The 57,671-nt window shown below is 49.5% G+C and carries 44 protein-coding genes and 1 tRNA gene (2 of these 45 running past the window's edge); 11 read left to right on the top strand and 34 right to left on the bottom strand.

Features of this window, described 5'->3' with window-relative positions:
- Positions 1 to 956 carry the 5' portion of a glycosyltransferase family 4 protein gene (locus tag EU556_RS09420; RefSeq protein ID WP_135433528.1) on the bottom strand. Its footprint begins 112 nt before the window's first position, so 956 of the gene's 1,068 nt are visible here — the first part of the coding sequence; it begins with the start codon at positions 954 to 956; the stop codon falls past the left edge of the window.
- Positions 957 to 1,141: 185 nt separating this feature from the next.
- On the opposite strand from EU556_RS09420, the gene EU556_RS09415 reads away from it, so the two are divergent.
- Both EU556_RS09415 and rffA read left to right on the top strand, forming a co-directional pair.
- Positions 1,142 to 2,077, top strand: coding sequence for a glycosyltransferase family 2 protein (locus EU556_RS09415; RefSeq protein WP_135433526.1), 936 nt, complete (start codon positions 1,142 to 1,144; stop codon positions 2,075 to 2,077).
- Entirely contained in the window at positions 2,074 to 3,252 is a 1,179-nt protein-coding gene (rffA, locus tag EU556_RS09410) for a dTDP-4-amino-4,6-dideoxygalactose transaminase (RefSeq protein WP_135433524.1), read from the top strand. Before EU556_RS09415 ends, rffA begins: the two co-directional genes overlap by 4 nt.
- On the opposite strand, the gene EU556_RS09405 is transcribed toward rffA, so the two are convergent.
- From EU556_RS09405 to EU556_RS09370, 8 genes are all read right to left on the bottom strand, one after another.
- Positions 3,235 to 4,374, bottom strand: coding sequence for a glycosyltransferase family 4 protein (locus tag EU556_RS09405; RefSeq protein ID WP_135433522.1), 1,140 nt, complete (start codon positions 4,372 to 4,374; stop codon positions 3,235 to 3,237). The two genes, rffA and EU556_RS09405, sit on opposite strands and share 18 nt — an antisense overlap.
- A gap of 51 nt (positions 4,375 to 4,425) precedes the next feature.
- The gene (locus tag EU556_RS09400) at positions 4,426 to 5,664 is read right to left on the bottom strand and encodes a glycosyltransferase (RefSeq protein WP_135433520.1); all 1,239 of its coding nucleotides are present in this window, start codon (positions 5,662 to 5,664) and stop codon (positions 4,426 to 4,428) included.
- 68 nt (positions 5,665 to 5,732) lie between these two features.
- On the bottom strand, positions 5,733 to 6,809 hold the full coding sequence (locus tag EU556_RS09395) for an acyltransferase family protein (protein WP_135433518.1): 1,077 nt from the start codon (positions 6,807 to 6,809) through the stop codon (positions 5,733 to 5,735).
- Between the two features lie 49 nt (positions 6,810 to 6,858).
- Entirely contained in the window at positions 6,859 to 7,758 is a 900-nt protein-coding gene (locus tag EU556_RS09390; RefSeq protein ID WP_167855525.1) for a glycosyltransferase family 2 protein, read from the bottom strand.
- A gap of 64 nt (positions 7,759 to 7,822) precedes the next feature.
- Positions 7,823 to 8,722 (bottom strand): glycosyltransferase family 2 protein, encoded by a 900-nt coding sequence (locus EU556_RS09385; RefSeq protein ID WP_135433515.1) that lies wholly within the window; start codon positions 8,720 to 8,722, stop codon positions 7,823 to 7,825.
- Between the two features lie 10 nt (positions 8,723 to 8,732).
- On the bottom strand, positions 8,733 to 10,022 hold the full coding sequence (locus EU556_RS09380; protein ID WP_210116254.1) for a glycosyltransferase family 4 protein: 1,290 nt from the start codon (positions 10,020 to 10,022) through the stop codon (positions 8,733 to 8,735).
- Between the two features lie 26 nt (positions 10,023 to 10,048).
- Positions 10,049 to 11,248 (bottom strand): glycosyltransferase family 4 protein, encoded by a 1,200-nt coding sequence (locus EU556_RS09375; protein ID WP_135433511.1) that lies wholly within the window; start codon positions 11,246 to 11,248, stop codon positions 10,049 to 10,051.
- Between the two features lie 58 nt (positions 11,249 to 11,306).
- Entirely contained in the window at positions 11,307 to 13,079 is a 1,773-nt protein-coding gene (locus tag EU556_RS09370; protein WP_135433509.1) for an ABC transporter ATP-binding protein, read from the bottom strand.
- Positions 13,080 to 13,347: 268 nt separating this feature from the next.
- Between EU556_RS09370 and EU556_RS09365 the strand changes: the two genes are divergently transcribed.
- On the top strand, positions 13,348 to 14,301 hold the full coding sequence (locus tag EU556_RS09365; RefSeq protein ID WP_135433508.1) for a glycosyltransferase family 8 protein: 954 nt from the start codon (positions 13,348 to 13,350) through the stop codon (positions 14,299 to 14,301).
- Between the two features lie 191 nt (positions 14,302 to 14,492).
- On the opposite strand, the gene EU556_RS09360 is transcribed toward EU556_RS09365, so the two are convergent.
- From EU556_RS09360 to asnB, 17 genes are all read right to left on the bottom strand, one after another.
- Positions 14,493 to 15,434: a glycosyltransferase family 8 protein gene (locus tag EU556_RS09360; RefSeq protein WP_135433506.1), complete on the bottom strand. Its 942-nt coding sequence runs from the start codon at positions 15,432 to 15,434 to the stop codon at positions 14,493 to 14,495.
- Positions 15,435 to 15,466: 32 nt separating this feature from the next.
- The gene (locus tag EU556_RS09355) at positions 15,467 to 16,513 is read right to left on the bottom strand and encodes a glycosyltransferase family 2 protein (protein ID WP_135433505.1); all 1,047 of its coding nucleotides are present in this window, start codon (positions 16,511 to 16,513) and stop codon (positions 15,467 to 15,469) included.
- Positions 16,507 to 17,547, bottom strand: a complete 1,041-nt coding sequence (locus tag EU556_RS09350; protein WP_210116253.1) for a glycosyltransferase — start codon at positions 17,545 to 17,547, stop codon at positions 16,507 to 16,509. Before EU556_RS09350 ends, EU556_RS09355 begins: the two co-directional genes overlap by 7 nt.
- Positions 17,526 to 18,467 carry a glycosyltransferase family 2 protein gene (locus EU556_RS09345; RefSeq protein ID WP_167855520.1) on the bottom strand — a complete coding sequence of 314 codons (942 nt, stop codon included), beginning with the start codon at positions 18,465 to 18,467 and terminating at the stop codon, positions 17,526 to 17,528. The genes EU556_RS09350 and EU556_RS09345 overlap by 22 nt, the downstream gene beginning before the upstream one ends.
- Before the next feature lie 4 nt (positions 18,468 to 18,471).
- The gene (locus EU556_RS09340; protein ID WP_135433500.1) at positions 18,472 to 19,488 is read right to left on the bottom strand and encodes an SDR family NAD(P)-dependent oxidoreductase; all 1,017 of its coding nucleotides are present in this window, start codon (positions 19,486 to 19,488) and stop codon (positions 18,472 to 18,474) included.
- Positions 19,489 to 19,490: 2 nt separating this feature from the next.
- Entirely contained in the window at positions 19,491 to 20,855 is a 1,365-nt protein-coding gene (gene rfbH, locus EU556_RS09335; protein ID WP_245327542.1) for a lipopolysaccharide biosynthesis protein RfbH, read from the bottom strand.
- Positions 20,812 to 21,708 carry an NAD-dependent epimerase/dehydratase family protein gene (locus EU556_RS09330; protein WP_135433499.1) on the bottom strand — a complete coding sequence of 299 codons (897 nt, stop codon included), beginning with the start codon at positions 21,706 to 21,708 and terminating at the stop codon, positions 20,812 to 20,814. Before EU556_RS09330 ends, rfbH begins: the two co-directional genes overlap by 44 nt.
- The gene (gene rfbG / locus EU556_RS09325; RefSeq protein ID WP_135433497.1) at positions 21,701 to 22,774 is read right to left on the bottom strand and encodes a CDP-glucose 4,6-dehydratase; all 1,074 of its coding nucleotides are present in this window, start codon (positions 22,772 to 22,774) and stop codon (positions 21,701 to 21,703) included. Before rfbG ends, EU556_RS09330 begins: the two co-directional genes overlap by 8 nt.
- A 2-nt stretch (positions 22,775 to 22,776) precedes the next feature.
- Entirely contained in the window at positions 22,777 to 23,547 is a 771-nt protein-coding gene (gene rfbF / locus EU556_RS09320; protein ID WP_135433495.1) for a glucose-1-phosphate cytidylyltransferase, read from the bottom strand.
- 140 nt (positions 23,548 to 23,687) lie between these two features.
- Positions 23,688 to 24,809, bottom strand: a complete 1,122-nt coding sequence (locus tag EU556_RS09315) for a DegT/DnrJ/EryC1/StrS family aminotransferase (protein WP_135433493.1) — start codon at positions 24,807 to 24,809, stop codon at positions 23,688 to 23,690.
- Between the two features lie 25 nt (positions 24,810 to 24,834).
- Positions 24,835 to 25,773 carry a glycosyltransferase family 2 protein gene (locus EU556_RS09310; protein ID WP_135433491.1) on the bottom strand — a complete coding sequence of 313 codons (939 nt, stop codon included), beginning with the start codon at positions 25,771 to 25,773 and terminating at the stop codon, positions 24,835 to 24,837.
- A gap of 66 nt (positions 25,774 to 25,839) precedes the next feature.
- Entirely contained in the window at positions 25,840 to 26,766 is a 927-nt protein-coding gene (locus tag EU556_RS09305; RefSeq protein WP_135433489.1) for a GNAT family N-acetyltransferase, read from the bottom strand.
- A complete protein-coding gene (locus tag EU556_RS09300) occupies positions 26,763 to 27,158 on the bottom strand; it encodes a sugar 3,4-ketoisomerase (RefSeq protein ID WP_210116252.1) in 396 nt (131 codons plus the stop codon). The genes EU556_RS09305 and EU556_RS09300 overlap by 4 nt, the downstream gene beginning before the upstream one ends.
- An 89-nt stretch (positions 27,159 to 27,247) precedes the next feature.
- The gene (locus EU556_RS09295; RefSeq protein ID WP_135433485.1) at positions 27,248 to 28,234 is read right to left on the bottom strand and encodes a UDP-glucuronic acid decarboxylase family protein; all 987 of its coding nucleotides are present in this window, start codon (positions 28,232 to 28,234) and stop codon (positions 27,248 to 27,250) included.
- A 25-nt stretch (positions 28,235 to 28,259) separates the two neighbouring features.
- A complete protein-coding gene (locus tag EU556_RS09290) occupies positions 28,260 to 29,597 on the bottom strand; it encodes a UDP-glucose dehydrogenase family protein (protein ID WP_135433483.1) in 1,338 nt (445 codons plus the stop codon).
- A 78-nt stretch (positions 29,598 to 29,675) separates the two neighbouring features.
- Positions 29,676 to 30,407, bottom strand: a complete 732-nt coding sequence (locus tag EU556_RS09285; protein ID WP_135433481.1) for a glycosyltransferase family 2 protein — start codon at positions 30,405 to 30,407, stop codon at positions 29,676 to 29,678.
- A 74-nt stretch (positions 30,408 to 30,481) separates the two neighbouring features.
- The gene (gene asnB, locus EU556_RS09280; protein ID WP_135433479.1) at positions 30,482 to 32,389 is read right to left on the bottom strand and encodes an asparagine synthase (glutamine-hydrolyzing); all 1,908 of its coding nucleotides are present in this window, start codon (positions 32,387 to 32,389) and stop codon (positions 30,482 to 30,484) included.
- A gap of 127 nt (positions 32,390 to 32,516) precedes the next feature.
- Between asnB and EU556_RS09275 the strand changes: the two genes are divergently transcribed.
- Positions 32,517 to 33,047 carry an acyl-CoA-binding protein gene (locus EU556_RS09275; RefSeq protein WP_135433477.1) on the top strand — a complete coding sequence of 177 codons (531 nt, stop codon included), beginning with the start codon at positions 32,517 to 32,519 and terminating at the stop codon, positions 33,045 to 33,047.
- 76 nt (positions 33,048 to 33,123) lie between these two features.
- Here EU556_RS09275 and EU556_RS09270 read toward each other — a convergent pair whose 3' ends face one another.
- Positions 33,124 to 34,533, bottom strand: coding sequence for an FAD-binding oxidoreductase (locus EU556_RS09270; RefSeq protein WP_135433475.1), 1,410 nt, complete (start codon positions 34,531 to 34,533; stop codon positions 33,124 to 33,126).
- A 15-nt stretch (positions 34,534 to 34,548) separates the two neighbouring features.
- Between EU556_RS09270 and EU556_RS26640 the strand changes: the two genes are divergently transcribed.
- Both EU556_RS26640 and EU556_RS09260 read left to right on the top strand, forming a co-directional pair.
- The gene (locus EU556_RS26640; RefSeq protein WP_317128708.1) at positions 34,549 to 35,253 is read left to right on the top strand and encodes a C40 family peptidase; all 705 of its coding nucleotides are present in this window, start codon (positions 34,549 to 34,551) and stop codon (positions 35,251 to 35,253) included.
- A 139-nt stretch (positions 35,254 to 35,392) separates the two neighbouring features.
- Positions 35,393 to 38,812, top strand: a complete 3,420-nt coding sequence (locus EU556_RS09260) for a TonB-dependent receptor (RefSeq protein WP_135433471.1) — start codon at positions 35,393 to 35,395, stop codon at positions 38,810 to 38,812.
- 486 nt (positions 38,813 to 39,298) lie between these two features.
- Here EU556_RS09260 and EU556_RS09250 read toward each other — a convergent pair whose 3' ends face one another.
- A complete protein-coding gene (locus EU556_RS09250; RefSeq protein WP_135433467.1) occupies positions 39,299 to 41,500 on the bottom strand; it encodes a bifunctional alpha,alpha-trehalose-phosphate synthase (UDP-forming)/trehalose-phosphatase in 2,202 nt (733 codons plus the stop codon).
- A 74-nt stretch (positions 41,501 to 41,574) separates the two neighbouring features.
- Positions 41,575 to 42,402, bottom strand: coding sequence for a cyanophycinase (locus EU556_RS09245; RefSeq protein ID WP_135433465.1), 828 nt, complete (start codon positions 42,400 to 42,402; stop codon positions 41,575 to 41,577).
- Positions 42,403 to 43,086: 684 nt separating this feature from the next.
- On the opposite strand from EU556_RS09245, the gene EU556_RS09240 reads away from it, so the two are divergent.
- Positions 43,087 to 46,599, top strand: a complete 3,513-nt coding sequence (locus EU556_RS09240) for a TonB-dependent receptor (RefSeq protein WP_135433463.1) — start codon at positions 43,087 to 43,089, stop codon at positions 46,597 to 46,599.
- Between the two features lie 168 nt (positions 46,600 to 46,767).
- Positions 46,768 to 46,841: transfer RNA gene (locus tag EU556_RS09235), tRNA-Ala, on the top strand.
- 167 nt (positions 46,842 to 47,008) lie between these two features.
- On the opposite strand, the gene cysK is transcribed toward EU556_RS09235, so the two are convergent.
- Together cysK and EU556_RS09225 are read right to left on the bottom strand one after the other, a co-directional pair.
- Positions 47,009 to 47,929: a cysteine synthase A gene (cysK, locus tag EU556_RS09230; RefSeq protein WP_135433461.1), complete on the bottom strand. Its 921-nt coding sequence runs from the start codon at positions 47,927 to 47,929 to the stop codon at positions 47,009 to 47,011.
- A gap of 87 nt (positions 47,930 to 48,016) precedes the next feature.
- Complete coding sequence (locus tag EU556_RS09225) at positions 48,017 to 48,847, bottom strand: serine O-acetyltransferase (protein ID WP_135433459.1); 831 nt, start codon at positions 48,845 to 48,847, stop codon at positions 48,017 to 48,019.
- 181 nt (positions 48,848 to 49,028) lie between these two features.
- Between EU556_RS09225 and EU556_RS09220 the strand changes: the two genes are divergently transcribed.
- A complete protein-coding gene (locus EU556_RS09220; RefSeq protein WP_135433457.1) occupies positions 49,029 to 49,370 on the top strand; it encodes a cupin domain-containing protein in 342 nt (113 codons plus the stop codon).
- Between the two features lie 324 nt (positions 49,371 to 49,694).
- Positions 49,695 to 52,619 (top strand): T9SS type A sorting domain-containing protein, encoded by a 2,925-nt coding sequence (locus tag EU556_RS09215; protein WP_135433455.1) that lies wholly within the window; start codon positions 49,695 to 49,697, stop codon positions 52,617 to 52,619.
- Positions 52,620 to 52,697: 78 nt separating this feature from the next.
- Here EU556_RS09215 and EU556_RS09210 read toward each other — a convergent pair whose 3' ends face one another.
- The 3 genes from EU556_RS09210 to EU556_RS09200 all read right to left on the bottom strand — a co-directional run bounded on the left by EU556_RS09210 (position 52,698) and on the right by EU556_RS09200 (position 56,924).
- Complete coding sequence (locus EU556_RS09210; protein WP_135433453.1) at positions 52,698 to 54,683, bottom strand: peptidylprolyl isomerase; 1,986 nt, start codon at positions 54,681 to 54,683, stop codon at positions 52,698 to 52,700.
- Between the two features lie 153 nt (positions 54,684 to 54,836).
- Positions 54,837 to 55,919: an MJ1255/VC2487 family glycosyltransferase gene (locus tag EU556_RS09205; protein ID WP_135433451.1), complete on the bottom strand. Its 1,083-nt coding sequence runs from the start codon at positions 55,917 to 55,919 to the stop codon at positions 54,837 to 54,839.
- A 63-nt stretch (positions 55,920 to 55,982) separates the two neighbouring features.
- Positions 55,983 to 56,924: a hypothetical protein gene (locus EU556_RS09200; protein WP_135433449.1), complete on the bottom strand. Its 942-nt coding sequence runs from the start codon at positions 56,922 to 56,924 to the stop codon at positions 55,983 to 55,985.
- 270 nt (positions 56,925 to 57,194) lie between these two features.
- Between EU556_RS09200 and EU556_RS09195 the strand changes: the two genes are divergently transcribed.
- Positions 57,195 to 57,671, top strand: partial view of an FAD binding domain-containing protein gene (locus EU556_RS09195; protein WP_135433447.1) — the beginning only. Its footprint extends 1,008 nt past the window's final position; the window shows 477 of its 1,485 coding nt (coding positions 1-477); it begins with the start codon at positions 57,195 to 57,197; its stop codon lies off the right edge, out of view.

Genomic DNA, 57,671 nt, shown 5'->3' with positions numbered 1-57,671 from the left:
AGGCGGCGCAACGCGGCTTCCCATTCAGCTTGTGTTGAGCAGATATTCCCGTTGACATTCTGCTGCACCACTTCCGTGTTCATACCCACTGGTGAAACCAATGCTGGCTCGCCTAGAGCCATGTACTGCAAAGCTTTAAAGGCGCACTTACCATTAGCCCACGGGTCATCTTCGAGGGGCATAAGTCCTACATGGAAGGTAAGCAGATCTGCAATTTCGGTTTCCTTACGCCAAGGTTGATACACAAGACTCCGTAGCGGCAGTTCAGGCGGCTGATTAGAAATAACCCGAAACTCGAAGTCAAATTCTTTCTCGAGCTTGGCTAATACTGGCACCACTTGCTCAATATACTTGAGGGTTGAGTGCGTACCTGTCCAGCCAATAACTAGCTTACTTGGTGCCTGCTGGTCGCGAACCTGGTTATGTAAGTGTTCAGTATCAATGGTGGTAGGATTAATAATGGCATTAGCGTTGAACTGAGCAGCATAATTACGTAGGTATGCGTTGCCGCAACTCACTTTGTATGCCCAGTGACATATATCGGCTACTTTCTGATGCCACTTCACGCCAGCCACTATTCTATTGGCCTTTGAAGTGTTAGGAATCCAGATAGCATCATCAAAATCGTATATAATCTTCTTGCCAAGCACCTTAGTAATTATCCACTCAAATATCGGTGGGCCAATTGGAGATGCCTCACGGTGAATAAATACGTAATTATATTTTGGCACGCTCAACAGCAACATCGTCCGTCTCAGAAAGCCCCCAATTATGCCCAGGGCCTTCTGCACTTGATGGCCTGGTTTATATAGAATGTTCCAGGTAGCCTCAGTGATGAAAGGCGCCACATGATAATGATACCCAGCCTCGGTTAGTGCGTCAAAATATTGCTCAAAACGAAAGCGCTGCGAAGGCGCTTTGCCTACTGGGTAAGGAACCAGAAAGAGAATTTGCATAGAAAGCTATGTAAAAAGCTATAGCGAAACAGACTGCGCACATAGCTAATACCCGCGAAGGTACGATAACCGGCGCCTACCTGCCGAAAGTTGTTTCGTAGCACCGCTGCGACTGTACTACCTATGGGGTGTTATCTTTGATTTCCTGAACTGCTTATTGTAGTCTAGTTTCCTCTTTATAATTCATGTCTGCTTCTTCTGTACCATTAATCTCTGTTGTTAGCCCGGTGTATCAGGCAGAGCGAGTGCTCGACGAGTTAGTAGTGCGGCTAGAAGCAGAGCTAGTGCCTTTAGCTGGCTCAGGTTGGGAAATCATTCTGGTTGATGATGGTAGTACCGACGAGAGCTGGCAGGTTATTTGTCGGCATGCGGCGCGCAGGCCACAAATACGTGGCCTGCGGCTGTCCCGTAACTTTGGTCAACATCACGCCATCACGGCTGGTCTAGACCAATGCCTAGGCCAATGGATAGCAGTGCTAGATTGCGACCTTCAGGACCAACCTGAGGAAATCAGCCGGCTTTGGCATAAGGCTCAGGAAGGCTACGATGCAGTGCTGGCCCGCCGTGGCCAACGTACTGATTCGCCTGTTGCTATTTGGGGCGCCCGTCTGTTCTACCGCATGCTAGAGTACCTTACGGGACAAGCGCAGGATCCTGAGGTAAGTAATTTTGGCATTTACCACCGCCGCCTAATTAATACCATTCTTCAACTTCGCGAAAGCACACGTTACTTTCCTACAATGGTAAGGTGGGCAGGTTTTCGGCAAACATCGCTACGCGTAGCACACGGACAAACATCACGCCCTACTTCATACTCCCTGGCGCGCCGCCTGCAGTTGGCCCTGGATATTCTGCTCACGTATTCTGATAAACCGCTTCGCTTGGCAGTGTACCTAGGCCTCCTTCTGGCTGGTGTAGCGTTTGGGCTAGGCCTATGGATGTTATTCCGGGCACTACGAGGCCAAATTGTAGTACTGGGCTACGCAAGCCTGATCGTGTCACTTTGTTTCTTTTCTGGGGTACTAATTACAGTATTAGGAGTTGTAGGCCTTTATGTGGGCAAAACATTCGAGGGCGTTCGGGCCCGTCCGCTGTATGTGGTAGCTGAAAGCACAGTATGAGCCTCTCTCTACCACATTATTCAATACCGTTTAACCGCCCTTTCCTCGCAGGCCTGGAGCTGGAATATATACGCCAGGCTGTAGCTGCCGGCAAGTTGTCCGGAAATGGCGAATTCACGAGGCGCTGTCATCAGTTTTTTGAGCATCGCTACGGCGTTGCCAAGGCTCTGCTGACCGCTAGTGGCACCGATGCACTGGAAATGGCCGCGCTCCTGCTTAACCTGCAGCCCGGCGACGAAGTGATTATGCCCAGCTACACGTTCACGTCGACTGCCAACGCGTTTGTGCTACGCGGTGCCCACGTGATTTTTGCAGATAGCGGACCCGATCACCCAAATCTTGACTGGCAGCAGGTGGCTCCACTCCTTAGTGCCCGAACCAAAGCCATTGTGCTGGTGCATTACGGTGGACAGCCGCTGGTAGGCCTATACGAGCTGCTTGACTTGGCCCGTAAGCACAGCCTGTGGGTGATAGAAGACGCTGCACAAGCTATTGAGGCCCAATATGAAGGCCAACCGCTAGGCACCTTCGGTCATTTAGCCGCCTTCTCTTTTCATGAAACCAAGAACATCAGCGCTGGTGAGGGCGGCATGCTGGTCATAAACGACCCCAGTTTCATGGCACGGGCAGAAATTCTCTGGGAAAAAGGCACCAACCGCGCCGCGTTTGCCCGAGGCGAGGCCGCACGCTACGAGTGGGTGGATATTGGTTCTTCCTTTCTGGCTTCGGAGCTAAACGCGGCCTATTTATGGGCTCAGCTACAAGCTATTGATATAATTCAGGCCCGTCGTCGCCAGCTTTGGGAATACTATGCAAAGGCTCTTGCACCGTTAGCCGCGACTGGAGCTTTTCGCCTGCTTCCTCAGTTGCCTGCAGCACAACCTAACTGGCATATATTCGCACTGCTCTGCCGCCACGAAACCGAGCGGGATGCGCTGCTGGCCTACCTACGGAAGCATCAGATTCTCGCTGTCTTCCACTACCTGCCCTTACACCTCAGCCCCTTTTACGGTCCTCGCCATGATGGCCGCGCTCTTCCTCACGCGGAGCGTTACGCTCAAACGCTGGTCAGACTTCCACTTTTCCATGACCTTCAGCCAGCAGAGCAGAATTTAATCGTACGGGCTATATATGCATTCTACCAAACATCCTTCGGCTTAGCTTTTGTTGAGTAGCGTGCTGTATATCTGGCCTAGCTTTTGGTATGTAGTTGCTGGTCGAAATTTATACCGCACATAATCGCGGCCAGCCGCCGCGAACTGCTTACGCATAGCCCCATCAGCGGCTATAGTAGTAATTGCCGTGGCCATGGCATCTACATCACGGTTTGGTACCAACTGCCCTGAGCGCCCATGTTCAAATAGCTCTGCCGGACCGCCACAGTCGGAGGCAATAAGCGGTGTCCCGAAATACAAAGCATCAAGACAAGTAAGCGAAAAGGATTCTGACTCAGAGAAGTTCAGCACTACATCGGCTTCCTTTATAGCTTTTTCTACATCCGTTGCGAAGCCTTCGAACCGCACAACCGCCTCTAGGCCACTTTCCTGCACCGACGCTTCCAGCTGTTGCCGAAACTCTCTGTTTTTAGCCATACCCATGTCGCCCCCTACGAACGTGAGCCGCAGTCTGTTGTTTTGCGCGTAGGCCAAACGAAAAGCGCGCACGGCAAAATCCTGCCCTTTTCCCTGAATATAATTGCTCAAATACAACAACTGTATCGTGCCATCAGCACGCGGAAGAGGTACTACAGGTGCGGGGTAGTGCTCAGCCTCAGGTATAGGGTCGAAGACTACTTGCACTTTTTGCTCTGCGTTGAAATAGCGCCTCACAGCTTCTGAAACACAGATGACTTGATCCGCAAACGACTCCGCAAACCAGCGCCATGTACGCGCCAGCGGTTGTATCAGGCTCTGGGGCAGAAAACGCACATGCGTCACTACGCGTAACTGGCCTAGGCTTAACCCCTTAGCTATGTAGCCCGTCAGATTATAAAAGTCATTCAGATGAATCATGGCTGCCCCTCGTCGCCGGGCCAGCCGGAATAAGCGCCAACTATTTAGCAACAGCAGTGGTGCATAACGGAGTAAGTCATCTTTACGACGACTGATTTCCACGAATGGCAATTCATGGACTATATACCCATCCTGCTCTAAAACGGTGCGAGCTGTACTACCAGTCGGGACTATATACTCATATCGGAACTGCTCCCGAAGCGGAGCCGTGGCGTGTCGCATAGCGTTTAAGGCGCCCGTTACGGCTCGGGAGTTATCGACGACGAGGATGAGTGGTTTTTCCAATGGCTGTTTTAGCTATTTTGCACAACGGGCGTATTATTAGGCCAGCTACGCTTATTCGGCTAACACCTCATCAATCAGCTTTTGCCAACGACGAAATGTATTCTCGTGGGTGAAATCGTTTGAGCGCTGCCTGGCTGCTTGCCCGAGCTGCCGACAGCGTCCTTTATCCTGCAGCAAGTTCCGCAGTGTGTCAACCCAAACCTGCTGATCGGTAGTGCGCGTTGTGGCATCGGTCAACATCGGCATCAGCACACCATATTCGGCCCACTCGGCGGTTCGGATGGGTTGAGTCGGCGTGACCGATTCGGGAGCCAGCATCTCTCGAGGGCCCGTTGGGCAATCGGTGCTCACCACCGGCACTCCGCAAGTCATTGCTTCTCCCAGCGCCAATGGAAACCCTTCCCATGCCGAAGGAAACACGAAAGCCGTAGCTGGACGGATGTATTGAAAAGGATTGTGCTGCAACCCTACGAAATACACATCATACTCAGGGGTCAACTCCGCATCAGTCCAGGCTTCGTACACCCGCAGGCCCAAGGCGCGGGCGTACTGCGTTAATTCAGAACGTAGCTCACCGTCGCCGATGAAAACCAACTTAGCAGGCTGTACTTTTTGTAGCTCGGCGAAAATATCAAGCAGGGGCGCTTGATTTTTCTGAATAGCTAGCCGACCAGAGGTGACTAGAATAGGCGCTGAGTCATACACCGCCTGCATAGCCGCGGGCAACGCCTCCTGCGCCCGTTCCCATACGCTTTCCACCTCAAACGAATTATTGATTGCACTCAGTTTGCGAGCATCAACGCCGTAGTCATTCACCATCTCAGGAATGATGTCCCGGCTGACGCACACAATTCGGTCGGCTCGCTTGTAGAGCATAGGCATAAGCACGTCCTTGCGTAGCCATCCGGTGAAGCCACTAATGTTGCGGTCATGTGTTTTAGACCCTTGAATGAGAAGAATAATTTTCTCTTTGCCTTTGCTAAGCAGGTTAACGTAATCGGCACCTTCCAAATGACTAATACAGATGTCCGTCCGAAGCCGTTTCTTAAGCAGCTTCAGTTGACTTACGCGCCGGAAGAAGTTCCTTACCTTTTGGACTGGTCCACCTCCACCGCCTACCTGCAAACTTTTTACGGGGTTCCCGGAAGGGTAGAGGTTTTCCAAGTCGAGGTCGAAGACAGCCTCTGTTATGTTGTAGTATTTACTGAGTTCCACACTGTGGTCGTGAAAAGCGCGTTGCGCTCCCCCCAAGCCCAGGTTCGGAATGACCATTAAAAGATTTTTGCGCATTGAAGCAGACTACGTGAATATGAGGCGTTACTAAAAGACCTGGTTTTATCGAGTAAGGTCACTAAAGTTTATGCCCGAGCTTTACCGTACTTCTTGGCTAATTCAATGAAAGGCCGCTCTATAAAATAGTAGAATATATAAGCCCCTACTAAAGCAAATACAATACAGAGCAGCGTGATAATCACCTTATTAATTTCTGTATCTGGGGTAACAACCCGAATCAGCACGAATTCGCAAGTCGTGCCCAGTAGCACATGTATTAGATAAAAAGAGTAGGAGATTTTACCAATTAATGCGAATAGCCTGTCCTGGACACTAGTGAAAAGAATGGCAAATGATGTTAGCACACCTACTAGAGTAATAGCTAATCCAAGCTGCCAGTAAGCCAAGGCAATAAAAATAGCCATTACTACCCCAAACTCCTGCTTACCTACTCGTCCTTGGTGATAGAGCAGCGTAATACCTCCCATAGCAAACAGGGAGCTAAAATGGAAGAAGTTGCGGAAGTCTGAGAAAGGAAGAAACTGTAATAAACTTACCAGCAAGTAGACTACTACAAATTTCCAGAGGCTTTTGCTTTCAAAGAGGAACCCAAAAAACAACCCAATGAAAATGTAAAACTGGAACTCAATGGCCAGCGTCCAAAAGATGCCTACTACCCACTTATACTGAGTAAAGGGTGCTGTAAAGAGCAGATTGTGAAAAATCTGTGCTAAGGAGATTTCTCCTGTATATACACGGTTGTGATTAATGAAATGATCAATCATAAACCATTGCGCCAATACTAGGCCCATGGCTACATATGCAGGCGGGTTGATACGTATAATACGCTTCATCATGTAAGAGCCAAACTCTCTTACTGAATAGTTCTTACCTAATAAGCTGTACGGTATAATAAATCCTGAGATAACGAAGAAAATATCTACGCCCAGCCACCCATAGGCGAAGGTTGGCTTCATGTATATATTAATGACCTTTGGTAGAGCCGCCCCGGAGAAGTGATATAAACACACACTTAGCGCAGCTATAGCACGCAGAAAGTCCAGCCCATGAATGTATTTTTTTTCGGGTTTTATTGGTGTATTGCGGTCAGCTATAGCAGCCTCTATTGTATTAGAGGAGCTTGCAGAAGAAGGAGTAGTCATGAAGACAATTAAGACGATTACCGGTAATGTTGTGTGCAGCCCCGAAGGCTTAAAACAAATGTTTGACCGAAGCTAGAAATCGCCGTCGTCCTACCACTGTGGGGTCCTCCTTCACGGCTTTCCACAAATAGCGCAGGGTTTTTAGCCGATGCTGCTTGCTGAGTGCCATGGTCAAGGTGATAAATGTATAGCGGTCAGCTACAAACTTGTGAGTTTGACCAGGAAAGCGCCGAGCGAAATCGGGGTTTTGCCTTATTAGCTGAGCGAACAATTCATCGCGTGCACGCACTGCTTCTGGCGCAATTGTATTGAGGCTACGTCCATCATGCTCACGTAAGCAGAAAGTTTTTTGCCGGACCGGGTGAAAAGTATACTTGGTTGCCAGCCGCAACCATAGTTCCCAATCCTCGGCGCTGGCCAAACGACGATCCTCCTCGAATGGATTTGCTTGGGCAATATCACGTCGAACAAACACAGTATTGCATGCTAGGGGATTATCGTGCAGCAATGCTTCGTTAGTGCTGCCCAAAAATTCGCAGACTTCACTCATAACACGGTCCTGCCCATCTAAGCGCTCATAACCAGTGTGAACTATCTCTACTAGACCATGCTGATCAAGAAAATCCTTCACTACTCGCAGGTGGTTGGGGTACATCTCATCGTCAGAGTCAAAGAAATTGATGTACTGGCCTAGTGCGCGTTGGGCACCGTAGTTACGGGCTGCTCCCCTTTCGCCATTTTCCTTGTAGTAGTAGCGCACCCGCGAGTCAGTTATCTGTGTTACTACCTCCCGTAAGTTGTCACGGCTACCATCATCAACCAGTATTAATTCAAAGTTCTTATACTCCTGCTCGAGGATGGCCTGCACTGTATCTTGAATAATATCCGCCCGATTGTAGCAGGGCACAACGATGGAGAAAAATGGAGCTGAGAAAGCAGGAGATGTCACTGAAGAAAAGATAAGTTCGTGGAGTAGCAGCGAACTACCGATATATGGCAAGCAGAGCAGAAGTCTACAAGGGTTTACCGAGCAGCAATTTACCGTACTGCTGCAGCATATGCTGTCGATGCTCCGAGTTTCCCCGCATCAGCAAGAAGTTGGCCATTTTTGCCAAGTAGTAGGCCTTTGTCGTTGTCCACCCATACTCACGCTGTAAGAAAGTATCTTCATTTTGCAGAATCATATTTCCTTGATTGAGGCGCTTCTCCTTTTTCGTGCTCTGCGAGAAGTGGTGCATCACCCGCGCCTCGGGTATATATTTCACGGTGTAGCCTAGCTTACGCACCATGTAACTCCATTGCAAATCCTCGGCGTACATGAAAAAATCATCAGCGAGATGACCGCCAGGCATTTTCTCGATTACTTCACGCTTAAGATGATAGTAAGTTCCCCATACCCAGTCAGGGTACAGTGGTTTGTCGTACGAGAAGAAAGCACCTTGTAGAATACGGCCGCGCTGTTCGTCCGACATAAACTTCTGCAGGCGCAGCAGTTCAACTAGCTGCAAACTGATGGACGGAAATCTTCCGCACGAGTGCTGTACTCGCCCATCTGGATATTCAAGACGAGCCGTCACTAACCCTAAGGTAGTCTCCCACTGCAAGGCTTGATAGGTTAAGGTTAGAGCGTCATTCAGGCAGGCAGCATCACTATTGAAAAGCAGCACCGTTTCACCACTGGCGTACTCAATACCTAAATTATTTCCCTTGGCAAAGCCCGAGTTATTAGGGTTGCGAACCAGCTTAATTGACGGGAAACGCTGCTTGAAAAGTCCGGGGTCACATTCGGTTGAAGCGTTATCTACGACAATAATTTCATAGCTAACCCCTCGGGTATGCTTAATGATGGATTCAACGGCCTCGCTGGTGAGCTGAAAGGTGTTGTAATTAATGATGATAACGGAAACCTGCATGCAGAATCTACTACTTGGTTGAAGCCAACACGTGGGTATACAACTGCTCGTGTGCAGCTATAAACTGATCCATATCAAACCGACGTCGAATAGCAAGAGCGGCTTCTCCGTGCTTATTAAGCAAAGTTGCATCGTCTACATATCGGGCCATATGGGATAATAGGCTGGAAATACAAGGAGTCGAATCCTCCTCCATTTCAATCAGGAATCCTCCTGGCTCAGCATTATCTGGTGTAATGACTTCAGGAATTCCGCATAAGTCACTACCAATGACGGGCACTCGGTGCTCGAAAAATTCCACAATACTCAACGGCAACCCTTCTGAAAAACTAGAGGGCACAATCCCTACATCACATACCGACATATAGTAATGAGGATCATCGACATTACCCACAAAAATAATATCTGGATGTTGAGTACCGAGTTCAGCTTTAATTTCCTGAATGCAAGGCCCATCCCCCATGCACAGCCAATTGAAGTGGCGCTGGGGATACTGCTGCTTTAATTGTTGATAAGCAGCAAGGGCGAAACGCCAACCCTTTTGCTCAGTGCCACGGGCTATCATTCCAAACACCAAAGCATTAGGCATAATACCTAAGCTTTCTTTAATAGTAGTCGGCACTGGCAAGGATTTATTATAGCGCAATACTCCGTTATATATGGTAGTGACGGGTACTGTGAGTGGTACAGCAATAGGTGTAGTGCTCTGGTTGCTTTTGAGACTATCATACTCAGCCTTATGATCAGAGGCGAGTACCTTTTCTCCGTAAGCTCGCAGTTTCTCAGAGCTTTCGTGAGTGGTTCCTTCACGAAGTACCCGCGCGGTATAGTGCGACACCGCTATGATGGCTTTTGCCTGATTAGCGTATGGATAAAAGGAAGTATCACCAACCTTTAACAGCATCGTATAGCCGTTATGATCGGTAACAACAATAGGAACAGAAAGCAAGCGAGCTACTTTGGCCAGTTTAGAATATTTAGTCAATATCTCATGTCCATGCACTAATTCAATTCTATGCCTGACAATCATGAAGAGAAAAACGAATGTTTTGCACAGTTCATGAAATCCAGCGTAACCCGTAAGGCGCTTAAGCAAACCGTTTATTTTCCATAGTGCCTTGTTGAGTGTTGGATAGCAGGTTATATCAAGCAGCCTCACCTCTGGCTTTAAGTACGCTTTTACCATTCCAGCGTCCACTAATTGTTCGCCATGGTTAAAGTAAAATACTTCATGCTTTTCAGCCATACCAGAGGCTAATGTTAAGGCGACTACATGCGAGCCGGCCTTTTGCAAATTCATTGTAGTGTATAATATTCGCATGAGCATTATTTATTAAAATATGAGCTCACAGATGTCTGAAATGCATGCTCATATTTCGTCGCACAAGTTGCCATCATGAATTGTCGACTGGCCTGCAGAGCATTGGAGGCATGAGACGTATACAAGTCAGGCTGCTCATAGTACTGTTGCATAGCAGCAGTCAGCGCGGGTAAGTTAGGGGTGTACGTGGCTGACTCAATAGGCACTAATAAACCAGTTGGACCAGTTGGCGGCTCAAGCAATTCAGGAATTCCTCCTACTTGAGTTGCAATAGATGGCTTGCCGCTTACCATATACTCAATTACTGCCAAGGGTAGGGCTTCTGCACGGAAGTATGTTGGTAATAGGCCTACTTGAAAACAAGCCACATAAAAATCAGGATTGGGGACTTGACCGGTGAAGATAATGGTGGTATCTTCCATATACTTAGCTGCCAACTGTTGTAAATACGGACTACCACCTACAAGCACCAGATATAGTGGCTGCCCTTTGGGCTTTACCTCCGCCTTAACCCGCTGGAAAGCTTTGATAGCATACTCCCATCCCTTATCCTCTCGCCCCCTTGCTACCATACCGAACACGAAAGCATCGGCTGGGATGTGTAACTGCTTTCGAACTTCAGCCGCATCATGTGCTTCTGTTACGACGCCATTATATACCGTTTCGATAGTAGGCAGCTCAGGAAAAGCCTGTTCTAAATTATGCTGGCAGTAATAAGAAACTGTTAAAATACGTTGGGCTGCCTGGAGTATTGGAAGAAAGTCGCGCCGTCCCTCCAGCAAAAACTTATTGTATTCGCCATGCTCTGTAATGACCAGAGGAATACCAAACTGCTTTGCCAAAGGGGCGCAGATGGTATCCGAAACGGTTGCGTGGCTGCTGACTACCTCAATCTGATAGCGCCTTAGACATTCCGCCAGATAAGCCTGTTGCCGACGCTGGTAAAATCTAGCCGGACGTCCTAAGCGTTGCTGTAGCGCATTGATTTTATAGGCCCAGAAGCTGCTTATCGGATTATCCGCCATAGATAGCACTTTAACTCCCTGTGGCAACAAGCGAGCCACTAGTGCAGGGTCAACCAGCTCTGCGTGTTGGTTGAATACAAATACTTCGTGACCACGGCGGTACAGCTCGGCAGCAAGGTTCATAGCCAACACCTCGCCTCCTCCTACCTGCAACGACCATGTGGAAATCAGGACTCTCATTAATGTACTCTATCGTTAACCAAACCCGACATTCACTGCATACATACATGAACAATGCCTATACATGCCGCTCGATCAACTCGTCATAAGTGTGAACCGCTACGATCTGTCCGTTCTTAAGTTCATAAATTCGGTCACACTGACGCAGTGTGGTTATGCGGTGCGCAATAATCAGAATGGTGATGTCAGTGGCCGAAAGCTTGTTAATAGCTTCACTAACTTCCTTTTCAGTTTGAGTATCCAGCGCACTAGTAGCTTCATCCATCACCAGAATCTGGGTCTGTTTGTACATGGCCCGCGCGATACCAATACGTTGGCGCTGTCCACCAGATAACCGAGCACCTCGTTCACCCGAAACTGTATCAAGCCCTTGTGGCAAGGAGGCAACAAAATCAGCTAGAGAAGCTTGCTCTAAAGCATATTGTAATCGTTGCGGATCAGGATCTGTTTCACCTAGAGTAATATTATCGCGAAGAGAGGCCTGCATCAAGAAGGTATCCTGCTTAACGTAGCCTACTAACCGATGCCATGCTTCAGTATTGTCTAAGCGAAGTGGCACCCCATCAGCCCTAATTTCGCCTGACTGTTGAGTATAAAACCGTAAGAGTAAGTTCATTAAAGTGGTTTTACCAGAGCCAGAGCTTCCAATGAAACCAATCTTTTCTCCCTTTTTTATAGAAAAACTTACTCCGTTTAATACAGGTGTAGTGCTACCAGGAAATGTAAAAGAGATATTGTCAAATTCGATTTGATTATGAAAGCTGATAGTTTGTTCCTGCTTAATTACATGCTCCTTCCATTGTAGCTCCTCGTAAGCATCCAAAGCCTCTAATGTGTATAGATGATGCTTCATCGTCACCATGCTAGCTAAAATGCGGTTTACGGAAGGCATTAATTTATATGCTGCCGCAGCAAACAGGCCAACAATGGTAATTAGATTACTAGAGTCATCCGAAAACAAAAGCGAATAGACAATAATAGTGCTTACCGCTAGGATAGACACCATCTCGATTATACGTACTGGTATTAGTCCATATACATAAGCTTTAGCATCTAAAGCTTGCATAAGAGCCTGATTTTCGTTGATTCGCTGTCGAAAGAGTTGTAGTTTATGTGCAAGTTTAAGTTCTACATAACCAGCAAACGTATCACTTACGATTCCGTAAGCCTTAGGCGCTTGCAAATCTCGCTGGTGGCCTAACTCTTGAGAACGATTCCGTAATACTTTATATGTGATGATAGTAGCGGGTACAAGAGCAACAGCAAGTATTACAAATAAAGTAGGCTGATAAAATAGAATGCCTAGTACTACTATCAAGACTATAACTGCTTCTGATAGTAATACTAACATCTGCCTAATAATGCCATTTAAATATGCATTAGGAACTGTCAATACCTCGTTAACCACCTCAAAAGTTCCTATTTCTTGAAACTTCCAAAAAGGCAAACCTATATATTTAACATACTGGCTATCAATAATTTTGAGAGCTATACTAGCCGTAAACTGCACTTGTTTATAATTTATCCAACTTATAAATAGATTCTTGATAAGAAAGAAAATAAATATAAAGCCGACTAAACTTATAAAGAATATGGTCTCGCTTTTGAATCCAATAGCATTATATAAGATTGAAGACCATTGATGCTCTTTAAAAGAACCAGGTTTTGATGCCAGTGTAACTACTGGAATTAGTGAGGCAAGGCCGAACACATCTAAGAATGATGCAAATATCTGCAGTAAAAATACTACAAAAGCTTGCTTCTTTTCCGCTGGAGAAAGGTAGCGTATGATGCTATTAGTAGCCTCTATTAAAATATTTCCTTTTAGCATCTTCCCTTTGAATGTTCTGGAATGTGCAACTAGCAACTTCCAGCCCGATGTCTCGGCCTTGGTTACTTAGTTCAATCACTGAATTAGCAAAGGTACGGCATAAACCCTGTAATGGCTCTACTATCTGTACTATCAGCCAAGGTGAAGGATACCTAACTCTCTCGCTCTTTAATAGTTATTTATCGAGTTTGTGTAACTTTTTTGGTATGAGGGCAACCTAGTATTTAGACATATATCCTTACATTTGTCTTTAAAAACAAACGGGTATATGGTTGAAAAATCTACAATTCACTTAGGCTTTTCATTTGATAAAGGGTACCTTTCCCCTTTTTATGTGCTATTAGCTTCAATCTTTAACCATAATAAAGAACATAGTATTGGCATTCATGCTATTGCTACTGGCATTTCTGATGCCGACAAGAGTTCTCTCGATACTTACGTTAAAAGTAATGGCGGTGACATAAGTTTTTACAGTATCGATCCATCTTTAGTAGAAGGATTCGCTCTACCTGATCATGAGGGAGCCCATTTAACTATAGCGACATATTACCGCTTATTCTTCGCAGACCTAGTTCCAGAATCGGTAAAGAAAATTATTTATATAGATATAGATACTGTAGTAGTTGGAGACCTACTTCCTTTGTATCAAACAGATAATGGCGATAATCCGATTGCAGCTGTACCTGATGATTGGATGCCGATCCGCCCTGAACTTGGCATAACAGAAACAGGAGAGTATTTTAATGCTGGAGTAACATTAATTGATATTGATTTATGGAAAAAGAAAAATGTTAAGGAAAGAGTAGTTGAGGTAGTGTATAAACACCCAGAGCGCATAAAAAATTTCGCTGACCAGGACGCACTCAATATGGTATTGGTTGGCAATTGGTATAAACTTGACCCTAAGTATAACCTAACTGGCATCCACTGTCCAAATACAACCGACAGAAAAATTCTAGATAGTTTTTTAAAAGATAAAGTTATTATTCACTTTAGCGGGCCAAAACCGTGGAATATTTTAACGGAATGCACTCACGTTTATGGTTATAAATGGTTTCAATATCAGTCCTTATCACCTATGAGGTCAAATCTAAAATACCTTGATATTAGATTTTCTCCACATTTTGCTAAAAAGTTATTGTATAATAAATTATTGAATTTTTATTTAAAAACTCCGATGTTAGGATCAGTTAAGCGGGCTATCTTAGGCCATAGACCATAATTTTTTTTACAAAAAAGGGGGTGCCATATAAATGGCACCCCCTTTTTTACGGTAGTCGTGAAGGCAATGCTTCTTAAGGCAATATACCATCTAAAGGCTTATCTATAATTGAAGATTTACCGATGATTGCAACTAGTCAAACCAATTTTTTTTATCTAAAGGGTACTATATGCGAACTAGTTATTATATGTTCACTTTAATGCTTTTTTCAATTTTCGCCATATAAACATTAATTCTGGATGATCGAAGTAGAATTCTACCATCCTTGCTCTAAACAGTTTATTTCTTTTCTCACTTGTGAGATTAACCTTAACAACTTTACCTGCTTCTGGCCGCGGAGACAGATTGGCAAATCCCTTATATATATAACGTAGTCTATGTTCACAATCGCTAAACCATGGTTTTTTTCCGTTATAGTGTATAATTTTCTGATCTTCAACGAATTTGTTTAGATTTCTTCTAGGCACCTCATTTGGCACATACAAGCGCATTAAATTATACTCAACCGGAAGTTTATACCAGTTGTCTTTCAATACTATATTAAGTGCATCTTGATCAGGGTATCCCTTGATAAGCTCGGGCTCTTGTTTAATTATTTGTAGTGCCTTCTCAGTTATACGCTGTTTTTTCCATTCATTAATATCTACTAATAAAACTCCTGAATTAAAGTAATCATCAACAGATTCAATACCCAGATCTCTTCTAACTGGCATATCAGTATCAGTAACAGCTGCTACTGGTTTTCCCTGCATATCTATTAAGAATAGATCACTCAAATCACCTACTACAAGAGTGTCTACATCAATATAGAGAAGTCTTGCAATGGTTTCTTCAATTAAAAACGGAAAGAATAGTCTATAGTATATTGCTACACTTAAATAATTATCTTCATGATCAGGCAATATAAATTGACTTACATCATCAATATCATTATCATAAAAATTAACTTCCGCTTCTTTAGAATGAACAAATGCGGTTATTTCTTTTTCAGCAGCGGAAGAAAGCCCCGTTGCAATTAAATGAACACAAATATCAGCTCCTTTATTATTCAAAAATATAGAGGTGAGCAGCACGAAAAACGGGTTTAAGTACTGTTCGTCAAAGGCTAGTGCTATATGTATGCTTTTTCTCATGCTTCAAACTTCAAGTTTAGTTTAGCAGGCTATTACGGCCACCGAAAATCTTTGTTTTCAGCCAATAGTGGAATAGCCCAGCTTTCAATTTTTTCAACATCCTTCATGACGTTTTTTGAAAGTTGATTATACCACTTTAACCTCGAGTAATACTCTGCCAACATAAGTTGGTAATACTCTTCTTTAGGCATTACCCAGTAAGCTACATGCTGTTTTAGTGTCAGTAGGCTTGAATGTTCAAACCACTTTTTGAAAAATTGAATTTTGAACATTAAAGGACTAAACTTTTTGCCTGCTCTAACTACATCAATAATAATTGCGTAGAGAGACATGTAATAGCTCACATATCCTAAAACCTCATAATTCTGCTTTAATTTATCCCACGTCAATCTTCCTATGGGCATGTAGTGCTTGAACCTTAATTCAGTGGAGTAGTAAGCCTGCTTTCCTAAAAGCGCTAGGCCTAACCCTAACTCTGAATCTTCTCCAGCAGCCTTACCTGGTAGTTTGCTTGTCAGAAAGGACAGCCCCCTTTCACGGAGAGTTATCCAATCGTCACGCTTTATGATTAATCCGGCCCCCCAAACGTAAAAGTAGTTTTTAGGAAAATAGCAAGAGGCCTCGAAAGGGCCTCCTATTACCAATTGCTTAGTTATTCTCGGATCATTATACCAGGTAGGAGGAGATCCTTCAAGCACAGCTTCGCTCATCCCCTGTAAGATACTTACCTGTGGATGAGCAGCGAAAAGCGCGACAGCTTTAATGAGATAATCCGGATTCAGCCAATTGTCGTCATCTACTGTTAATATGTACGAGTATTGAGCCGAGTCATACCCATTTTCGACAGCATAGCCTTTGCCAGCACGTTTTTCTTCTATTACGTGAATTGGAAAAGGTTCTCCTAGATTTTTCCAGCTTTCAACTGCAAACGCCGCAGTTCCATCAGTAGAAGCATTATCAACGAATACTAATTCAGCTTTATAGTTACTGGGAAGCCGTAGTGCAGCAATATGCGCCAAAGTCGGAGTTAAACGACTTTTCCCATTGAAAGTGCAGAGAACTATTGAAAAACCTACCATCTATTCTCCTCTTTCTTTCGCTTTGCAGCTTCTTCTATTTTACAAAAATAGCTAATTAATTTTTTATATTCATTTCGGGCATTGAAATGCGCTTTCCATACCTCCATCTCATTTATTCTCTCAATGTTATAAACGTCCTTCACAGTAGTTTTATCCTTCACGTAAGAGTGATATACCATTGCAAAAGCATTGTTAGCGCTTTCCTTTTTGATTCTATCGATAGTCTCTTTTGTCCAACTTTTGTTTAATGGAGTTCCATGATATATTCTTTTGTAGAACAACAATTTATAATAAGACTTCATATGTCCTTTATAGAGCTTGATTAGATAACTCCATGTGAGTCTTTTCTCATCCATGTAGTGAAATAATCTAAGCTTGGACGAATAGTATAGCTCGTAGCCTAGAATAGCAGTTGCAAAGCAGAGCTCTGTATCTCCACCCGATGACAGTTCTTCTCCTTTTCTATCCAACATTTGTGACTTGAAGCCAAAGGCATCGAGTTCAGCAAATATCTTCCTTCTTATCACCATCCCAGCACCCGTAATGTATAATCTGTTAGGATCAACAGGACCATCTTGAGCTGCTTGCGGACCACAGGCGTAACCATCGCTAAAGTTATGAAACCAGCTAGGTATCTCCACATCGGCAATGGGAGTGTTCAGACCGCCTAATATTCCGATAGAATGATTAGCTGCCATAATGTCTACGGCATTTTGAACATAGTCCGGCTCTAGCCAATTATCATCGTCACAGAAAATAATGAGCTCCTGTGTTGAATTACGCATACCTGCTTCTCGGGCATGGGATAAACCAGGAGTAGATTCCTCTACAACTTTGAAAGGAACGGGGATATTATATTTTTCCCACTCCTTATTTGCCACAGAAGCCGTATCATCCGAAGAATTATTGTTAACCACAACAACCTCCCAAGGTATATGCTTGGAAACAATTTGGCCAGCTAGGTGCCTCAAAGTAGCTGGTAAACGAGGCACACTGTTATAGCAGCACACTATTATAGAGACACCAGTTTCCATTTTAGAGAGTTCTTTAAAGCCCATCTTTTAGCCCATTTCTTAAATTTATCCGTCTTAAAATATAGTGGATCTTTTCTAAGAATATATAAAGTATCTTTTAAGCTATGAAGGCCTTGGTACTGGTGGTTAAGACAAAATAGTATTGCTTTATTACTGACCCCCTTGCTTTTAAGCTTAAACAGTGTTCTCGGAACCTCTTCATAAGAAACTTCCTCATATTTATTACTCCAGCTAGATTGATGGTAAACACAATCTAAATAACATGACTCAAGTAGGCAAAACCCACCCATACTGGCTAACCCAGCGTTCAGTAACATAGGGTATGCCAGCAAACTGTCTTCTTCAGGGGGAGTATCTTCCATAAAACAGACGGCAGCATTTCTATTTATTACATTGGCTGTAATAAACATAAACCCTCCTGTATGGTGACTTTCCAATAGTTTACTTAACTCTTTAGAACCCTTATCTGTGATTATATCTCTATCTACAGAATAAAATTTAGGTATAATAATACTACCATCAATTCCTGAAACACATCTATGGTTTAAGTGTATTACATTCAACTGCCTATTGTCTTTGATGGTTGACAATACAGAAGCAACAGCTCTTACTTGAATAGGGTCATCATCACCGATAAGCCAAACAAATTCTCCTTTGGCTTTGGAAATTCCAAGTAAACAATTTCTAACAAGACCTATATTATTATTATTAACTATTATAGTTATCTTATTATCTAGTATTTTTTTCCATTTAGCACATATTTCTTTAGTCGCATCTTCAGACGCGTTATCACATACAACCAGCTCTATATTATCCCATTTATCGCCTATACTTTCAACTGCCCATCCAATTTGTTTATCAAGGTATTTACTTCGATTGTATGTTGGGATAACCAGAGAGAGAAGCAAAGCATTATCCATACTATTATTCATTTACCCATTGAATCATACTCTCGACACCAACTTCCTTAGACACGCTTGGTGACCATCCAAAATCATTCAATGCCTTATCAATTGAGGCAATAAAAACTTTTTGATCACTCTGTCGAACCGGCAACTTTTGATAAGCCATTTGAATAGACATCTTATCCTCTAACAGCTTAAACAGCTCTATTAATGAGAGGCTGTTATTTACTCCTCCTCCTATATTGTAAACGTTACCAGCTGTTGTCTCAATTTTATCAATAGCTTTAAAATAACATGATATTAAATCGGAAGCGAATAGCACATCACGAACTTGTTTACCTGTACCAGAAATTGTAAAAGGCTCTTTATTATGTCTATTCTTTATATTTACTGCTTGTTTTACAAACCATCCTATCCAACCTTGATCGAAGGTAGAAAATTGACGTCCTCCAAATATGGAAGAGTGCCTAAACACTACTGTCTTCAGCCCAAACATGCGGGCATAATCCAGCATGTACTGATCAGTAGCTCCTTTAGAACAGCCATATGGTGATTGAAAATTCAACCTTAAACTTTCATCAAATCCACTTTCATAACCCTTAGCAATAAACCTTGTATCTGTTTCAATATATTCAATATCTTCTAAATCCCCGTATACTTTGTTAGTAGAAGAATAAGTCACAATTGTATCAGGAGAAAATTTTCTAACTGATTCTAACACATTGTGACCACCCAATACATTTATTTCAAAATCGCGTCTTGGGTCATCTAATGAAGTAGTCATTGCTACTTGCCCAGCTAGATGAAACAAAACATCTGGTTTAACCTCCCTTACTGCTTTTTCTACATCATTATACGAGCGAATATCACTATTATAAAACTTAAAATCGCCTTTACTCTGCAGCCATTTTAGATTCAAAAATGCACCTTCTCTAGAGAGGTTGTCAAAAACAAATAACTCGGCTCCTTGCTTCAATACCTCAGCAGCTAGATTAGAGCCTAAAAAACCACATCCCCCAGTTATTAAGTATTTCATCCCTATTTGGCAAAAAATTTATTTAGTACTTCTACGATATAATCATAGTGCTGCTCTTCTAATCCTGGCCACACACCCAGCCAGAAAGAGCGATTCATAATTGTATCGGTGTTCTCTAAGCTACCTACTACTCGGTGTTCGATGCTTTGGTAAGCAGGCTGACGAAGCAAGTTGCCAGCAAACAGTAAGCGCGTACCTATTTTATGGTCTTCCAAATGCTGAATGAGGTCTTGGCGCTCGATTGGGCTGCCATCTCGAATTGTAAGTAGGAAACCAAACCAGCTTGGATCAGAATTAGGAGTAGCTTCGGGCAAGATAAAATGCTCTTCAAACTGCTTCATCTTTTGATACAGCATCGCATGGTTTTCGCGACGACGCTGCACGAAGTAATCGGCTTTGTTTAGCTGGCTCAGACCAATAGCAGCTTGCATATCAGTCACCTTCAGGTTAAAGCCAATGTGCGAATAGGTATACTTATGGTCATAGCCATACGGCAACTGGCCTAACTGCCAGCAAAAACGCTTATTGCACGTATTGTCCTTTCCTGGCTCGCAATAACAGTCGCGACCCCAGTCGCGGAAGCTTTCAGCCAGCATTTTCAGACGGATATTATTAATCAGCACGGCTCCTCCCTCACCCATCGTGATGTGATGAGCTGGGTAGAAGGACAGGGTGGCTAGGTCGCCGAAGGTGCCAGTTTTCTTTCCATTATAAGTAGCTCCTAGAGAGTCACAGTCATCTTCAATCACCCATAGGTTGTATTTCTGAGCCACGCGCATTACTTCATCAAGGTTAAATGGATTGCCCAGGGTATGGGCCATCATAATCGCCTTGGTCTTGGGTGTAACAGCCTGCTCAATCAGTTCGGCTTTGATGTTGTAGGTAGGAATATCTACGTCTACGAACACCGGCACGCAACCAAACTGCACCATAGGGTTCACAGTAGTCGGAAAACCAGCAGCTACCGTAATTATCTCATCACCGGGCTTAATAGCCCGGTCACCCAACTTCGGAGAGGTAAGGGCATAAAAAGCCACTAGGTTAGCCGACGAACCAGAGTTGACTACGAGAGAAGATTTACAACCAAACCACTTCGCTAGTTTTTGCTCGAACTTAGGGCCAAAGCGCCCAGTAGTGAGCCAGCCATCAAGCGTGGCGTCTACGCCATAAAGAAGATCCTCGGCATCTAATACCTTGCCTGTTACCGGCAGATAATCTTGGCCTGGAATAAAGATCTTCTTCGTATTGTCAGTAGCTTTCTGAGTAAGTAGCTCCTGTAATTGGTTGTCAAAGTTTTTATACATTTTTTTGGGCTTTTCTCTACTACTTGAAATAATAAGAGATGGTGTCTTGAAATGCTTTTTCAACAGGAGTTAGAACCAAATTAAGCTCTTTCGCTCTAGTAGAATTATTATAGAACACGCTGTTTTCATCAGCTCTTTGATCTATACGCCCCCATTGCCAAAGCTGAGGCTTATAGTCAGGTATCTGTTTACTTAGATTGAAAGCAATTTCTCTAAGTGAGCTAGCTACTCCACTACCTACATTTATTATATTATATTCTAAATCAAGAAATTTACCTTGTAATAAATTTTTAATAAACATGGCTAAATCTTTAACATAGAAATAGTCCCGCTTTTGCTCTCCACTCGAAAGTTCTATAGCTCGATTCTCATACTGAGAATTTAAAAGATATGGTATAAACTTACTGGATGTTTCATATGGGCCAAACATAGCAAAAGGCCGTAGTATCAAGAACTGAAGAGTATTACTTGAAGACAGCAAAAAATTACTAAATAAATATTTCGACATTCCATAATGGGTCATAGGAACACACGGGCTATCTTCAGTTATTACCTGAGTATTTAAGTCGTACTCGAAAGCTGTTCCAATTTGCAACCAGAATGGTTTAATAGAATGAGTGCATAGATAGCTTACAAACTCCTTAGGAAATTTGTAATTCACACCATACATTGTCTCTAAATCTACTTCCTCCTTAACTACCCCATATCCAGCGGAATTTATAATTACATCTGGGTTTAACTTTAATACATTATTCCAAGTTTCCTTTTTAGCTAAGTCAAAATATAGCCCTTTATCAGTATCATTACTGTCATGTTCTTGGCGACTTGTTAAAAACAAGTTAACCTCACCTGCCATAATTTCCTGAATGTGACGTCCGACAAAGCCACTTCCGCCAATTATTAATACCTTAAGCATAGTAATATGCTTCAATATCTGCGCGTACTAACTGGCTTGCAGCACTTTTATTAGCTTGTAATGCTTTGTACCAGTTCAGAGTCTTGTGAATAGCGTTTGCAGCAGTATACTTTGGTTGCCATTTTAATTTTGTAGTTGCCTTACTAATATCCAACTGCAAAAGGCCAGCTTCATGAGGCTGATTTGTGAGGCTTGGCTGCTCATAGCTTCCACTACCCCAGATTTTTAGTGCAATTGAAACCAAGTCTCCTACTGTCTTATTATCCTCTGCATGCGGGCCAAAATTCCAAGCTCCTCCATAATTAAGAGGCTCAGCAGCAAGTTTGGCCCCCAATACTAAGTAGCCCCCTAGTGGCTCCAATACATGTTGCCAAGGTCTCACAGATTTTGGATTGCGCACTTTTACAGGCTGCCCTAATTGCAGAGCCCGCACTATGTCCGGAATAATCCGGTCTTTGGCCCAGTCGCCGCCGCCAATTACGTTGCCTGCCCGCCCAACGGCAATACCTTTCCGGTGTTGCTCGTATGCGGCCGGGTTAAAGAATGATTGTACGTAGGAGTTGATAACCAATTCTGCACAGGCTTTGCTGGCGCTGTAAGGATCGTACCCACCTAAGCGGTCGGTTTCACGGTAGGGATATACCCACTCTTTATTCTCATATACCTTATCGGTGGTGATAAGAACGATAGTGCAGGGCTTCTCTAGCTTGCGCACTGCGTCTAAGACATAAGCTGTACCAATTGCGTTAATGGCAAAGGTGTCAGCCGGTATCTCATAGGAGAGGCGCACGAGTGGCTGGGCCGCTAGGTGAAATATAAAGTCGGGCTGGAATGATACAATTTCTGTTTCCAGCTTTTCTCTGTCGCGCAAATCAGCAATAATTGATTCACACAGTGTATCACCTTTAATGAGGTTATACAGATCATCTTCCTGTTCGGGAGCCAAGGCGTAGCCTTTCACTTGAGCGCCTAGCAAGTGTAGCCACTGTAAAAGCCAAGCTCCTTTGAAGCCAGTATGCCCAGTCAAGAAGACTTTTTTACCTTGGTAAACCGCTTTAAAATCCATACTTACCACGTTTTCCACTTCGCTACCCCGTTCCGCAAGTCGTTTTCCAGCTCGATTTTGTCTCGTAACGTATCCATAGGCTTCCAGAAGCCATGGTGCTTGTAGGCCTGCATCTGACCAGCGGCGGCAATACTCTCTAGTGGCTCCCGCTCCCAAATGGTCGAGTCGTCTTCAATAAAGTCTATCACGGAGGGTTCACAAACGAAGAAACCGCCGTTGATCCAAGCGCCGTCGCCCTTAGGCTTTTCCGTAAAGGATGTCACTTGATCTTGCTCACCAAAATTTAGTGCTCCGAAACGGCCGCTAGGCTGCACTGCTGTAACCGTGCACAGTTTACCGCTCTGCTGGTGGTGCTCTAAGGACTCGCGGATATTCACATCTGCAACCCCGTCGCCGTAAGTTAGGAAGAAGGTTTCGTTGCCGATGTGCTGCTTTACACGCTTGATGCGCCCACCCGTCATGGTTTCCATCCCGGTATCAACTAGCGTGATGTTCCAGGGTTCAGCAAAGCTGTCATGCACCTGCAAGGAGTTCTCCTTCAGGTTAATTGTTACGTCTGACTTGTGCAGGAAGTAATTAGCAAAGTATTCCTTGATAACATAGCCCTTGTAACCGAGGCAGATAACGAAATCATTAAAGCCGTGGGCCGAATAAATTTTCATGATGTGCCAGAGAATGGGCATATCCCCAATTTCTACCATGGGCTTAGGCTTAAGTACCGTTTCCTCGGAGAGGCGAGTACCCAGGCCGCCAGCAAGAATTACTACTTTCACGGAAGGAGTATCAATAAAGGTTATCTATGCACCACGCCTTGTCAGAGGGGCAGCGTTATTCCAACTTATGCACAAAACTAGGCAATCTCTATTTAAGACGAGCTCTACCACTTGAAAACGATCTTACTTTGTGGTGGCTACTAGTACTTATTTGGTTGAGCTTCGAAAAACAATCTGACCTGCTTAGCTATAAATGCTACTTGGTCAGCAGTTAAACCAGGCCATACAGGCAGACTAAGAGAGGTACGTGCCAACTCTTCGGCAACGGGAAACCGCCCCTGTCCCCACCCTAGGTGTTCGTAGGCCAGTTGTTGATGAGGCGGAACAGGATAATGAACTAGAGTTCCGATATCAGAAGTAGCTAAAAACTGTTGTAGAGCATCTCGCTGCATGGTGCGCACTACATACACATGAAATACATGGGAGCAGCCAGGGGCTGTGTGGGGCAATGTGAGGCCAGGTATATCAGCTAGCATTTCAGTATACCAGGCCGAAATTTGCTGGCGTTGGGCCGTCCATGCTGAGAGGTGCGGCAACTTAGCACTCAGTACGGCTGCCTGTAGCTCATCGAGTCGGGAGTTGTAACCGATGATATTGTTGAGGTATTTCTCGGTGGAGCCGTAGTTGCGCAAGGCCTTGATGCGCTGAGCTAGGCCAGGGTTATTGGAGGTCACGGCTCCGGCGTCGCCCAGGGCCCCCAGGTTTTTACCGGGGTAAAAGCTAGTGGCATTCAGGTGGCCGAAGCTGCCGGTTAGCTGCCCGTTGTACGTGGCTCCGTGGGCTTGCGCGTTGTCTTCAATCACGTATAAGTTATGCTGATGAGCAACGGACATGATAGCTTTCATCTCACAAGCTTGGCCGTAGAGATGAACCGGAATGATGGCGCGGGTACGAGGGGTAATGGCCGCCTCTAGCAACTGAGGATCCAGGTTGTAAGTATCCAGGCGGGGCTCAACGGGCACGATGGTTGCCCCTACGTAGGATACGGCTAACCACGTGGCGATGTACGTATTGCTGGGCACGATTACTTCATCGCCTGGCCCAATTTCCAACGCCCGTAGCGACAGGTGCAGAGCATCGAGGCCGTTGCCCACGCCTATACAGTGGCCTACCTCATTAAAAGCGGCATAGGCAGCCTCGAACTGCTCCACCTCCTGGCCTAGCACATACCATTTACTGTCATACACACGAGCCATGGCTGCCAGCACTTCCGCCCGGATGGGGTCGTGCTGCCCGGAAAAAGACAAGAAGGGTATATTCATGTAAGTTACAACTGCGGCAGTAGGCCTAGGACAGAGGCTCAGTTACTTCTTTCACGACATACAATGGCCGATTGCGAGCGGCATCAAGACCGCGCCAAACGTACTCACCTATAATGCCAAGGGCTAGCATCTGAAAAGCCGATACTACCAGCAGTACTACCATCAGCGACGACCAACCGGAGGGCTCCGGCGAGCCAAGAAGGCGCATCAGGATGATATAGGCGCCGTAGAGCAGCGCCAGCGTCCCCAGGACCATGCCTACGACGGATATCAGCCGGATGGGCAGGAAGGAAAAAGAAACGAAGGAATCAACAAACAGCTTAATGCGCTTGGCGAGGGTCCAGCGGGAGTGGCCTAGACGACGCGGACGCCGCACGTACGGAATGTTCACGTAAGGATATCCCAGCCAGAGCATCAGGTAGAAAATGTTGCTGTTCCGCTCACGCATTTGAAGCACCTCCGTGGCTACTTGTCGGTCGAAGAGCACAAAGTCAAAACCACCAGCGGGCACATTGCGAAGCGCAAAACGCCGCATCAACCAGTGAAAGGAAGTAGACAGCAGACGAGAAAGGCCAGTCTCGGGCCGGTCTTGTCGGCTGCCAATTACCAGCCGGATGCCTTGCTTCCAGTAACCATACATGTCGACTAACAAGGCTGGGGGGTCTTGTAAGTCAGCGGCTAATACGGCTAAACAATCGCCGGTGGCATATTCCATGCCCGCCACAACGGCATTATAGGCTCCTACATTTCCGGCCAGCTCTACCACACATACTTGGCGGGGGTATTGCTTTCGGAGGTCATGAAGAGCTGCCAGGGTACCGTCTTCAGACCCATCATCCACAAAGACATACTCAACGTCTACATCCGGAGGAAATAGAGACTTGTTAGCCACCAATTCTGTGTCCAATAGTGGAATGTTTGCTTCGTTGTGGTAGCAGGGGATAATAACCGACAGCTTAGGCATGACGGCAAGATACGCAGCAATAGAATGGGACTTCTAGATTCCCTTTGCATAAGGCCCGTTATGACATCAAGGGCGTGACCAGCTGAGAATGTGCGTTACGGCTCCCAAGCGGAAGCCCAGTTTTTCTTTGATATGAATTATGGCCCTGTTCGTGGTTTGTGTAGTGGAAAAGACGGCGTACACCCCGCGTTCGTGCGCCCTATGCAGCGCTTCTGCCAATAGCTTGCGGCCCCATCCGCGGTTTTGTACTCCCACCGTCATAAGCATAATGCGGCCGATGCTATTGGCTTCACTTACTGCGTCCCGCTGCTGGTAGTTGACGGCAATAAAACTGTCTAGCGGAACACCTGCTTCATCAGGCACTAACACTTCTTCACAGTAACCATTAACGGCCGCAGTGGCATATCTGCCCAGGAAAGTATTGGCCTCTTTAATGGAGAAAAAAGGATCTGCATGAAAACGGTCGAATGGATTAGGATTTTTTGCCGCAATGTGGCCTAGCGTGTCCTGTTCCGACTCCACTGCTTGCCTAACCTTATATCGTTCGGGAGGAAGCTGACGTAAGTTCTCATGCACGTATTGCAGCCTTGTCTCAGCTAATACCCATCCTGACTGGCCTAGCACCTGTAGTAGCTGAATATCTTCAGCCGGTATATCAGCAATGCAATGACGCACTCCGCGTGCGGCTAAATGCGCCGCAAAATCCAGGCAGGCAGTTTGTAGATTTATCGCAGAGTCAAACAAGATGGTGCGCAGCCGAGCCATAGGACGGCCAAAAAACACGGAATCCCAAGGCAAGTCTGCATACAGGAAATAACAACCATTATTACTGGACCAGCAATACGTATCCCCCTCATTGCCAAAGCTTAGCAATTGAGCGCGAAGTAGCTGCCAAGGCGATCCGCTATCCGGTAGGCTACGTAAGCAATGATAGGGCGAGTAAAAGGTTAACACCCCGGCTCGCGCTTCTATCAAGGCTTCTAATGTGCTCATAACAGTTTGAATTCTGCGTAGTCGCGGATGTAGTCGGCAGCATCATAGGACGTAGAAGCCAACGCCAGTTGCACGGCCGTGTGCGAGTACTGCATGGTGTGCCAGCAGTACGGCGGGATATACACGCCTTGGTCAGGGCGCTCTAGCACAAAGGTTTGCATGTCGCCGCCGCGCAACTCGGTCATTACAATAATGCGCCCGGTTACGGCTACTAGTACCTGCGCAGTTTGGTGATGGGCATGGCGTCCGCGTACAATACTTTCGGGCGTATAATACGTCCAGAATACCCGCTTTACCTCAAACGGTATGGCTGCTGCCACTTCCCCTACCGATATATAGCCAATATCGGGGGCACCCACTTTAGGAAAATCAAGCAGATATGGCTTAGTCATGTACGACAACGGGTTGTTCTTACCCTCAAAGAACGTAAAAAGCCGGCTGCCTCAGGCAGCCGGCTTTTCTATTTACAGCTTCTAATGGCCTAGAACGAGCGAGGCGTGTTGTCTACCTGACCGGTAGCAGCACCTTGCACGTGCTCCTTGAAGTACTCCAGCGTCCGGCGCAGACCTTCAGCCCGACCTACTTTCGGCTCCCAACCCAGAATCTCTTTCGCCTTGGTAATGTCCGGCTTACGCTTCATGGGATCGTTCTGCGGCAATTCCTGGTAGGTTGGCTTGAACTCTACACCCATCAGGTTGGCAATTTCCTCGCCGAACTCCTTAATGGTGATTTCATCGGGGTTGCCGATGTTCACGGGCAAGGGGTAGTCACTCAGCAGCAAGCGATAGATACCTTCAATCAGGTCGTCTACGTAGCAGAACGAACGGGTTTGCGAGCCGTCACCAAATACGGTCAGGTTTTCCCCGCGCAACGCTTGCGAAAGGAATGCTGGCAACACGCGGCCGTCGTTGAGGCGCATACGGGGGCCGTAGGTGTTGAAGATGCGCACAATGCGCGTCTCCAGACCGTGGTGGTTGTGGTAGGCCATTGTAATGGCTTCCTGGAAGCGCTTGGCTTCGTCGTAGCAGCCACGTGGCCCCACGGGGTTTACGTTGCCGAAGTACTCTTCTACCTGGGGGTGAATCTCAGGGTCGCCGTACACTTCCGAGGTGCTAGCAATCAGCATGCGGGCGCCCTTCACGCGGGCTAGGCCTAGCAGGTTATGCGTACCCAACGAACCCACCTTCAGCGTCTGAATCGGGATTTTAAGGTAGTCGATGGGTGAGGCCGGCGAGGCGAAGTGCAGGATGTAGTCCAGCTTGCCAGGTACGAATACAAACTTCGAGACATCGGCGTGATGGAACTCAAAGTCTTCTTTACCAAACAGGTGCTCAATGTTGGCCAGGTCCCCAGTGATGAGGTTGTCCATGGCAATAACATGGTACCCTTCGGCCAGGAACCGGTCGCAGAGGTGAGAGCCTAAGAAGCCTGCTCCGCCAGTAATTAAAACGCGTTTTTTTTCAGCCATTTTTACGTTGGTTAGGAGGTACCGCTTATGCAGGCTCGTGGTGAGCAGTGCGAATACCAATGCAATGGTAAGCGAAACCCGCTTCTTTCATTTCGATAGGGTCGTAAATATTACGGCCATCGAAAATCACCTTCTGCTTCAGCAGACGACCTACTACTTCGAAGGAAGGAGAGCGGAACTCCGGCCATTCCGTTACTACTAGCAGGGCGTCGGCATCAATCAGAGCATCAAACTGATCTTTTGCGTAGGTAATGCTGTCGCCGAGGCTGTGCTTGGCTTCTGGCATAGCCACCGGATCATAGGCCGATACAGTGCAGCCTTCGGCCAGCAGTTTCTCAATAATCACCAGCGAGGGCGCTTCGCGCATGTCGTCGGTTTTCGGCTTGAAAGACAGACCCCAAACAGCCATCTTTTTGCCTTTCAGGTTGCCGCCGAAATGCTTCTTCACTTTGCTGAACAAGACTTCTTTCTGCGCTTCATTCACACCCTCTACGGCCTGCAACACCTGCATCTCGTAGCCGTTTTCGGCCGCCGTTTTGATGAGAGCTTTCACGTCTTTGGGGAAGCAGGAGCCGCCGTAGCCGATGCCGGGGTAGATAAACTTGGTGCCAATGCGCGCATCAGAGCCAATGCCCTTGCGCACCATATTCACATCGGCTCCCATGATTTCGCACAGGTTGGCAATGTCGTTCATGAACGAAATTTTCGTTGCCAGCATAGAGTTGGCCGCGTATTTCGTCATTTCTGCCGACGGAATGTCCATAAAGATGATGGGGTGGCCGTTGAGCAGGAAAGGCTTGTACAGGCGGCTCATCATCTCTTCAGCGCGCTCCGAAGCCACGCCAATCACAATGCGGTCGGGCTTGAGGAAGTCGTCGATGGCCGCGCCTTCTTTCAGGAATTCTGGGTTTGAGGCTACGTCGAAATCGATGCTCTCGCCACGCTTATCTAAAGCGGCTTCAATTTCTTTGCGCACCTTAGCTGCCGTACCAACTGGCACTGTGCTTTTGGTTACAATAACCGTATAATTGGTCATATTTTCACCAATGCTACGGGCCACGGCTAGCACGTATTTCAGATCAGCGGAGCCATCTTCGCCGGGAGGGGTACCTACGGCTATAAACGCAACGTCACAATCTTTGATAGCCTCTCCGATGTTGGTGGAGAAATGCAACCGGTTTGCCGCTACATTGCGAGAAACCATTTCCTCCAAGCCAGGCTCGTAAATAGGGAGAATACCCTTGTGGAGGTTGTCAATTTTTTTCTGGTCGATATCGATGCACGTAACATCAATGCCGACTTCAGCGAAGCATGTGCCTGTCACAAGGCCTACATACCCGGTACCTACTACTGCAATTTTCATATGAAAGGGAAATATGAGAAAGGGGCACAGTGAAGGAAATTGGCCAAAAGAAAGTAACGGGCCTATTTCTCTAATTAATTATTGTAATAATCCATACTTAAGTATGCAGTAAATTGCTCTAAATCCATCACGCCAACCTATTTTTTTACCCTCAGCGTAAGTGCGGCCGTAGTAACTTATTCCAACTTCGTAGATTCGGATGTTAGGTATACGCGCAATTTTTAGCGTAACCTCAGGCTCAAAGCCAAATCTCTTTTCTTCCAGAGTAAGCCCCTGTACTATATCCCGCCGAAATAGTTTGTAACACGTCTCCATATCTGTGAGGTTAAGATTGGAGAAGGCATTAGAGAGCATAGTCAACCAATGGTTACCTATGCTATGCCAAAAGAATAGGATACGATGGGGTTTGCCTCCCATGAAGCGCGACCCATATACCACATCGGCTACTCCACGAAGAACTGGCCTCAGCAATACATTGTACTCCTCTGGATCATACTCTAGATCTGCATCCTGAATGACAATGTAATCACCCGTCGCTTCTCGAATGCCGGTATGTAATGCGGCTCCTTTGCCTTGGTTGACTTCGTGCTTACGATACTGAATTAGTAACTCTGGGTTAGCAGCGATATAGCGTTTAATAGCCTCTTCCGTATTGTCCCGCGAACAGTCATTCACAACAATAACTTCCTTTTCCATACCGCCTAACAGAGTTACCGCTTTCACCTGATCTAAAATTAGGTGAATAGTGGCCCCCTCGTTATAAGCTGGTATTACGATGGAAAGCTTGCGTGGCGTAGCCGATGGAATCATTAAGGAAAAGTACGTTTGTGGACTACTTCAAATCTGAAGCTCTGTTTGCTAGTTTAGAATTTGCGCTTCTTACCCTAGGCCATCATCCACTTTTTCCACCACCATTGGAATACAATAAGCGCCCAAATACGAGCGTGTACATCACCGGGACTACGAGAAAAAAGTTGAGTTTTAAGAGCTTGTATTGCGGCTACATCAAATACTCCTTGCGCCTCGATGAATGCGTCCGAGAGTAGGTCATCCTCGATAAGAGGTCGTAGCTCGCCACGAAACCACTTCAGTAAGGGCACTTCGAAACCATGCTTCGGGCGCTTGTACAACTCCTCAGGCAGCATAGGACGGAATGCGTCCTGCACAATCTTCTTCTTCATATTGGCGTCGATCTTGCTTTCGACGGGCAAGGAGAAGGCAAAGTTTACCACGTTGGGGTCCAGGAATGGTGGTCTTACCTCAAGGGAGTTAGCCATGCTCATCAGGTCTACTTTAATGAGCATGTCGTAGGGTAACACCATCTTGGTATCAGCCAGCAATACCTCATTAAGGTCACCGTCGCTGTGCAGGTCTTCGAGCAGTTCTTTACGGCGCTTATCGGCAAGCTTCTTCCCTACTTTACGACGGGCAGCCGCGCTGAGCAGGTTACGAGCGTCTTTTTCAGAGGCAAAAGAAGCCCAATCCCAATAGCGGTCTTTCGGGCCGCTTAGCATGCCGCGGGAGAAGCGTTGGAACTGCCGTATTTTATTACCGAAGAAGGAGTTACGTGACTTCGGGAGAATATCCCACAATAAGTTTAACCCAGTAACAGCCTCTGCTTTAAAGCCCCCTTGGCGAACTTGAAATTCGCCCATATGCTTGTTGTACCCACCAAAGAGCTCATCAGCACCATCACCAGAAAGAGCCACGGTAGCCTTTTCGCGGGTACGCTTGCTGAGAATATAGACTGCTAAGGCTGATGAATCGGCGAAGGGCTCGTCGATGTAATTCAACACATCGAAGATATGGTCGTACAGGTCTTGGTTGGTCAGCGAGAAAACCGTGTGGTTGGTTTTATACTTATCGGCTACGAGCTTAGCGTACTTCGTTTCGTCAAAGAAAGGTTCGTCACGGTAGCCAATGCTGAAGGTGTTCAGGTGGGGGGTGTGACGCGAAGCTAGCGCGACGATAACGGAGGAGTCAATACCTCCGCTTAGGAAGGCACCGAGCGGCACATCAGCTACCAGGCGGCGGGCGGTAGCATCATCCAGCAGCTCCACCAGCTTTTTCTGCTGCTGCTCATACGTCAGCTTGTTCTTCTCAACCTTCTTAGGGTCGTAAGGAATCTTGTACCAGCGTTTGCGGACTACCTTCTTGCCCTTGATGTACAGATAGTGGCCTGGCAGGAGCTTTTTGACTCCTTTAAAAATCGTAGCTGGTCCAGGAATATAGTTGAGCTGCAAGTAATGACTCAGCGCTACATAGTCGAGCTTACGCGGAATGCCCAACGCCAGTAGCGACTTCATTTCTGAAGCGAAGAGTAGCTTATCCTCATCACGATAGAGCAACAGGGGCTTCTCCCCCATCCGGTCGCGGGCGATAAAGACGGAATCCTCTTCCTTATCGTAGATGGCAAACCCAAAAAAGCCATTCAGCTTTTTAATAAAGCTGCGCCCTTCCGAGATATACAGGCGTAGAATTACTTCCGTGTCGGTTTGGGAGTGAAAGCGGTGGCCTTTACTGATTAGCTTTTGGCGCAACTCTTTAAAGTTGAAAATCTCGCCGTTAAAGACAATAGTATAGCGACCTGACTCATCCGTCATGGGCTGGTTACCATCGGCGGTGAGGTCAAGAATAGCTAGGCGACGAAAGCCTAGGCCACACCGATCGTAGACAAAGTGTCCTTGAGAATCGGGACCTCGGCTAACAATGGCGTCGGTTGAGGCATGCAAGGACGCTAGCGAACCGCGGCCTGCTTCAGTAAAGGCGAATACTCCGGTAATTCCACACATAGGGCGGGCAAAAGTACGAACTATCAGGACTTGAGTTCGGAAAAACTACGGTCGCCGCTCGCAACCAAAGCCGTGCCACGTTAGTACACCTCTTAGATGCTCTCCCATCCTTACCTCGACCATAGCCATGAATTTACAAGACCAACTAACTCTGCAGCAAGAGTTTGAAGCAGCTGTTTCGCGCGTAGACAACCTTCCTGGTGATCAAGCCGCAGCGCATATGAACGACCTGTACGGCCTATATAAGCAAGCTACAGATGGTGACCATGACGCGAAGCGTGACGAAGTAGGAGATGATACGCCCGACAACCCGAATGGCCCTAAAGGCCTTTCACAGGCTCAGTGGGATGCCTGGAGCAAGTATAAAGGAGTCAGCCATGATGATGCGCGCCGGCAATACATTGCGAAGGTGGCGGAGATAGCAGGGCCAGTCGGAGAGTCTACTACTGTTATCACGGGTAACGGTCAGCCCGCAACCGGCTCACAGGTTGGTGGCGCCGATGCCAACTCCGGACCAGAAGTACAGGCCAACGACAATACGACCCTTTCGCAACAGCCATCTACTCAGCCAGGCGTTTCGCAAGGTGGCCTACGCGGCGACATCACTGCCGGCGCCCCCTATGGTGGTGAAGATAAATTGAAAGGCGACCAAAGCTAGAGTATTCTCGACTCCCAACCGTTTTTCATAAAAAACGCCTCTCAACAAATGGGAGGCGTTTTTTATGAAAAAGTCGTTAGAAGATTTTACCCGGATTCATGATACCGTGCGGGTCGAACACTTGCTTGATACCGCGCATCAAGTTGAGCTGAGCCTCTCCAATAGCAATACCGATATACGGTTTCTGTACTAGGCCTATTCCGTGCTCACCGGAAATTGTTCCGCCCAGGCTAACGCACAGCCGGAACAATTCTTTAATTGGCTCTTGTAGGCCACGATGCCACATTTCATCATCGAGCTCACCACGAATAATGTTGACGTGCAAATTCCCGTCGCCAGCGTGGCCGTAGCACACTGAGTTAAAGCCGTATCGAGTTCCGATTTCCTTTACTCCCCTCAGTAGCGTGGCCAGCTCGGCCCGAGGTACAACTGTATCTTCTTCCTTGTAGACAGAATTATAGCGCACAGCATTGCCGATGTTACGGCGAATCCGCCACAAGTCATCTTTCTGAGTTGCTGTATCGGCCAGCAGGATCTCATCTACGTCGTATTTTTCCAGCACGGCGTATACGGCTTCTGCCTCTTTATACAGCTGATCCAGATCCTGCCCATCAAGCTCAATAAGTAAGTGGGCACGGATGTCAGTTGGCAGATTAAGCGGAATATTGAGGTAGCGTGATGACCATTCAATAGCCTCACGCTCCATAAACTCTAGGCCAGATGGCACGATACCCGCTCTAAAAATTGCTGAAACGGCAGTAGCGGCCTCAGTTTCATCCCGGAAAGGTGCCAGTAGCAGAATGTTCTGTTGCGGGTAAGGAAGCAGCTTGAATACAATACGCGTGATAATGCCCAGCGTACCCTCGGAGCCAATCATTAGCTGGGTGAGGTTGTAGCCAGTAGCATTTTTTAGCGTGTTAGCACCAGTCCAGATGATTTCGCCGGTAGGTAGTACCACCTGCATATTCAACACGTAGTCCTTCGTGACACCGTATTTGACGGCTTTTGGCCCGCCGCTGCTTTCGCTAAGGTTGCCACCTAGAAAGCAGCTGCCTTTGCTAGCCGGATCAGGCGGATAGAACAGGCCTACCTCCTTCACTGCGTTTTGAAACACTTCCGTAACCACTCCAGGCTCCACAGTAGCCTGCAGGTTGCGCTCATCAATTTCAATGATGCGGTTTAGGCGCTCAGTACTCAGCACTACCCCATGGTGGATTGGCAACGCCCCCCCTGATAGGCCAGTGCCCGCCCCGCGAGGAGTTACCGGAATGTGATACTCGTAGCACAGCCGTACAATTTGACTCACCTCGTCGGCGTTTGCTGGGCGCACGACTACATCGGGCGCAAAGTGCAGATCCTCCGTATGGTCACGACCATAATCGGCATACACATCGGCTTCTACACGTTGCGCTGTTAGCACGTGCGCTTCCCCAACAATAGCCTCAAATTGAGCAATCAATGACGGGGTTAAAACTTGATATTCCATATATAGAGGAGCAAAATGACCTGTTCACCTATCTTTGCACCGATGCGGGAACACGTTACGAAGGTACGGCATTCGGCGCAGTGGCGCCGGTGGCTGCCAGTGCTACTGATAGGGCTGCTGAGTTGGCTGGCTGCTTGCAGTGGTGCCAAAAAAGTAAATTACCGAAACGGTCGATACTACTCGGCCCGGGATATGGCCCGGATAAAGGCCAATGAACGTCGGCGCGGAGTGTCACCCGCGAATAAGTCCAAAGCTAAAATAGCTACGGCGGCTGGCAAGAGCAAGGTAGTGGTGAAGAGGCCTAGCGCCCGCCCAACGCCAGCGAATCTCAGACGAGAAATTGCTTCCGTCATTGAAACCGCCCGCTCCTTCGAAGGAACCCCCTATAAATTTGGTGGTACCACCCGCCTCGGCATGGACTGCTCCGGCTTACTTTTCATGTCATTTGCCGCCATCAATGTTACTATTCCGCGCTCTAGCAACGAGCAGGCTCTTTGGGGTGACCCTGTAAAGCCACAGAACCTACAGCCCGGCGATTTAGTATTTTTCGGAGGTTCGCCAGGTAGTTCTACCATAACTCACGTGGGACTTGTCACTGAAGCCTCTGACGAGAGTGTACAGTTCATTCACTCTTCCAGTTCGTTAGGTGTAATCGAGAATGCGCTTGAGTCAGATTATTACTTAAGCAGATTCATTAAGGCTGTACGACCGAGGTTGTGAATTTCCCTATTACCTTTGTGGCCGAAAACAAACCTTGTGTAGCATAGGGGTTTACAAGAGCTCAACGGCAGCCCCTAAGTATAACACAACTTTTTCTTTTGCCCCTTTCACACAGTACTTTTTCACCAATCCCCCCTTTATGAGACGCAATCTTTACGCCTCAATGGCCATGGTGCCACTGGCGGTCCTGTCAGCCCATTTAAGCTGGGGCCAGGCCACTACCACCTCGGCGATGAACGGTGTTATTACCGACAAATCGGGAGCGGGCCTGCCAGGTGCCACAGTTATTGCTGTGCACACGCCCACTAACACGCAGTACGTAGCGCCAACCAACTCGGAAGGCCGTTTCAGCCTGCAGAACATGCGTGTAGGGGGTCCATACACCATCCGCGTAACGTTTATCGGGTACAAGGAGGCTGTTCGTGAAAATATCTTCCTGACCCTAGGCCAGAACCTACGCCTCGATATCAACCTGAGCGACTCCGAGCAGACGCTAGGTGAAGTTGTAGTACGTGGTAATGACACACGTTCGGTTTTGAATGCTGAGCGTGCTGGTTCTACTACGAACATCAGCACTCAAGAAATTCAGCGCTTGCCCACTATCACGCGCAGCCTAAACGATTTTACGCGTCTAACGCCTCAAGCAAACTCTGGTAGCACTGGAGCAATTGGTGGTGGTAATTTCCGTCAGAATAATATTACCATTGACGGTGCAGACTTTAATAACAACTTTGGTATTGGGGGCAACCTGCCAGCTAACGGTAACCCAATCTCACTGGATGCCGTGCAGGAAATTTCGGTTAACGTAACGCCTTTCGACGTACGTCAATCTGGTTTCATTGGTAGTGCTATCAATGCCGTTACTCGCTCTGGTAGCAACGACTTTTCTGGCTCAGTTTACACCTACTGGCGCAATCAGAATCAACAAGGTAACAAGGTTGGCGACCAAACTTTTGTTAAACAAGATCTTAACGAAAAGCAGTATGGTTTCCGCTTCGGTGGTCCCGTAATTAAAGACAAGCTTTTCTTTTTTGTTAATGCCGAGAAACTGGACCGTACTAGCCCAGGCCAGCAAAACGTAGTTGCCACTGCGGGCCAGGTGTATGGAGCTCCTGGTACGCCCAGCAACGTAGTACGGCCTACGGGAGCATTCCTCGATGAGGTAAGTTCATTCCTACGTGAGAAGTACGGTTACGAAACTGGTCCTTATCAAGACTACTCGTTTAAGTCTGACCGTACCACTTTGCTAGGGCGTGTTGACTGGAACATTAATACTAACAACCGCCTCTCAGTTCGCTACAGCCAAGTAGAAAGTAAGTCACCGAGCTTTGTGAGTACCTCACGCAGCCCTCTAACAGCTTTCTCTAATACTCGGACGAGTAATTTTGCCCTGCCTTTCTCCAACTCCAACTACTTTCAGGAGAGCAACTTTTATTCACTGGCAGCTGAATTGAACTCCACTATTAGCGGGCGGTTCTTTAATACCCTGCGTGGTACTTACACCCACCAGAAGGACCCTCGCAGCTCAAATAGTGAAGTGTTCCCATTCGTAGATATTCTTGATGGAACGCGTAATGCAAACGGAACTTATACCACGGGGGTAAACCCACTCACCTCTTTTGGTTATGAGCCCTTCACATTTGGTAACCTGCGTGATGTAGAAACATACTCAGCGGTAGACTATGTTAACTACACGGCTGGTATTCATAACCTCACAGCTGGTGTCCAGTTTGACTTACAGAGCACGAAGAATGGCTTCCAGCGCTTCGCTACTAGCTACTACACGTATAATTCATGGGATGAATTCAAAGCTGGAGGGCAGCCCCGTGATTTCGCACTAACCTACTCATTACTGCCCGGCTACGAACAGGCATATCCTCGTTTTAAAACTGCACAGTACTCTGCCTATGCACAGGATGAAATTAACCTGAGTGAGAAGTTACGCGTTACAGCTGGCTTACGCTTGGAGTTAAATTCCTACCTAGATGTTAAAGAAATTCAGACGCATCCATTGGTAGCTGGCTTACGCTTCGCTAACAATGAGCAGATTGATACAGGTGTTCTACCTAAGAACCGCGTACTGTGGTCGCCTCGCGTTGGCTTCAATTACGATATTAAAGGAGACAGAACCCTACAGCTGCGTGGTGGTAGTGGCATCTTCTCTGGTCGGGTACCCACAGTTTGGATCGTATCACAAGCAGGTGATGCTGGCTTGATTCAATTTACGACTACTGCCTCGGGTGCTGACGCTCCAAAAACATTCAGTCCTGATCCAGCTGCTTACCGCCCCACGACGGTTCCAACACCTGGTACTCAGGTTCCTGCCACTCTTAGTGCTACCGACCGGAACTTCCGTAACCCACAGGCTTGGAAGAGCAGCTTAGCCCTTGACGCTCAACTGCCATTCGGTATCGTTGGTACTCTGGAAGGTATCTACAACAAAGATCTTACAATAGCATTGGGTCGTAACCCCAACTTAGTAGATCCAACAGCTCTGAATACGGCCGGCTACCCAGATAACCGCCCGGTATATCCTGTATTGAACCGTGACCGTTTTATCAATCCTCTAACGTCGTCTACGGTAAGTGCCACCAATCCAGTGCCTAACCAGCCCGTCCGGACAGGAGACGCACGTGGTACGCAAGCATTCAATACGGTAGTTCTTTACAACCGTCACCAAGGCTATTACTTGTCAGGGACTGCCAAACTAGAAAAGCGTTTCGATAACGGTCTCTTCGCTTCGGTAGCCTATGTACGTACTCAGCAGAAAGTATTGTTTGATGGTGGCGGTGACCAATTGCTAAATACTTGGTCGGGCACTCCTATCGTGAATAACTCGAACGACCCGGAGCTGAGCTATTCTGGCTTCGCTGTACCGGATCGAGTAATTGCTTCGCTGTCTTATCGGAAAGAGTATATTGGCCACTTGGGCACAACTCTCTCTGTATTCTACGAAGGCTCTTCTCAAGGTCGTTTCTCGTACATCTACGGTGCTGACTTTAACCGTGATGGCCAGACTAATGACTTGATCTACGTACCAAAAGACGGGTCGGAAATTATCTTCACTGACTTTAACTATGGTACTTCTGCTGCCCCAAATATTGTTTCGGCCGCACGTCAGAAAGAGTTATTCTTCCAGTACATTGAGCAGGATGATTATTTGAAGAAGCGCAAAGGTCAATATGCAGAGCGAAACGGTGCTAAACTCCCATGGCGTAACCAAGTAGATATCAAGTTTGCACAGGATATATTCACGGACCTTGGTGGTAAGAAAAACACACTACAGTTCTCGCTGGATATCTTCAACTTTGGTAACCTGCTCAATAAAGATTGGGGCTTAGTACAACAGTTCAACAATGCCTCGATCTTGGTTCCGACCAACACTACGGCTCCGTCGAACAACCCAAACTTGCCGGTTTACACTGCAGGTGGTACGGTTAAGCCTACCTTCCGTTTAGCTACGGACCGCAGCCAGCCTATCACCAATACTTTCCGTTACAACAACGCTCTGGCCTCTACCTACTATATGCAGTTTGGCCTGCGTTATATCTTCAACTAATCAACTGGTTAGTTAAGTACCCAAAGAGGGTTGGCAAAATGCCAACCCTCTTTTTTTGTACATACTGTACAGGACTAAATAGCTTAAATTATACTGGCGTCTAATTATTAAGTAACAGTCCAGCTATGGCATTTTCATACAGAAGAGTTTTAAATTAAAGGTTAACTGTTTCGAATCTGATGGCAAAAACGGCCGTAGAGAGTAGAAACACAACTCTCCTTTATATGCCTCTGCACCGCGAATTAGATAAGAAGCTCAGCAAGACTTTTGAACCTTCCTCTCGAATTGATGATGTGTTCAAAGGGTACGATATCACTTTTGTTACGAATGAACACGGTGAGCCAGTGACTCTGTTTTTCGGTAAGCGTAGGCCCGATGGCCTGATTGCCGGAGAGCGGTACACACGCACTATTAAGCGGCAACCCGGTAGCATGGAGGTCAAATCCAGTCACTGGGACTTACGCGGAAAAATAATGGCTTAAGTACTTAGGCCATTCTCTCTACCTCTTTTACTAGTAGCAAGCGTTGCAATACACTGCGAGCCTGACTTGCGTCGCCTACGCAGTAGCGAGCTAACGACCGAGCCGCGTTGCCTACTTTTATAGTGTAGGCTTCCGCTGGCAGTACACCAAATGTATCTTCATCGGTGCGGCCGTCACCGAGAGCCAAGATAAACTCTGGCTGGTCTTGGTGTAGCCACCGAGCTACGGCGGTTCCTTTATTAATACCTGCATTTTTCACTTCCAGTACCTTACTACCTTCTAGCACTTGTAAATCGGTATTGGAGGTGATAAAAGAGAGGTGGCTCAGCAGTTCTCTAGCTCGAACGGCACCTAAATCGGCATCAACGCGGCGGTAGTGCCAAGCTAAGGAATAGTCCTTCTCCTCTACAAAAGAGCCAGCTGTGCGGCGCACGTAGAGGTCCATGATGGGAAGCAGTTCCCGCTTCCATTCGGCGCGAAGCTCCTGAAAGAGTTGCCACTCCTCCCCTGCACGCCGCAGCCAAATACCATGCTCGGCAATAAAATCGACGGGTAAGTGGCCTAGCCACTTTTCTAATGTGCCTCGGTCTCGTCCGCTGATGACAACGAGGCGGTTGCGTGGATTTTCCGCCAGAGAGCCTAACAACTGAAGCAACTCTGCATCGGGCTGGGCTCGTTGCGGGTTGGAGTGAAAGCGCACCAGCGTGCCATCGTAGTCTAACAGAAGCAGGCGCGTAGTTGCCGCGGCATAATCTGTCTGTAATTGAGCGCTGGCAACCTGATCAAGGGAGTCAGTAGCATAAATATGCTGCTTGATCTTACTGTAGGCCAGTCGGTCCATGAATAGTTTGGTCCAGGCAAACACATCATATTGTTGTACCAAGGCGCGGAGGTGTCCCATCCGACTGGCTTGCTCCTCCTCCGGCATCAATAGCGCTTCATTCAGCGCCTCTGCTACGTGGTTGGTATCGGTAGGATTGATGAGTAGGGCATCGGACAGTTCTTGGGCCGCACCGGCTCGTTCGCTCAAGATCAGCACGCCGCGCTCATCTGTCCGGCAAGCCACATATTCCTTAGCCACTAGGTTCATTCCGTCGCGCACGGGCGTTACGAGCGCAATGTCGGCCAAGCGGTATAGCGCAACGAGTTCCTCGAAGGGAAATGATCGGTAGAAATAGTGGATAGGCGTCCAAGTGATGGTGCTGTATTGTGCATTAAGGCGACCTACCAGCTCGTCAATTTCCTCCTTGAGATGTTGATACTGGGCTACCTGGTCGCGAGAAGGCACCACTACCATCAGTAGGCTCACTTGCCCGCGCCACGCTGGGTAGCGCTCGAGCAGTGCTTCGAAGGCCCGGAGCCGCTGCGCAATTCCTTTAGTATAGTCGAGTCGGTCAATGGAAAGAATAATTCTTCCTTCTCGCAGGGCTTCGCGGTAGGCCAGTATATGCTGAGCTACTATTTCAGACTGAGCAGTTTCAGCATAATGCTGGTAATCGATACCCATGGGGAAGGCATCAATTAGCACAGGGCGGTTAGGCGTGTCAATTTGCCCGCTCTGGTTCGGATAGCCCAACATGTGCGAAACCGCACTGATGAAGTGGCGCTGATAACTGAATGTATGAAATCCAATCAGGTCGGCGCCTAGCATTCCTTCCAACAATCTCGCCCCCCAGGGCAGTACTCGTATGATTTCATACGAGGGAAAAGGGATGTGCAAGAAGAAACCGATAGTTGCTTTCGGCCGCTCCCGCCGAATCATTTCGGGCAGCAGCAGCAATTGATAATCGTGCACCCAGATGGTATCATCAGGGCCAGCCAATTCCAGCACGGCTCGGCAAAATTTCTTATTTGTGGCTACGTAGGCCTCCCAGTGCGTTTGCTCGTAGAGGGCGTACTCACTGAAATAATGAAAGGTAGGCCACAATGTGCCGTTACTGAAGCCCTCGTAATAGTCGTGAATCTCGTTTTCGGTCAGAAAAACGGGAGCCATGCTATCGGCCTGCAGACGCTCGGTTACTTGCTGCTGTTCGCTGGGGTCATCAACGAATAACCCGGGCCAGCCTACCCACACATTATCATCGGCCCGATAAATGGATCCTAGGCCAGTAGCTAACCCCCCTTCGCTGGGCTGAAACGCAAGGCCCTCAGTGGTGCGCTGCACTTTAGTAGGCAAGCGGTTGGAAACGATTATCGTACGGGACATCTGACAAGAGAAAAAGCCATGCTCACGCTGGTGTTACTATACTCACCCACTGCTACTTTACAGACTCTACGTGGTTACACTGGCAGCGTATAGCATTGCCCTTTGGCCAGCAAGTGCAACCGTAAATCCCGAATGGAAAACACTTCTCCGGGCTTGATGACGGCAATCGTGTTGCCCGTGCAGTCATGCCCATCAACCAGTACTACCAGTCCATTTCCAATAACTTCCAACTCCCGGCCTTTGGTTACGAGTACGGCCGTGTCTTCCTCCAGGCCTAGGCCTAGACAGCCAGGGTTGGTAGCTATAATCTGAGCCATACGCACAATTCGGCCTCGAGCCACAAAGTGCGTATCAATGGCTACGTCGCGCATGAGCTGCAAGCCGGTAGTGATGTGGATTTCATCTTTCACGAAACCCGCATCGTTGCGCCCTTGGTAGATCATGGGCGTACTCATGGCTGCTGCGCCGGCACTGGTTCCGGCAATTACAATGGGTTCTTGCTGGTAGCGCTCAGCAATGCGCTTTAACAAATCAGTGCCGCCAAAAATGGTAGTTAGGCGTAACTGGTCGCCTCCCGTGAACATGATTCCATCGGCCCGATTAATCATGGCCAAGGCTTCCGGGTTCTTGGTTTCCTCCCGAGTACGGATGTCGAGCACCTCGATGTTCTTGATACCAAGCTCAGCAAAGACCTTGACATACTCCTGAGCCGCTTCTTCGGGCTCTTCTGACGCAGTCGGGACGACTACTACGGTTTCTTTAGCGGGCAATTCTCGAACGAAACGCTCTAATATGAAGTCAGCAGATTGCTCGCTGTCGGTACTCCCGTTGTTGGTTTGGCGTTGTTCGTGGCCACCAATTGCTAGTAGGCGGCCTTTAGGGGCAGATGAGTGGATCGTCATGGAAAGAAAAACAGGAGACTAGGCCAACCGAGTGCATACATGCCAAACTCATCATAGAGCTGCGGCACTGCCTCTTATAGTTGGGAATTATAGGCCGCTGGCGAGATGCGCAGACCTAGTGACGACTTTTTTTACGGCTCATACTTGCCCGTAGCAGTGCTATTTATACGGAATTTGCTTTTCGGTTAATGCGTATTTAAGCCACGTCTCTCCTCGTAGCTGCTCTTGCTAATGGCCTTTCCGCACTCACTATCTAGCGGGTATACCTACCTGATGAATAATCTAACGCGTACGGATGGGCTACAGCATGCTGAGGTGCGTGTACCCACAGTAACACTTCTAAAGTGGCTATACACGACTAGTTGCTGGATTATTCACTTACCAGCCGCCCATCAGTAGCGTGATACTTATGCCCTGTGAGCATCTTTAAAGTGTAACTCTCTCACAACAATGCCTCATCAGTAGAACTAACACAATATTATAAGTCATAGCAAACGTGAAGTTAGTGAGCCAACACTCACACTTGGTATAGACACTTATAGCTATAGTACTATCATAAATCCACTTTATACGGTTTATTGCAGATCTTAGTATCGTATAATTATGCTTTAATAACATTTTAATAACATTGACCTCAGCACTTAACCTGATAATTTTGTGGCTGATTTTCATCAATCCCCTCTTATGAGACGCAATCTTTACGCCTCTGTGGCCCTAGTGCCAATGGCGATTTTGTCAGCTCACCTTGGTTGGGCGCAAGGCACTACTACTTCGGCGATGAACGGTGTTATCACCGACAAGTCGGGAGCAGGCCTGCCAGGTGCCACGGTCATTGCCGTGCACACGCCCACCAACACGCAGTATGTAGCGCCAACCAACTCCGAGGGACGCTTCAACCTGCAGAACATGCGCGTAGGTGGTCCTTATACTATCCGCGTGACGTTCGTGGGTTACAAGGAATCAGTACGTGAAAACATCTTCCTAACGCTAGGCCAAAACCTGCGGCTAGACATCAACCTGAGCGAGTCGGAGCAGACGCTAGGGGAAGTTGTTGTTAGCGGTCGTCAAGACCCAGTTATTAATGCTGGCCGGACAGGAGCTGCCACCACAGTACAGCGCGAGCAAATTGAGCGGCTGCCCACTCTAAACCGCTCACTCAATGACTTTACCCGTCTTACGCCTCAGGCCAATGGACAGAGCTTTGGGGGGCGTAACAGCGGCTTCAACAACATTACAGTTGACGGCGCCATTTTCAATAACGCCTTTGGTCTACAATCTACGGTAGGTGGCCAAGCTGGTGCTCAGCCTATCTCGCTGGACGCTATCGACCAAATTCAAGTTAGCATTGCCCCATACGACGTACGTCAGGGCTCCTTCACAGGCGCTGGTATCAACGTAGTAACCCGTTCAGGCACTAACAAATTCTCGGGCTCTATCTACGGTTTTTACCGCGACCAAGATCTGGTAGGCAAAAAGGTAGGCGACTTCAAACAGGAGTATCCCAACTTCCGCCTACACAACGAAGGCTTCCGGGTAGGTGGTCCTATTATTAAGGACAAGTTGTTCTTCTTCGTGAATGCCGAGCGTGAGCGTCGTAACGACCCCCCAACTGGCAACTTCACCGCCAACCGCTCGGATACTCCTCCAGCCGCTGGCTCACAAACCTCGCAGGCCTCGGCCCGCGACCTGGAAGCGCTGGGCAACTTCCTGCAGCAGCAGTATGGGTACAACGCCGGTGCATTCGAGAACTACAAGCTTCGCTCGAACAGCGACAAGGCTACGATCAAGATTGACTGGAATATCAACCAGAACAACCGCTTCAACATCAAGTACAACTACCTGAAGTCGTACGCGGATATTCCACCAAGCACCTCGGGCGCCATCAACAACCAACGCTCGCAGTCGCAGTTCGGTCTGCCCTTCTCATCGTCGTACTACACGATTAATAATAACCTGAACTCGTTCATCGCGGAACTGAACAGCACCCTAGGTGGTGGTAAGTTCTCGAACAACCTAACGGCGGGTTATTCGGCTTTCCGCGACTTCCGCGAGAGCAGCGGCGGTATCTTCCCGCTGGTTGACATTGGCACGAGCGTGGGCCGCAGCACCTCTACGGCTGCTCTAAACGGTATCAATGCGGCTAACTCGCTGACTTCGTTTGGTTATGAGCCTTTCTCGGCGTTCAACATCCTGAACTCCGATGTGTTCCAAGTGGGTGACAACTTCACCGCATACTTGGGCAAGCACAACGTGACGGTAGGTACTTATAACGAGTACTACAAGTTCCGTAATGGCTTCGCTCCGAATTACTACGGCAACTACTCGTTCAACTCGCTCGAAGACTTCTACGCCTCAGCGGGCTTCAACTACGACCGTAGCACGGCTACGTACACCCCGCTAGCTGCCAGCGCTACCCGTCCCGGTCCGGCACGTTACAACCTACAGTACTCGGCTTTGCCCGGCGGAGAGTTTCCCTTTGCTGACATCAAAGCCGCTCAGCTAGGCCTATACGTGCAGGATGAATGGTCGGCGCGCAACAACCTGCGCGTGACCTATGGCGTACGCGCTGACTTGCCCTTCCTGACGTCGGACCTGCCCCAGAACACCAACGCGGCTAATCTGACCTTCCGCGACGGGGTGAAAATCAACACGGGCTCGGTACCGAAGAAAAGCGTGCTGTTCTCGCCCCGCGTTGGTTTCAACTGGGATGTAATGGACAACAAGAAGACGCAGGTGCGCGGTGGTACCGGTATCTTCACGGGCCGTGTGCCGTTTGTGTGGCTATCCAACCAGGCTAGCAACAACGGGGTGCAGTTCGGTTCGTTTAGCACCTCAGGCTCTGTACCAACCACTACTAATGGGGTTACCAGCCCCAATGCATCTATCTACCCTTTCAACCCGAACGTAGATGCTTACCGTCCGCAGAACGCCTCGGCTAACACGGCCTACAACTTGGCCGTTACGGACCGGGACTTCAAGTTTCCGCAGGTATGGCGCTCCAACATTGCTATCGACCAGCAGCTGATTGGCGGAATTATTGGTACGTTGGAGGCCTTCTATACGAAGGACATCAACGCCGTTTACCACCAGAACGTGAACCTGCCGGGTAGCGAGGCCGAGCCTTTCGCCCGTGCTAACGGCGCCGACAACCGGCCAATCTTCTACACGTTTGGAGCTCCCCAGACAGGGGCCAACGCTGGACTGGTAGCCACTACCCGCAACTATCAGATTTACGGTGCCGTGCCAGCCTCACAAGGAGGCAACACCGCAGCTCGCCCGAACATCAGCGACGCTATTCTGATGAAGAATACCAACAAGGGCTACTCCTATGCCCTGACGGCGCAGCTCCAGAAGTCGTTCAGCAATGGTCTGTACCTGAGCGCAGCTTACACCTACTCGGATTCTCGCTCTGTCAATGACGGCGGCTCAATTGCTCAGTCAATCTGGCGTGACCGCTCTATCTCAGGCGATCCGAATGCAGCAGCTCTGAGTTACTCACAATTCCTGCAGCAGCACCGCGTTATCGGTTCGGTATCGTACCGCAAAGAATATCTAGGCCACCTCGGCACCACGCTCTCGCTGTTCTACGAGGCTGCTCCAGCTGGCCGCTTCTCCTATGTGTACTCGGGTGACATGAACGGCGACAACCAGACGTCGAATGACCTGATGTATGTACCTCGCAACCAGAGCGAAATCAACCTGCGCGACATTACGCTGACGGCGTCTCAGGGTGGTGGTGTGTACACTGCAGCACAGCAGTGGGCTGACCTGGATACTTACATTAAGCAGGACGACTACCTAAGCAGCCGCCGCGGTAAATATGCGGAGCGCAATGGTGCCGTACGTCCTTGGCAGAACCGTCTTGACGTACGTCTGCTGCAAGATGTATTCACCAATATTGGTGAGAACCGCAATACACTGCAGCTGAGCCTGGACATCTTCAATGTGGGCAACCTGATCAACAGTGATTGGGGAGTATTCCAGACGGCTAACCGGGTTAACCCGCTCACGTTTGATGGATATAATGCCCAAGGTCAGCCGGTATTTGAGTACCGCTATCTGACCAACCCTATTGGTACGGCTGCAGGTGGGGTTACGACCCCGGGTGTACCGCTCACGAAAACCTTCCGCAACGATACTGGCGGTATTGGTTCACGTTGGCAGGGACAGATCGGCCTACGCTATATCTTCAACTAGGCCAACTGGTTAACTCTTAAAAAGTGGGCTGACAGCATTGTCAGCCCACTTTTTTTATGGTCTTGGCGACATATTTTTTGCGTTTTTTTGAGCGTATCTCTTGCAGATTCAAAAACGCGCAGTACTTTTGTCACACCAAACGCAACCGGCGGGCGGTACTCAACAAACGGGGGATTAGCTCAGCTGGCTAGAGCGCTTGCATGGCATGCAAGAGGTCATCGGTTCGACTCCGATATTCTCCACTCCCGTTTAAAAAGCCTAACCTTACGGTTAGGCTTTTTTGTTTTTGGGCTTATTGACTCCGCTTTACGGTGAGCTACAACTACGCAGAGCCCTAGGCCAGTAAAACGAGCAAGGCTCCCCACATTATGTGAAGAGCCTTGCCCGTTTTACTGGCCTAGAAGGAATCTTATACAAATAAGCCCTCAACCGATAGATACCGCTCACCGGTGTCGTAGCAAAAAGTGAGTACGCGGCCTCCTTGCGGAACCTCATCGAGTTTTTTAGCGACGGCAGCCAACGAGGCGCCCGACGATACACCCATAAAGATACCTTCTTCGCGGGCAGCACGGCGGGCCATATCAAATGCCTCTTGCTGGCTAACCTGAATGGTGCCATCCAAGATATCAGTGTGCAAGTTGGCAGGAATGAAGCCTGCCCCAATGCCTTGAATAGGGTGAGGACCTGGCGCGCCTCCGCTGATAACAGGAGAGAGCTCCGGCTCCACGGCGAAGGTCTTCATGCGCGGAAACAGGGGCTTCAGCACCTCAGTCACGGCCGTAATGTGGCCGCCGGTACCCACGCCCGTAATGTGAAAGTCAAACCCCTCGGGCATGTCGCGCAGGATCTCTTGGGCCGTAGTTTCGGCGTGCACCCGGATGTTGGCGGGATTTTCGAACTGCATGGGCATCCAGGCGCCGGGGGTGTCGCGCACAATTTCGCCGGCCTTTTCAATAGCTCCTTTCATGCCTTTCTCGCGGGGGGTAAGCTCTAAGTTGGCGCCGTACGCCGCCATCAGACGCCGCCGCTCAATTGACATACTCTCGGGCATAACCAGAGTGAGCTTGTAGCCCTTCACGGCAGCCACCATCGCTAGGCCTACCCCTGTGTTGCCGGAGGTGGGCTCTACAATCAGAGAGTCTTTGGTTAATAAGCCATCTTTCTCGGCCTGCTCAATCATAGAAAGGGCAATGCGGTCTTTAATGCTGCCACCGGGGTTAGCACGCTCCAGCTTCACCCACACCTCCACATCGGGGCGGTGGGCGAAAAGACGGTTGAGACGCAGCAACGGCGTGTTGCCAATCGTATCCAGAATGGAAGTAGCTTTCATGAGGTTGGTTGGAGGTTTAGGGAGTGGCAAAAGTCAGGAACAGGCCTAGCGCCCATAATGTCTTGGGTGCCCCCTGTGAAAAGACGTTTAAATAGAAAATGAAATGTCGGCGGCCGGGTCTTCGGCGCGGGTTACCTGAATCTGCGCCCGGTGATACACCCTTGAGTGGGAAGGCACGCTCTCAGTAAGCCACACGTTGCCACCGATGATGCTGTGGCTCCCAACCACCGTATTGCCGCCCAAAATAGTAGCCCCAGCGTAAATCACCACATGATCTTCGATGGTAGGGTGACGCTTAATGCCCTGCAAGTGCTTGGCCACGCTCAGAGCACCCAGTGTAACCCCTTGAAATATCTTAGCGTGGGCTCCAATAACGGCTGTTTCCCCAATGACAATGCCGGTGCCGTGGTCGATGCAGAACGACCGACCAATGCGGGCTCCCGGGTGAATATCGATGCCGGTCCGCTGGTGGGCATACTCACTGAGCAAGCGGGGCACGCGAGGCACACCGCGCTGGTACAAGCCGTGGGCGAAGCGGTGCAGGGCTATGGCATAGAAACCGGGGTAGGTGGCTACCACTTCCGTAATACCTTCCGCGGCGGGGTCGGCGGCCACAATAGCCTCAGCATCCAGCAGCAGCATATCGCGCAGTATGGGCAGATTAGCTACACAGTCGGCGGCTAGCTCAGCGGCGGGCTGAGGTGTTTGCACGGCTAACAATAAGGTCGTCAGATCATCTTGCCAAATGCCCAGCGTGGCCGCTACCGCATCAGCATTGCGCAAAGGGCGCTCGGCCCGCTCCGGAAACAACAGATTGAGGAGCTGCTCGGCGAGCAGGCAGAAGCCAGGACCGGGTAAGGGAGCGGCAGCCTGCTGATGCGCCTGAGCTAGCGCCTGAATGAATGCATCGTGTGACATGCAAGGAGTAACTACAAATGTGGCGGCACCAAAACGCGCCAAGGGCCGAAATATATAGGCCTAGACCCAGTCAGCAACTGCCAACAGTGCGGAAGGTTTACGCCTGGCCTCGGGAGCAACCGCTACGGATGACTTTGCGTTAGCCTAGCAGTTCCCTTCCATTTACCTAACCATCGGCATCATGTCTGATACGACCATCACGAAAGTTGATTCCCGGCACTCACCCAAAGGGGCCGAAGGCGAAAAATACCTGGCCTCGGGTAAGCACGTGGCTATGCGCATGTGGGAAAACGAGTCGCCGGCTGAGGCTAAGGAGCCCTCTGTGCGGCCATATGAAACAGTAGGTTACGTGCTGCAAGGACGGGCCGAGCTGCACATTGAGGGCCAAATGGTATTGCTAGAGCCCGGCAACTCTTGGGTGGTGCCCAAAGGCGCTTCGCACACGTACAAAATCTTGGAGTCGTTCACGGCAGTGGAGGCCACCTCTCCCCCGGCCCAAGTACACGGGCGCGACGAAAATTAAGGCAGTCGCCTCAGCTGACTGCTACCACGGTATACAGGCCTAGCTCTTACTGAAGAGTTAGGCCTTTTTTATGGCGGTAAGAGTAAACAAGTTGATGGAGCCACTCGTACCAGCAACATCATCTTGACATAAGCTAATTTATTATGAAAATCTTTTACTTACTGAGTCGATTATAGATACCTTATCCTTAGAACGACGGAGCATGACCTCACAAGGCAGGAGGTATGCGCAGCGCTGCTTGAGCAGGCAATTGATGGATGTATTTTTTCTCACCTGAGGTGCTTGGCTCCCAGGACAAGCATCACCGTTTCTCCTACGTTTGCTATGAATCAATCAGTACTTCTGCTTGCCGCAGGACTGCTGCTGCCTGGACTACAGGCAACAGTTACTGCTCAAAATCTGTACGTTAACGACCTCACCACGACGGGTGATACGTACACCACCGCTCCTGGCAATGATGTTTCTGGCACGGGCAGTAGCAGTGCCCCCTTTGCCACGGTAGGCGCCGCCCTGCGCGCCGCCACAGCTAATTCTACCATTTTCATTGATGCCGGCACCTACTCAGAACGTGTGGTGCTAGACAAAAACGTTAGCCTCCGGGGTGCGGGCACAGCTACAGCCGCGCCGGGCAGTGCTACTATTTTCGATGGTGGCCTAGCGCCCGGCGGAGCTCAAACGGACGTAGCGGGGTTCTTGGTAACCACCTCGGGCGGCGCCAATAGCCCAGTCATGCTTTCTAAGTTTACGGTGCGCAATTACGATTATGGCATTCTTACTACGGGTAGCGCCACCAGCAACTTTGTGGTAGAAGACGTAGAGGCGGTTTCAAACCGACACACCGGCATTTTCTGGAATTGCCTAGGCGGAGCGCAAAACCTGACCTTCAGACGGGTGCGCGCAGCCCAGAATGCATTGTCTCCGAATACCAATAGCACCGGAGCTGGCCGGGGGCTCTTCTTGGTGAACGGCCACAAGCGAAACATCCTCATTGAAGACAGCCGGTTTGAGCAGAACCGCCGGGGTGGCCTAGACGTGAACGATGGCAGCGTAAGTGGCCTAGTAATTCGGGGGTGCCAGTTTACCCAAAACATTGGGGCGGCCCTGGCCGTGCTGGGGGCGGCCGGAGAGCGAACTGGTGGCACTTATACCACCTCTGCTGCGCTCATTGAGGGCAACTTCATCCGCGACAACGCCTCGAACGGCATGGAGCTTAAGGCCTGCACTGGTACTGGCCTAGGCAACGGCCCCGGCAGCTTTGTGGTGCGCAACAACTACATCGCGCGGGGGCTAGGCCAGCCTACTAATATTACGTTTGATAACGCTGGTATTGCCTTCGTTGACCGCGACAGAAAGGTAATCAGCACTGGAGGAGGCATAACCGGAGACTTGCTGACGGGAGGCGCATTTATTCAGGGGAACACCGTGCGGGGTTACTTGTCGACCTTTGGTAGCTCGCTGTTTGAAAACAACGGGTTTGGCGTGGTGCTGGAAGGGGCCAACAATAAGGTTTTCAACAACATCATTGCCCAGTGTCAGCGCGGTGTGCAAGTGCAAGACAGGCCCGCCACCACTACCACCGATAACACCCCATTCTTCGACATCGACCGGAATACGGGGGTGGTTTCCGTCAACGACAGCATCCGCAACAACCGCATTGATAGCTGCGCTACGGCGCTGCGGGCCGTGAACCTCACCAACGTGGTAGAAGCAGGCCTGAACTGGCTGGGTTCTAACTCCTTTAGCGCCGTGCGGGGTGCGAGCGGAATGAATGGCGCAGTAGTTACGCTGGGCGGTCCGTCGGGCTTTGGGGCGCTTTCGGCCTTTGAGCCCACCGGCTTAATTACCTACTCCCCATTCCTTAACTCGCGCACCGATGCCACCACTACTCCTGGTTTTCAGGGTGATATGTCGTTTTTGAACGTTGACCGGTTTTGCCCTACTCCGGGGCCCATTGCTTGCCTGCAAAAAGGAGTAAACCTGGTAACCGAGAACGGAACGGTACACGTCTTTGCAGCCATGTATGATCAGGATGTGGTCATCACGAAATCGTTGGCCCTAACCAATTCTGGCTCGCCCACCACCATTCAAAACCTCACCTTGAATGGGGCAGGCAAAGTACTAACGCTAGGTTCTCCGCTCCAGATTGATGGTAACCTAACGCTAACTAATGGCTTCATCAATTCCACGGCGACTAACCTGCTGACCATTTTGCCCGGCGCTACCAGTACAGCTGGCAACAGCAGTTCCTTCGTGAATGGCCCCGTGCAGAAAATAGGAAACACCGCCTTCGTTTTCCCCATTGGAAAAGACACGTACTGGGCCCGCTTGGGCATTACGGCGCCAGCCAATGCGGCAAGCAGCTTCACGGCGGAGTACTTCCCTACGGCCTATTCTAGCGCAGATCTAACTGCTCCTCTGCGGACGGTGAGCCGCGTGGAGTACTGGAACCTGAACAGAACGGCCGGAACCGACAACGTGCAGGTACGCCTCTTCTGGGAGAACGGCACGCGCAGCGGCATTACAGACTTCTCGCCCAACCTGCAGGTGGCCCGCTATACAGGTTCGGCCTGGGCTACGGAAGGCAATGGCGGCCTTGGTGGCAGTCAGGCTGCAGGCTCGGTGGTGTCGGCGGCACCTATAAGCGATTTTAGCGTCTTTACCTTCGGCTCGTTGGCGCCGCCGCTGCCAGTAGAACTAGTGCGGTTTCAGGCCACTCCTACCGGCAACGGCCATGTCTTGCTGCGTTGGGCTACGGCGCTGGAGCTGCACAATAAAGGCTTTGGGCTGGAGCGCAGCACTAACGCGAAAAAATGGGAGCAAATAGCGTTTGTAGAAGGTCAGGGCACTACCTCGCAGCACCACGAGTACAGCTACACCGATCAGCCCAATCTGTTCGGTCAGCTTATCTACTACCGCCTGCGACAGCAAGATATCGATGGTAAAAGCACGTACTCGGCGGTAGAAACGGTGACGCTCTCCGCCGCAAACCTAGCAAGTAGCGCGAGCGTGTACCCGAACCCCGCCACGCTTACTGAGCAGGTGACCCTGACGCTGCCTCGCCCCTTGCCCACCGCAACGCAGGTTCAGCTTCTGGACCTAACCGGCCGACTGGTGCTTACCCAAACAATACCAGCCAATGCAACGGAAGTGACCTTGCAGCTTTCTAATGGGCTCACGAAGGGCACCTACCTTGTGCAGCTGGCAGGCCTAGACCACGGCAGCAAGCCCTTACGTTTGGTTAAGCAGTAATACTACCAATGCATTCGGTATGTAACCACAACAGGCCTCCCAACTTATGGGAGGCCTGTTGTGGTTCTGAGACGGTGCTCAGCGTACTAGCTCTATCTTATCAATTCGGTCGCCTATATCGAGGCGGCTGACGACATCCATACCGGATACCACCTGCGCAAAGATGGTGTAGCGTCCGTCGAGGTGCGGGGTAGGTGCGTGGGTAATAAACCACTGGCAGCTCTCCGTGTCCTTCCCCGCCGAGGCAAGCCCAACGGCTCCCTCCCCGTAGCGTCTGTCACCTAGCTCAGAACGCAGGTTGTAGTCTGAGCTACCCCAGCCGTCGCCGCGGGGGCAGCCGCCCTGGGCCACAAAGTTGGGTACCACGCGGTGGAAATTGCGGCCGTTGTAGAAGCCCTGACGCGTAAGCTCTACGAAGCTAGCCACGGAGCCGGGTGCCTCCTCCACTAATAGGCGCAACGTAATATCACCTTTTTCTGTGTGCACCACGGCGCGTTGCGTAGCGGGCAGCTCGGCTACCAGCGCCCAATTGATGGGGTGCGTGGCGGCAGTAGCCACGGGTACGGGCGTGGCTTTGCGCTTCTGCACGTAATCAATGGTTTGCTGCAACGACTGCCACGCCTCTAGGTCACGGGGCAGTACGAGCCGGTCGCGGGCTTCCACCAAAAAGTCGGGGGAAGGCAGCAAGCGGCGCAGGTCAAGCTTCGGGTCGCGAATGGCTTCGGCGGCAATACCCATGCGGGCTACATCCTGACTAAGCACCGCTTGCCGCAAGGTCAGGGCAAACTCGGCGTGCTGGCTAGCCGGAAAATCAGCCTGATTGCGCATGGCTACTAAGGCCTCCATGCCATAGGTACCAATCACTACAGACTGATTGGGAGCGAAGGTGGCCTGGCGCACAAACTCAAACGCCGCCGGGTCTTCCCCTAAGGCTTTAAGCAAGTACCCTTTCTCATAAGGGCTGGTGGCGGCAGCGTAGCGGGCCTGTACGGCAGACCGAATAGCCTCGCGGCCGGTGGTTTCCTGCTTGAGGGCGGCAGCCAGAAGGGTGCTTCGCACGCGCCACTGGGGCAGCTTATCGGCCTTTTCCAAGAACAGTGAGCCGGGCTCGTTGGTAGCGTATGCCAGAAAGAACTCGGCGGCCGAAAGGGCTACCTGCGCGTTGGCATCGGTGAGAGCGGCCCAGGCGGCTTCCTTCACGGGAGCATACATAGCCGCGTTCATGGCCCGCAGGGCGCTTACCCGCACCCGGTAATCAGGGTCGCGGCGGGCCAGGCTGGCCAGCAGGCTAGGCACTACTGGGTCTTGGGCAGCTTTGCCCAACGCAGAAGCGGCGGCGCTACGCACAGCGTAGTGAGGGTCTTGTTGCGCCGCCGCTCCAATAGCCATAGCATACGGAGCTAGGTTAAGCCCCCGAGTGCGCGCTAACGCATTGGCACTGGCCAACCGCGCCCCGAGGGGATTAGTGCGACCCAGCAACTGCACCAATCGTGTTACCGCCGCTTCGGAGGTAAGGCCGCGCAGGCCGGCCCGGTAGAGGCCCCATGCCTGCCCGCTGAGCGCTGCGGTATCAGTAGTTAGGGCAGAGGGCAAACGAACCAGCGCCGCTAGGCCAGAGCGGGAGGTGCAGCGGCCCAAGGCTTCCAGCTCATAGCGACGCACCGTAGGGTCTATTTCCAGCGCCAGGTATTTAACGAGGCCAGCTTCGGCGGTAGAATCGGCGGTTTGACCGAGGGCGTAGGCGGCCGCCTGCCGCACAGGTGCCGCCGTATCTTGCAGACGCGCCAGCAGCGCCGTGGTAGCCGTTTTGCTCTGCACCGAAGCTAGCGCCAGCGCAGCCTCACGGCGATATGAGGCGTTGGGCCCCTCCAGGAAAGGCAACAAAGCTGCGGTATTGCGCTCATCCTGGGCGGTGGCAATTTGGCGCAGGGTGGCATCCTGCGTGAATTTATTGGGGGTGCTAGAGACAGTAGCAGCGGGCGGGTGGGCAGTGCAAGCCAGCAACAGGGTGCAGCCCGTGCCAGCCACCGTAGCTGCCACGCGGCAGAGGGCAGAATAAGTCATGGTTGCCCAAAATACGGCTTTCGTGGGAGGTAGCGGCGCCCATCCTCGAAAAGTAGCGCTTTTACTCCCTGCTGCCCTGGCCTAGAACGCAACCAGCCGCTGGCTCTCCGTTGCAGGGTGGGCCAGTGGTTGGTCGATAGCGTTTAGTATGCGCTAGGCCACTCCGCCCTGAGGCAGCTCGGCCTGCACGCCGGCCAGCACTTGCTGTAGGCGGGCAAACAACACCTCATTGCCGTGCTGCTCATACTGACTTAGGGCGGCTTCAAACCCACTTAAGTCGTAGAGAAAGGCCTTCAGATTGTCGGGGGTGATGGCACTGAAGTGGCGGCCGTAACCCAGCTTTTCTACTTGCGCGGCATTTAGAAACTGCTCAAACTGCGCCGGAATAGGCACGGCACACACGGGCTTGTGCAAGTACACGGCCTCACTAATTAGGGAGAAGCCCCCGTTAGTTACTACCGCTTGGGCGCTGGCTAAATCATCAATAAAGCCCTGCTCGCTGAAAGCACGTAGCTGCACATTGCCGTGGCTTTCTTCCTTGTTAAACCCGTACACCCGAAACTCTTGCCCTGGCAGCTGCTGAAGCTGCGCCACCAGATCTTTCTGCGTAGTGGCCGACTGGTACACTAGCACGTGCTGACCAGTGCTAGGCCTAGCACGCAAAATTTCGGGCCGAATGATGGGTGGCACCAGCGTGGTGTTGTCCTTGATAACCGGCAACTCAAAAAAGCTGGTGATAAGGTAGTGGTGACTACGGGGCAGCTTGGCGCGCACAATCTCGCGGGCTACGGTGAGGTTGCCCCGCTCCGCTGGTGGCACCACAATATCCAGCTTTGCCCGACTGATGATCTGCATGTTGTCGATGCTGATAACCGGAATCCGGCGCCACTTGGCAAAGAAATAGCTGAACGACTCGAAGTCGGAAATTACCAGATCGGGCTCAAAATCGCAGAGCAGCTCCTGGTACTTGCGAAAGTTGACGACCAGGTTTTCCGGGGCTGTACGCAGGGTAAGGGCTGCGGTGCGCAGCTTCGAGACAGTAAGCTGCCGGTAGGCCAGGTGAAACCCCCGAATTTCGTGGACACGGCCGGGAAAGTTGGCCGCCAACACCTGAAAAGCCCGCGAGCTGCTCACTACGCACACATTGTGCCCCTGCTCTAGCAAATGGGCAATAACTACTTTGCTGCGGGTAGCATGGCCTAGGCCTTCGCCCGGCACGCCGTAAAGAATATTCATATTAGTAACTAGACTATAGTCGGCCAGGAACGCTGCCGAAGAAAACTCGCGGGGCCTAGTGGCCTACCGGCGCGAAGTAGGCACCCGGAACTGCAGCCCGATGCTCGGAATGAACGTGATGCCTTTGAGGGAAGCCGTGCGGTTGTTGAGCAGCTGGTACTGACCGTAGTTCTGGTAGTACACCGACAAAGCCGGGATGACGTAGGCGTAGCGGTAGCCCAGCTTCACGTTGACGAAGCCCCCAAAAGAGGAGAAGTTCTGCTTGGCCACGGGTAGATTCGGAATTTTATCAGCTACCGAGCCACTGCCGGGGCCATTATACACGTTGCGTGGCTCAAACCCGTAGCGCAGGAAGCTGTGGGCGTACATCACACCGTAGGAAATAGCTCCAATTTCCTCCTCGGGGCCAAACGACTGGCTGAACACCAGCGGCACAATCAGGTCGTGGCGGCTGGCTTTGAAGCCCAGCACATCGTTCACGTTATCGAGGAAGGGCACATTGGGCAGCTTGGCACGCTGGGTAGCGTACTGCAGGCCAATGCTGCCGTAGGTAACGCCGGTTTCGCGGCTGCCGGGGCTTTCGGGCGTACCCGTGGGGCCCATGAACTGGTACATGGCATCGAACACGTGCGAGCCAAACGCATACTTATAGCCCACATCGAGGCGCTCGGCCAACCCATAGCGCAGGTACAAATCGGAGGATGGCCGCACCGGGTCGAGCACGTAGGCCAGGGCCGCCACTTGCAGCTTCTCAATGGTTTGGTTGTAGCGCACCGTGTCCTTGTTGGCCGTTTCGCGAGCGGCGGTAATCAGAGCCGAACCGGTCTTGCTAATGGTTTCGGTGGGCACATTGAAGGCCACGTTACCCCCAATCTTGAACTCACCCTTGGGCGTGACTTTGCCGGTGCTAACAATGGCGCGGGGCGCCGTGCAGGAAGCAGTAGCCAACAGGCCAGCCACCATAGCTAGGGCCGGAACCGAGCGAAGAGAAGAAAATGCTTTCATAAGAGCGAATCGAGGGAGAACAGGCCTACAGCCACTGCGCCGGCTGCTGGCGAAAACCGAGCCGAAAGTAGGCATACAGGCTGTCATTCCGAGCGAACGAAGGAATCTGGGTTCATCTTATACATGGCCAACTCAGATTCTTCCTCACCTGCTGAAGGATACTAGGGGGGATTGGGCACGGGCGGCTGGGCGCCTATGTTACCTAATTGTTACGCCGAAAGGCCGAAAAGCTGTAACTTTCCCTTCCGCTCTTGTTTTCCTGCCCCACCCATGCTTCAGTTCTATCTCAACGATCAGCTCATCCGCACCAGTCAGCCGGCGGGTAGCACGCTCCTGGACTTTGTGCGCTACCACCGCCACCTGACGGGCACGAAAATAGGGTGCCGCGAGGGCGACTGTGGGGCCTGCACAGTGCTGGTAGGCGAGCTACAACCCGATGGGCAAACCGTAAGCTACCAATCCATGACCTCGTGCCTGACGCCGCTGGGCAATGCGCACGGCCGCCATGTAGTGACAGTGGAGGGTATTAATGCGGCGCGGGGCACGCTCACGCCGGTGCAGCAGGCCATTGTGGCGGAGGGCGGCTCACAGTGCGGATTTTGCACGGTAGGTTTTGTGATGTCGTTGACCGGTCACTCGCTCAACCCAAAGCCTGGCACTCCAGAAACGGCTCTGGCCTCCATTGACGGCAACATCTGCCGCTGCACGGGCTATAAGTCACTAGAGCGAGCTACGCTGGCCCTGCAG

It is taken from the genome of Hymenobacter fodinae (assembly GCF_004745825.1).
GTDB lineage: Bacteria > Bacteroidota > Bacteroidia > Cytophagales > Hymenobacteraceae > Hymenobacter > Hymenobacter fodinae.
This window is presented reverse-complemented; position numbering and strand designations above follow the sequence as displayed.

Excerpts from the sequence above, each read along its gene's own strand:
- EU556_RS09415 (WP_135433526.1), top strand. The coding sequence starts at position 1,142 with ATGTCTGCTTCTTCTGTACCATTAATCTCTGTTGTTAGCCCGGTGTAT.
- rffA (WP_135433524.1), top strand. The coding sequence starts at position 2,074 with ATGAGCCTCTCTCTACCACATTATTCAATACCGTTTAACCGCCCTTTC.
- EU556_RS09400 (WP_135433520.1), bottom strand. The coding sequence starts at position 5,664 with ATGCGCAAAAATCTTTTAATGGTCATTCCGAACCTGGGCTTGGGGGGA.
- EU556_RS09395 (WP_135433518.1), bottom strand. The coding sequence starts at position 6,809 with ATGACTACTCCTTCTTCTGCAAGCTCCTCTAATACAATAGAGGCTGCT.
- EU556_RS09385 (WP_135433515.1), bottom strand. The coding sequence starts at position 8,722 with ATGCAGGTTTCCGTTATCATCATTAATTACAACACCTTTCAGCTCACC.
- EU556_RS09380 (WP_210116254.1), bottom strand. The coding sequence starts at position 10,022 with ATGAATTTGCAAAAGGCCGGCTCGCATGTAGTCGCCTTAACATTAGCC.
- EU556_RS09375 (WP_135433511.1), bottom strand. The coding sequence starts at position 11,248 with ATGAGAGTCCTGATTTCCACATGGTCGTTGCAGGTAGGAGGAGGCGAG.
- EU556_RS09370 (WP_135433509.1), bottom strand. The coding sequence starts at position 13,079 with ATGCTAAAAGGAAATATTTTAATAGAGGCTACTAATAGCATCATACGC.
- EU556_RS09365 (WP_135433508.1), top strand. The coding sequence starts at position 13,348 with ATGGTTGAAAAATCTACAATTCACTTAGGCTTTTCATTTGATAAAGGG.
- EU556_RS09360 (WP_135433506.1), bottom strand. The coding sequence starts at position 15,434 with ATGAGAAAAAGCATACATATAGCACTAGCCTTTGACGAACAGTACTTA.
- EU556_RS09355 (WP_135433505.1), bottom strand. The coding sequence starts at position 16,513 with ATGGTAGGTTTTTCAATAGTTCTCTGCACTTTCAATGGGAAAAGTCGT.
- EU556_RS09350 (WP_210116253.1), bottom strand. The coding sequence starts at position 17,547 with ATGGAAACTGGTGTCTCTATAATAGTGTGCTGCTATAACAGTGTGCCT.
- EU556_RS09345 (WP_167855520.1), bottom strand. The coding sequence starts at position 18,467 with ATGGATAATGCTTTGCTTCTCTCTCTGGTTATCCCAACATACAATCGA.
- EU556_RS09340 (WP_135433500.1), bottom strand. The coding sequence starts at position 19,488 with ATGAAATACTTAATAACTGGGGGATGTGGTTTTTTAGGCTCTAATCTA.
- EU556_RS09330 (WP_135433499.1), bottom strand. The coding sequence starts at position 21,708 with ATGCTTAAGGTATTAATAATTGGCGGAAGTGGCTTTGTCGGACGTCAC.
- rfbG (WP_135433497.1), bottom strand. The coding sequence starts at position 22,774 with ATGGATTTTAAAGCGGTTTACCAAGGTAAAAAAGTCTTCTTGACTGGG.
- EU556_RS09315 (WP_135433493.1), bottom strand. The coding sequence starts at position 24,809 with ATGAATATACCCTTCTTGTCTTTTTCCGGGCAGCACGACCCCATCCGG.
- EU556_RS09310 (WP_135433491.1), bottom strand. The coding sequence starts at position 25,773 with ATGCCTAAGCTGTCGGTTATTATCCCCTGCTACCACAACGAAGCAAAC.
- EU556_RS09305 (WP_135433489.1), bottom strand. The coding sequence starts at position 26,766 with ATGAGCACATTAGAAGCCTTGATAGAAGCGCGAGCCGGGGTGTTAACC.
- EU556_RS09300 (WP_210116252.1), bottom strand. The coding sequence starts at position 27,158 with ATGACTAAGCCATATCTGCTTGATTTTCCTAAAGTGGGTGCCCCCGAT.
- EU556_RS09295 (WP_135433485.1), bottom strand. The coding sequence starts at position 28,234 with ATGGCTGAAAAAAAACGCGTTTTAATTACTGGCGGAGCAGGCTTCTTA.
- EU556_RS09290 (WP_135433483.1), bottom strand. The coding sequence starts at position 29,597 with ATGAAAATTGCAGTAGTAGGTACCGGGTATGTAGGCCTTGTGACAGGC.
- EU556_RS09285 (WP_135433481.1), bottom strand. The coding sequence starts at position 30,407 with ATGATTCCATCGGCTACGCCACGCAAGCTTTCCATCGTAATACCAGCT.
- asnB (WP_135433479.1), bottom strand. The coding sequence starts at position 32,389 with ATGTGTGGAATTACCGGAGTATTCGCCTTTACTGAAGCAGGCCGCGGT.
- EU556_RS09275 (WP_135433477.1), top strand. The coding sequence starts at position 32,517 with ATGAATTTACAAGACCAACTAACTCTGCAGCAAGAGTTTGAAGCAGCT.
- EU556_RS09270 (WP_135433475.1), bottom strand. The coding sequence starts at position 34,533 with ATGGAATATCAAGTTTTAACCCCGTCATTGATTGCTCAATTTGAGGCT.
- EU556_RS26640 (WP_317128708.1), top strand. The coding sequence starts at position 34,549 with ATGACCTGTTCACCTATCTTTGCACCGATGCGGGAACACGTTACGAAG.
- EU556_RS09260 (WP_135433471.1), top strand. The coding sequence starts at position 35,393 with ATGAGACGCAATCTTTACGCCTCAATGGCCATGGTGCCACTGGCGGTC.
- EU556_RS09250 (WP_135433467.1), bottom strand. The coding sequence starts at position 41,500 with ATGTCCCGTACGATAATCGTTTCCAACCGCTTGCCTACTAAAGTGCAG.
- EU556_RS09245 (WP_135433465.1), bottom strand. The coding sequence starts at position 42,402 with ATGACGATCCACTCATCTGCCCCTAAAGGCCGCCTACTAGCAATTGGT.
- EU556_RS09240 (WP_135433463.1), top strand. The coding sequence starts at position 43,087 with ATGAGACGCAATCTTTACGCCTCTGTGGCCCTAGTGCCAATGGCGATT.
- cysK (WP_135433461.1), bottom strand. The coding sequence starts at position 47,929 with ATGAAAGCTACTTCCATTCTGGATACGATTGGCAACACGCCGTTGCTG.
- EU556_RS09225 (WP_135433459.1), bottom strand. The coding sequence starts at position 48,847 with ATGTCACACGATGCATTCATTCAGGCGCTAGCTCAGGCGCATCAGCAG.
- EU556_RS09220 (WP_135433457.1), top strand. The coding sequence starts at position 49,029 with ATGTCTGATACGACCATCACGAAAGTTGATTCCCGGCACTCACCCAAA.
- EU556_RS09215 (WP_135433455.1), top strand. The coding sequence starts at position 49,695 with ATGAATCAATCAGTACTTCTGCTTGCCGCAGGACTGCTGCTGCCTGGA.
- EU556_RS09210 (WP_135433453.1), bottom strand. The coding sequence starts at position 54,683 with ATGACTTATTCTGCCCTCTGCCGCGTGGCAGCTACGGTGGCTGGCACG.
- EU556_RS09205 (WP_135433451.1), bottom strand. The coding sequence starts at position 55,919 with ATGAATATTCTTTACGGCGTGCCGGGCGAAGGCCTAGGCCATGCTACC.
- EU556_RS09200 (WP_135433449.1), bottom strand. The coding sequence starts at position 56,924 with ATGAAAGCATTTTCTTCTCTTCGCTCGGTTCCGGCCCTAGCTATGGTG.